This window comes from Frigoribacterium sp. 2355 (assembly GCF_054060695.1).
On sequence record NZ_JBSSDL010000009.1, the window covers coordinates 1 to 56306 of the forward strand.

General features: G+C 72.1%; 53 protein-coding genes. 25 read left to right on the forward strand and 28 right to left on the reverse strand.

The genetic code is table 11. The annotated features are described in order from the left end of the window. Positions 1-156: 156 nt before the first annotated feature. The 9 genes from ACVJ1F_RS11260 to ACVJ1F_RS11300 form a co-directional block, all read right to left on the reverse strand. Positions 157-444 carry an HU family DNA-binding protein gene (locus tag ACVJ1F_RS11260; RefSeq protein WP_043595940.1) on the reverse strand — a complete coding sequence of 96 codons (288 nt, stop codon included), beginning with the start codon at positions 442-444 and terminating at the stop codon, positions 157-159. Positions 445-549: 105 nt separating this feature from the next. Beyond that, the gene (gene rpsN / locus ACVJ1F_RS11265; protein ID WP_043595941.1) at positions 550-855 is read right to left on the reverse strand and encodes a 30S ribosomal protein S14; all 306 of its coding nucleotides are present in this window, start codon (positions 853-855) and stop codon (positions 550-552) included. A 2-nt stretch (positions 856-857) separates the two neighbouring features. Further along, entirely contained in the window at positions 858-1025 is a 168-nt protein-coding gene (gene rpmG / locus ACVJ1F_RS11270) for a 50S ribosomal protein L33 (protein WP_043595944.1), read from the reverse strand. Continuing rightward, complete coding sequence (gene rpmB / locus ACVJ1F_RS11275; protein ID WP_043595945.1) at positions 1025-1261, reverse strand: 50S ribosomal protein L28; 237 nt, start codon at positions 1259-1261, stop codon at positions 1025-1027. The genes rpmG and rpmB overlap by 1 nt, the downstream gene beginning before the upstream one ends. Positions 1262-1568: 307 nt before the next feature. Next, a complete protein-coding gene (locus tag ACVJ1F_RS11280; protein WP_054145907.1) occupies positions 1569-1982 on the reverse strand; it encodes a Fur family transcriptional regulator in 414 nt (137 codons plus the stop codon). An 86-nt stretch (positions 1983-2068) separates the two neighbouring features. Then, positions 2069-2959: a metal ABC transporter permease gene (locus ACVJ1F_RS11285; protein ID WP_056049779.1), complete on the reverse strand. Its 891-nt coding sequence runs from the start codon at positions 2957-2959 to the stop codon at positions 2069-2071. Next, entirely contained in the window at positions 2956-3837 is an 882-nt protein-coding gene (locus ACVJ1F_RS11290) for a metal ABC transporter ATP-binding protein (protein WP_369794407.1), read from the reverse strand. Before ACVJ1F_RS11290 ends, ACVJ1F_RS11285 begins: the two co-directional genes overlap by 4 nt. Continuing rightward, the gene (locus ACVJ1F_RS11295) at positions 3834-4835 is read right to left on the reverse strand and encodes a metal ABC transporter solute-binding protein, Zn/Mn family (RefSeq protein WP_456886277.1); all 1002 of its coding nucleotides are present in this window, start codon (positions 4833-4835) and stop codon (positions 3834-3836) included. Before ACVJ1F_RS11295 ends, ACVJ1F_RS11290 begins: the two co-directional genes overlap by 4 nt. A gap of 159 nt (positions 4836-4994) precedes the next feature. Further along, complete coding sequence (locus tag ACVJ1F_RS11300; protein ID WP_056049777.1) at positions 4995-6254, reverse strand: PTS transporter subunit EIIC; 1260 nt, start codon at positions 6252-6254, stop codon at positions 4995-4997. 217 nt (positions 6255-6471) lie between these two features. Here ACVJ1F_RS11300 and ACVJ1F_RS11305 point away from each other — a divergent pair, with 217 nt between their 5' ends. After that, on the forward strand, positions 6472-6705 hold the full coding sequence (locus tag ACVJ1F_RS11305) for a glucose PTS transporter subunit EIIB (protein WP_054145886.1): 234 nt from the start codon (positions 6472-6474) through the stop codon (positions 6703-6705). Further along, positions 6702-7160 (forward strand): PTS sugar transporter subunit IIA, encoded by a 459-nt coding sequence (locus ACVJ1F_RS11310; protein ID WP_456886279.1) that lies wholly within the window; start codon positions 6702-6704, stop codon positions 7158-7160. Before ACVJ1F_RS11305 ends, ACVJ1F_RS11310 begins: the two co-directional genes overlap by 4 nt. Before the next feature lie 23 nt (positions 7161-7183). Here ACVJ1F_RS11310 and ACVJ1F_RS11315 read toward each other — a convergent pair whose 3' ends face one another. The 5 genes from ACVJ1F_RS11315 to ACVJ1F_RS11335 form a co-directional block, all read right to left on the reverse strand. Further along, entirely contained in the window at positions 7184-7915 is a 732-nt protein-coding gene (locus tag ACVJ1F_RS11315; RefSeq protein ID WP_456886281.1) for a GntR family transcriptional regulator, read from the reverse strand. A 149-nt stretch (positions 7916-8064) separates the two neighbouring features. Further along, positions 8065-9576, reverse strand: coding sequence for a 2-oxo acid dehydrogenase subunit E2 (locus ACVJ1F_RS11320; protein WP_456886282.1), 1512 nt, complete (start codon positions 9574-9576; stop codon positions 8065-8067). 10 nt (positions 9577-9586) lie between these two features. Continuing rightward, a complete protein-coding gene (locus tag ACVJ1F_RS11325) occupies positions 9587-10552 on the reverse strand; it encodes an alpha-ketoacid dehydrogenase subunit beta (protein ID WP_370274458.1) in 966 nt (321 codons plus the stop codon). Between the two features lie 59 nt (positions 10553-10611). Further along, a complete protein-coding gene (locus ACVJ1F_RS11330) occupies positions 10612-11772 on the reverse strand; it encodes a thiamine pyrophosphate-dependent dehydrogenase E1 component subunit alpha (protein WP_056049763.1) in 1161 nt (386 codons plus the stop codon). A gap of 30 nt (positions 11773-11802) precedes the next feature. Next, the gene (locus ACVJ1F_RS11335) at positions 11803-12873 is read right to left on the reverse strand and encodes a histidinol-phosphate transaminase (protein ID WP_456886284.1); all 1071 of its coding nucleotides are present in this window, start codon (positions 12871-12873) and stop codon (positions 11803-11805) included. 108 nt (positions 12874-12981) lie between these two features. Between ACVJ1F_RS11335 and ACVJ1F_RS11340 the strand changes: the two genes are divergently transcribed. From ACVJ1F_RS11340 to purB, 3 genes are read left to right on the forward strand one after another with little or no spacing between them, the layout of a single operon-like run. Then, entirely contained in the window at positions 12982-13389 is a 408-nt protein-coding gene (locus tag ACVJ1F_RS11340) for a phage holin family protein (protein WP_456886286.1), read from the forward strand. 50 nt (positions 13390-13439) lie between these two features. Then, positions 13440-13892 (forward strand): low molecular weight protein-tyrosine-phosphatase, encoded by a 453-nt coding sequence (locus ACVJ1F_RS11345; RefSeq protein WP_199736314.1) that lies wholly within the window; start codon positions 13440-13442, stop codon positions 13890-13892. Then, the gene (purB, locus tag ACVJ1F_RS11350; RefSeq protein ID WP_456886288.1) at positions 13889-15271 is read left to right on the forward strand and encodes an adenylosuccinate lyase; all 1383 of its coding nucleotides are present in this window, start codon (positions 13889-13891) and stop codon (positions 15269-15271) included. The genes ACVJ1F_RS11345 and purB overlap by 4 nt, the downstream gene beginning before the upstream one ends. A gap of 127 nt (positions 15272-15398) precedes the next feature. On the opposite strand, the gene ACVJ1F_RS11355 is transcribed toward purB, so the two are convergent. The 3 genes from ACVJ1F_RS11355 to ACVJ1F_RS11365 are packed head-to-tail and all read right to left on the reverse strand — an operon-like array spanning position 15399 to position 17057. Continuing rightward, the gene (locus ACVJ1F_RS11355) at positions 15399-15644 is read right to left on the reverse strand and encodes a hypothetical protein (RefSeq protein WP_043594098.1); all 246 of its coding nucleotides are present in this window, start codon (positions 15642-15644) and stop codon (positions 15399-15401) included. After that, on the reverse strand, positions 15641-16339 hold the full coding sequence (locus tag ACVJ1F_RS11360) for a DUF308 domain-containing protein (RefSeq protein WP_236556892.1): 699 nt from the start codon (positions 16337-16339) through the stop codon (positions 15641-15643). Before ACVJ1F_RS11360 ends, ACVJ1F_RS11355 begins: the two co-directional genes overlap by 4 nt. 34 nt (positions 16340-16373) lie before the next feature. Beyond that, complete coding sequence (locus ACVJ1F_RS11365; RefSeq protein WP_456886289.1) at positions 16374-17057, reverse strand: hypothetical protein; 684 nt, start codon at positions 17055-17057, stop codon at positions 16374-16376. Between the two features lie 155 nt (positions 17058-17212). Here ACVJ1F_RS11365 and ACVJ1F_RS11370 point away from each other — a divergent pair, with 155 nt between their 5' ends. Further along, on the forward strand, positions 17213-18355 hold the full coding sequence (locus ACVJ1F_RS11370; RefSeq protein WP_159825601.1) for a fatty acid desaturase family protein: 1143 nt from the start codon (positions 17213-17215) through the stop codon (positions 18353-18355). A 120-nt stretch (positions 18356-18475) separates the two neighbouring features. On the opposite strand, the gene idi is transcribed toward ACVJ1F_RS11370, so the two are convergent. Further along, positions 18476-19045, reverse strand: coding sequence for an isopentenyl-diphosphate Delta-isomerase (gene idi, locus ACVJ1F_RS11375; protein WP_123570911.1), 570 nt, complete (start codon positions 19043-19045; stop codon positions 18476-18478). Between the two features lie 18 nt (positions 19046-19063). On the opposite strand from idi, the gene ACVJ1F_RS11380 reads away from it, so the two are divergent. From ACVJ1F_RS11380 to ACVJ1F_RS11405, 6 genes are read left to right on the forward strand one after another with little or no spacing between them, the layout of a single operon-like run. After that, positions 19064-20134 carry a polyprenyl synthetase family protein gene (locus ACVJ1F_RS11380; protein WP_233568416.1) on the forward strand — a complete coding sequence of 357 codons (1071 nt, stop codon included), beginning with the start codon at positions 19064-19066 and terminating at the stop codon, positions 20132-20134. After that, the gene (locus ACVJ1F_RS11385; protein ID WP_056049749.1) at positions 20131-21012 is read left to right on the forward strand and encodes a phytoene/squalene synthase family protein; all 882 of its coding nucleotides are present in this window, start codon (positions 20131-20133) and stop codon (positions 21010-21012) included. The genes ACVJ1F_RS11380 and ACVJ1F_RS11385 overlap by 4 nt, the downstream gene beginning before the upstream one ends. After that, entirely contained in the window at positions 21009-22712 is a 1704-nt protein-coding gene (gene crtI / locus ACVJ1F_RS11390) for a phytoene desaturase family protein (RefSeq protein WP_456886292.1), read from the forward strand. Before ACVJ1F_RS11385 ends, crtI begins: the two co-directional genes overlap by 4 nt. Beyond that, on the forward strand, positions 22712-23086 hold the full coding sequence (locus tag ACVJ1F_RS11395) for a lycopene cyclase domain-containing protein (RefSeq protein WP_200412632.1): 375 nt from the start codon (positions 22712-22714) through the stop codon (positions 23084-23086). The genes crtI and ACVJ1F_RS11395 overlap by 1 nt, the downstream gene beginning before the upstream one ends. Further along, the gene (locus ACVJ1F_RS11400) at positions 23083-23511 is read left to right on the forward strand and encodes a lycopene cyclase domain-containing protein (protein ID WP_456886294.1); all 429 of its coding nucleotides are present in this window, start codon (positions 23083-23085) and stop codon (positions 23509-23511) included. Before ACVJ1F_RS11395 ends, ACVJ1F_RS11400 begins: the two co-directional genes overlap by 4 nt. Beyond that, entirely contained in the window at positions 23508-24491 is a 984-nt protein-coding gene (locus tag ACVJ1F_RS11405; protein ID WP_456886295.1) for a prenyltransferase, read from the forward strand. The genes ACVJ1F_RS11400 and ACVJ1F_RS11405 overlap by 4 nt, the downstream gene beginning before the upstream one ends. Positions 24492-24563: 72 nt before the next feature. Here the strand turns inward: ACVJ1F_RS11405 and ACVJ1F_RS11410 are convergent, their stop codons facing one another. Next, entirely contained in the window at positions 24564-25097 is a 534-nt protein-coding gene (locus ACVJ1F_RS11410) for a MarR family winged helix-turn-helix transcriptional regulator (RefSeq protein ID WP_456886297.1), read from the reverse strand. A gap of 103 nt (positions 25098-25200) precedes the next feature. On the opposite strand from ACVJ1F_RS11410, the gene ACVJ1F_RS11415 reads away from it, so the two are divergent. The 5 genes from ACVJ1F_RS11415 (at position 25201) to ACVJ1F_RS11435 (ending at position 29143) form a co-directional block, all read left to right on the forward strand. Next, on the forward strand, positions 25201-26589 hold the full coding sequence (locus tag ACVJ1F_RS11415) for a glycosyltransferase 87 family protein (protein ID WP_456886299.1): 1389 nt from the start codon (positions 25201-25203) through the stop codon (positions 26587-26589). A gap of 137 nt (positions 26590-26726) precedes the next feature. After that, positions 26727-27134: a YtxH domain-containing protein gene (locus ACVJ1F_RS11420; RefSeq protein WP_456886301.1), complete on the forward strand. Its 408-nt coding sequence runs from the start codon at positions 26727-26729 to the stop codon at positions 27132-27134. Further along, positions 27127-27555, forward strand: a complete 429-nt coding sequence (locus ACVJ1F_RS11425; RefSeq protein ID WP_056049738.1) for a phage holin family protein — start codon at positions 27127-27129, stop codon at positions 27553-27555. Before ACVJ1F_RS11420 ends, ACVJ1F_RS11425 begins: the two co-directional genes overlap by 8 nt. Then, the gene (locus ACVJ1F_RS11430) at positions 27536-27952 is read left to right on the forward strand and encodes a DUF3618 domain-containing protein (protein ID WP_456886303.1); all 417 of its coding nucleotides are present in this window, start codon (positions 27536-27538) and stop codon (positions 27950-27952) included. The genes ACVJ1F_RS11425 and ACVJ1F_RS11430 overlap by 20 nt, the downstream gene beginning before the upstream one ends. Positions 27953-27955: 3 nt before the next feature. After that, positions 27956-29143 carry a YihY/virulence factor BrkB family protein gene (locus ACVJ1F_RS11435; RefSeq protein WP_456886305.1) on the forward strand — a complete coding sequence of 396 codons (1188 nt, stop codon included), beginning with the start codon at positions 27956-27958 and terminating at the stop codon, positions 29141-29143. Positions 29144-29255: 112 nt separating this feature from the next. On the opposite strand, the gene ACVJ1F_RS11440 is transcribed toward ACVJ1F_RS11435, so the two are convergent. From ACVJ1F_RS11440 to acs, 3 genes are all read right to left on the reverse strand, one after another. Further along, positions 29256-30053, reverse strand: a complete 798-nt coding sequence (locus ACVJ1F_RS11440; RefSeq protein ID WP_056049731.1) for an isocitrate lyase/PEP mutase family protein — start codon at positions 30051-30053, stop codon at positions 29256-29258. Between the two features lie 59 nt (positions 30054-30112). Further along, entirely contained in the window at positions 30113-30718 is a 606-nt protein-coding gene (locus ACVJ1F_RS11445) for a nitroreductase family protein (RefSeq protein ID WP_123571164.1), read from the reverse strand. Positions 30719-30814: 96 nt separating this feature from the next. Further along, positions 30815-32872: an acetate--CoA ligase gene (acs, locus tag ACVJ1F_RS11450; RefSeq protein WP_456886307.1), complete on the reverse strand. Its 2058-nt coding sequence runs from the start codon at positions 32870-32872 to the stop codon at positions 30815-30817. 162 nt (positions 32873-33034) lie between these two features. Between acs and ACVJ1F_RS11455 the strand changes: the two genes are divergently transcribed. Both ACVJ1F_RS11455 and ACVJ1F_RS11460 read left to right on the forward strand, forming a co-directional pair. Next, positions 33035-35329 carry an acyltransferase family protein gene (locus ACVJ1F_RS11455; protein WP_456886308.1) on the forward strand — a complete coding sequence of 765 codons (2295 nt, stop codon included), beginning with the start codon at positions 33035-33037 and terminating at the stop codon, positions 35327-35329. 144 nt (positions 35330-35473) lie between these two features. Then, positions 35474-38008, forward strand: coding sequence for a S8 family serine peptidase (locus ACVJ1F_RS11460; RefSeq protein ID WP_456886310.1), 2535 nt, complete (start codon positions 35474-35476; stop codon positions 38006-38008). A gap of 18 nt (positions 38009-38026) precedes the next feature. On the opposite strand, the gene ACVJ1F_RS11465 is transcribed toward ACVJ1F_RS11460, so the two are convergent. Genes ACVJ1F_RS11465 through ACVJ1F_RS11475 form a run of 3 tightly spaced genes read right to left on the reverse strand, consistent with a single transcriptional unit; the run spans position 38027 to position 42275 of the window. Beyond that, entirely contained in the window at positions 38027-40831 is a 2805-nt protein-coding gene (locus ACVJ1F_RS11465) for an FtsX-like permease family protein (protein ID WP_456886312.1), read from the reverse strand. After that, positions 40828-41556 carry an ABC transporter ATP-binding protein gene (locus ACVJ1F_RS11470; RefSeq protein ID WP_456886314.1) on the reverse strand — a complete coding sequence of 243 codons (729 nt, stop codon included), beginning with the start codon at positions 41554-41556 and terminating at the stop codon, positions 40828-40830. The genes ACVJ1F_RS11465 and ACVJ1F_RS11470 overlap by 4 nt, the downstream gene beginning before the upstream one ends. Continuing rightward, positions 41553-42275: a PadR family transcriptional regulator gene (locus ACVJ1F_RS11475; protein ID WP_456886316.1), complete on the reverse strand. Its 723-nt coding sequence runs from the start codon at positions 42273-42275 to the stop codon at positions 41553-41555. The genes ACVJ1F_RS11470 and ACVJ1F_RS11475 overlap by 4 nt, the downstream gene beginning before the upstream one ends. Before the next feature lie 278 nt (positions 42276-42553). Between ACVJ1F_RS11475 and ACVJ1F_RS11480 the strand changes: the two genes are divergently transcribed. Next, on the forward strand, positions 42554-43723 hold the full coding sequence (locus tag ACVJ1F_RS11480; protein ID WP_456886318.1) for a LacI family DNA-binding transcriptional regulator: 1170 nt from the start codon (positions 42554-42556) through the stop codon (positions 43721-43723). A gap of 65 nt (positions 43724-43788) precedes the next feature. On the opposite strand, the gene ACVJ1F_RS11485 is transcribed toward ACVJ1F_RS11480, so the two are convergent. After that, a complete protein-coding gene (locus ACVJ1F_RS11485) occupies positions 43789-45165 on the reverse strand; it encodes a globin domain-containing protein (protein ID WP_456886320.1) in 1377 nt (458 codons plus the stop codon). A gap of 210 nt (positions 45166-45375) precedes the next feature. On the opposite strand from ACVJ1F_RS11485, the gene ACVJ1F_RS11490 reads away from it, so the two are divergent. From ACVJ1F_RS11490 to ACVJ1F_RS11510, 5 genes are read left to right on the forward strand one after another with little or no spacing between them, the layout of a single operon-like run. Next, positions 45376-47064, forward strand: a complete 1689-nt coding sequence (locus ACVJ1F_RS11490) for an ABC transporter substrate-binding protein (RefSeq protein ID WP_456886322.1) — start codon at positions 45376-45378, stop codon at positions 47062-47064. After that, the gene (locus tag ACVJ1F_RS11495) at positions 47061-48041 is read left to right on the forward strand and encodes an ABC transporter permease (RefSeq protein WP_056049705.1); all 981 of its coding nucleotides are present in this window, start codon (positions 47061-47063) and stop codon (positions 48039-48041) included. Before ACVJ1F_RS11490 ends, ACVJ1F_RS11495 begins: the two co-directional genes overlap by 4 nt. Then, a complete protein-coding gene (locus ACVJ1F_RS11500; RefSeq protein ID WP_123570899.1) occupies positions 48038-48991 on the forward strand; it encodes an ABC transporter permease in 954 nt (317 codons plus the stop codon). The genes ACVJ1F_RS11495 and ACVJ1F_RS11500 overlap by 4 nt, the downstream gene beginning before the upstream one ends. Continuing rightward, positions 48988-50739, forward strand: coding sequence for an ABC transporter ATP-binding protein (locus tag ACVJ1F_RS11505; RefSeq protein WP_456886324.1), 1752 nt, complete (start codon positions 48988-48990; stop codon positions 50737-50739). The genes ACVJ1F_RS11500 and ACVJ1F_RS11505 overlap by 4 nt, the downstream gene beginning before the upstream one ends. Before the next feature lie 29 nt (positions 50740-50768). Next, a complete protein-coding gene (locus tag ACVJ1F_RS11510; protein ID WP_056049700.1) occupies positions 50769-51950 on the forward strand; it encodes a glycoside hydrolase family 1 protein in 1182 nt (393 codons plus the stop codon). Between the two features lie 110 nt (positions 51951-52060). Here the strand turns inward: ACVJ1F_RS11510 and ACVJ1F_RS11515 are convergent, their stop codons facing one another. Then, positions 52061-53389, reverse strand: coding sequence for a GNAT family N-acetyltransferase (locus ACVJ1F_RS11515; RefSeq protein WP_456886326.1), 1329 nt, complete (start codon positions 53387-53389; stop codon positions 52061-52063). A 148-nt stretch (positions 53390-53537) separates the two neighbouring features. Continuing rightward, positions 53538-56237 carry a hypothetical protein gene (locus ACVJ1F_RS11520; RefSeq protein ID WP_456886328.1) on the reverse strand — a complete coding sequence of 900 codons (2700 nt, stop codon included), beginning with the start codon at positions 56235-56237 and terminating at the stop codon, positions 53538-53540. Positions 56238-56306 lie beyond the last annotated feature (69 nt).

The window sequence follows — 56306 nt, forward strand, 5'->3', positions numbered from 1 at the left end:
GGGCGCCGCCGGGCGCGCTGCCGCGCCCGGCCGCGCCCCCCCCCCCGCCGCGCGGGGGGGGGGGGGGGGGCGCGGGGGGGGGGGGGGCCGGCGCGGCGGGCCCCCCCCCCCCCCCCCCCCCCCCCCCCCCTTCTCGGGTGCTCGTGAGAGCGAGGACTACTTGACCGCAGCCTTGAGCTTGCTGCCGGCGCTGACCTTGACGCTGTCGCTGGCGGCGATCTCGAGGGCCTCACCCGTCTGCGGGTTGCGGCCGGTACGAGCGGCGCGGTGCGTCTTCTCGAAAGCGATCCACCCGGGGATGGTGACCTTCGTGCCGTCGGCGACCGACTTCGAGACGACGGAGAAGAACGCGTCGACGACGCCGCTGACGGCGGCCTGGCTCTGGCCGGACTCGGATGCGACAGCTGCGACGAGCTCGGTACGGTTCAGTGACTTGTCAGCCATGTAAATGTCCTCCTCGGACTTCATTCGGTGTGACGAGACACGGCGTTCACCATGCCTGTGCGGTCGAGACCAGAGAGCCGAGGGCCCTGTGGAACCGGTTGAAACCTACCAGGAAGACTTCGTGATGCCCGGCAACTCGCCACGGTGGGCCATGTCGCGGAAACGCACGCGGCTGATGCCGTAGGCCTTGAGGTGACCGCGGGGGCGGCCGTCGACCGAGTCGCGGTTGCGGAGGCGGACCGGCGATGCGTTGCGCGGCAGCTTCTGCAGACCGAGGCGAGCGGCTTCGCGGCTCTCGTCGGAACCGTTCGGGTCGATCAGGGCCTTCTTCAGCTCGAGACGCTTCTCGGCGTAGCGGGCCACGATCTCGGCGCGCTGGTTGTTCTTGGCGATCATGCTCTTCTTGGCCATTTTTAGCGCTCCTCGCGGAATTCGACGTGCTTGCGAATCACCGGGTCGTACTTCTTCAGCACGAGACGGTCGGGGTTGTTACGACGGTTCTTCTTGGTCACGTACGTGAAACCGGTGCCCGCCGTCGAGCGGAGCTTGATGATGGGACGGACGTCCTGCTGACGAGCCATTAGATCTTCTCCCCACGAGCGAGCAGGTCCTTGACGACCGACTCGATGCCACGAGCGTCGATGACCTTGATGCCCTTGGCGCTGAGCTGAAGGGTCACGTTACGACGAAGCGACGGCACGTAGTACGTCTTCTTCTGGATGTTCGGGTCGAAACGACGCTTGGTGCGTCGGTGCGAGTGAGAGATGTTGTGTCCGAAGCCGGGAACGGCTCCGGTCACCTGGCAGGTTGCTGCCATGGTTTTCCTCCGTAGATACCGTGAGGGCCGGAGCCCTCACCCAAGGTCACTTGTCGGCGCGCCGGTCCCCCTGCCCGATCGAGGGATCGGGCGATGAAGCCGGGAGGCGGTGCACATGGGCGCAAAGAGCGCCCAACCAAAGGGAGAGCTTACGCGACACGCCCGGACCCACGCAACCCGCGCCTCCCGGGCTCGGGGTCGGGGCTCGGGGCTCGGCGCTCGGAACCCGGGACTGCGGCCACGCGATCGCGTCGGCGCGCGCCGACGGGACGAGGAGGCGCGGCTCAGCGGATCGCCGAGGCGCAGCTCAGCGGATCGCGGAGGCGTCGGCGGCCGCGCGGGCCTCGGCCGTGCACGCGGGGCACAGGCCGAACACGTCGACCACGTGCTGCGCCTCGGTGAACCCGTGCGTCGCGGCGACGTGCTGGGCCCAGGTCTCGACCTCGTCGGCTTCGATCTCGACGGTGGTGCCGCAATTGCGGCAGATCAGGTGGTGGTGATGCGTGCCCGGCGTGCAGGCGCGGTAGAGGCTCTCGCCTTCTTGCTGCAGCGAGTCGGCCGAGCCGTCGGCGGCGAGGTCGGCGAGTGCCCGGTAGACCGTGGCCAGGCCGATGCCGGTCTCGCGCAGGTGGGCGTGCAGCGCCTGGGCGCTGACGAACCCCTCGCTCGTGCCGAGTGCTTCTCGCACGGCCTCGCGTTGCCACGTGTTGCGTCGGACCACCACGGCGTCCTGCCTCTCTGTGTGTCGGACCTCGGTGCGTCGGGTCCCGGTGCACCGGGACCCGGTGTGTCGGACCCCGGTCTGCCTCAGACGCCGGTCGGTGCCAAGGGTACCCGCGGGCCCCTGCGCGGCTTCACGGCGGCGGCCGTGCGACGCCAGCCGACCAGGCGGCAGACGAGCCAGATCGTGAACGAGATCGTGGTGACGTAGGGACTGATCGGCAGGCCCCCGCCCAGGGCGAGCAGGATGCCGCCGACGACCGAGACGACGGCGAAGGTCACGCTCAGCACGGGCACGAGCCGGGGGTTGACGGTGAGCCTCAGCGCGGCCGCGGCGGGCGTGACGAGCAGCGAGAGCACGAGCAGCGCCCCGATGATCTGCACCGACACCGCGACCGACAGGCCCAGCACGAGCATGAAGACGATGCCGAGCGTGCGCACGGGGACGCCGGCCGCCGCGGCGACGTCGGGGTCGACGCTGGCGAAGGTCAGCGGACGCCAGATGACGATCAGCGTGACGATCACCACGGCCGAGATGGCGACGAGCCAGCCGAGCTGTGGGTTGTCGACCGACACGATCTGGCCGGTCAGCAGCCCGAACTTGTTGGCCGACCGCCCTCGGTAGAGCGCCAGGAAGAGGATGCCGAGGCCCAGGCCGAACGGCATGAGCACCGCGATGATCGAGTTGCGCTCCCGCGCCCGGGTGCCCAGCAGCCCGATCAGCAGGGCGGCGATCAGGCTGCCGACGAGCGAGCCGCTGACGACGTTCACGCCGAGCAGCAGGGCGGCCGCGGCACCGGCGAACGAGAGCTCACTGATGCCGTGCACCGCGAAGGGCATGTTGCGCGTGATCACGAAGGGCCCGATCAGGCCGCCCACCAGGCCGAGCACGGCGCCCGCGACGACGCTGTTGCGCACCAGCACGAGCAGCTCGCCGAAGTCCTGGAAGCTGAACAGCTGCGACCACAGGTCGGTCATCGGACGAGCCCTTCGTCGTCGAGGTGTTCGTCGACGTGGTGGTCGTGCCCGTCGTGGCTGCCGACGATCACGATGCGCCCCATGGTGCGGATCACGTCGACCGGGGTGCCGTAGAGGTCGCTCAGCACGTCGGCGCGCAGCACCTCGTCGGGTGTTCCGATGCGGAACCGGCCTCCGGCGAGGTAGAGCACCCGGTCGACGACGTCGAGGATGGGGTTGACGTCGTGCGTGACGAACACGACCGCGGCGTTGCGGGCCCGCCGCTGCTCGTCGATCAGGCGGGTGACCTCGCGCTGGTGGCGCAGGTCGAGCGAGATGAGGGGCTCGTCGCAGAGCAGCAGGGCCGGTTCGGCGGCCAGCGCCTGGCCGACCCGGGTGCGCTGCTGCTCGCCGCCGCTGAGGCTCGCGACCGGAGAGGTCGCGAACGAGGTGGCGCCGACCTCGTCGACCAGGGCGTCGATGCGGGCCCGTTCGGTCGGGGTCTCGCGGCGCGGCCCCCAGCGGTGGCCCGTGACGCCGAGCGCGATCATGTCACGGGCACGCAGCGGGGTGCCGGACTCCATCAGTCGTTGCTGCGGCACGTAGCCGATGCGGCGGTGGCCGCGCCCGACCGGCCGGCCGAGGAACTCGATGCTGCCCTCGGTCAGGTGCTGCTGCCCGAGGATCGTGCGCAGCATCGTCGTCTTGCCCGCACCGTTCGGCCCGAGCACCGCGATGAACTCGCCCGGCCGCACGTCGAGGTCGAGACCCGACCAGAGCGTGCGGGCGCCGAACGAGACCCCGGCGTCGCGGAGGCGCAGCACGGCGTCGCCGCCGCCACCGGCCGAGGAGGCGCGGGTGGCGGCGGCGACGGAGGTCGCGCCGGACGGGTCGGTCACTCGCCGAGGGCCGCCGAGATCGCGTCGATGTTGCTCTGTTGCCATGCCACGTAGTCTTCCCCCTCGGGCAGCAGCTCGGTGACCGGCACGATGGCGACGCCGGCGTCGGTCGCGGCCTTCTCGACCTGCTCGGTCTCGGGACTCGAGGTCTGCTCGTTGTAGGCGAGCAGGTCGACCTTCCCGTCGGTGAAGAGCTTCAGGGTGTCGTTGAGCACGGCGGGCGACACGTCGTCGCCCTCCTCGATCGCCTCGGAGAAGGCCTCGGGCGTCACGTTGACCAGGCCCATCGCGTCGAAGAGGTAGCCGGGCACGGGCTCGGTGTAGGCGACCGGGTCGCCGTCGTGGGCCGTCTTGATCGAGGCGGCCTGCGCCTCCAGGTCGGCGATCTTCGTGCCGAAGGCCTCGGCGTTCGCGGTGAACGTGTCGGCGTTCGCCGTGTCGACCCGGCCGAACTCGTCGGCCAGGGCCGTGGCGAGCTTCGCCATGCTCGGCAGGCTGTAGAACACGTGCTCGTTGAACGCGGCGTGGTCGTGGTCGTCGTGCTCGTCGGCCTCTGCGGTGGCGTCGTCGCTCGCGGCGTCGGTGGCCTCGTCGGCGTGGTCGTCGTGCCCGGCCTCGGGGTCGAGCCCCGAGACGTCGACGGCGTTGACCACGGTGGCGTCGGTTCCGCTCGCGTCGACCATCGTGTCGACGAACGAGTCGTAGCCGCCGCCGTTCTCGACGACCACGTCGGCCTTCGAGACGGCCAGCTGCGTGCGGGCGTCGGCCTCGTACGAGTGCGGGTCCTGCGAGGGGTCGCTGATGATGCTGGTGACGTCGACCAGGTCGCCCCCGACGGTCGTGGCGATGTCGCCGTAGACGTTGGTCGACGTGACCACCGAGATCGCGCCTCCGTCGGTGGAGTCGGTCGAGCCCGAGGCGCCCGTGGCGCAACCGCTCAGCACGAGGGCCGCGGCGGCGGGCAGGACGAGCAGGGTCGGCAGCGAGCGCATCTTCATGGCCGTCACGCTATTGCTACTGATAATGATTGTCAAAACGAGGAGGCGCGGGTCGGCCGAGCGCGCCTCCTGCGTCGCGAGACAGCGCGACACCCCCTGCTCGGCACGACACCCCCTGTTCCGAGGGTGTGATGCCGGACAGGGGGTGTCGCAGCGCGCCTACGCCTTCGTGGCGGCCTCGACGGACTCGGCGCCGGCGGCGTCGTCGTCCTCGCGGCCGGGCGTCTTGAGGTTCCACTTCTTGATGACGAAGCTGAACAGGACGTAGTAGACGACCGCGTAGCCGAGCCCGATCGGGATGAGCCAGATCGAGTTCTGCGAGATGTTGAAGTTCAGCACGTAGTCGATCAACCCCGCCGAGAAAGTGAACCCGGTGTGGATGTCGAGTGCGTTGACCAGCATCATCGACGTGCCGGTCAGCACCGCGTGGATGACGTACAGCGGCCAGGCGACGAACATGAACGAGAACTCGAGCGGCTCGGTGATGCCCGTGATGAACGCCGTCAGCGCGGTCGACAGCATGATGCCGCCGATCAGCTTCTTCTTCTCGGGGCGGGCGTGACGCCAGATCGCCAGGGCCGCGGCGGGCAGGGCGAACATGAAGATCGGGAAGAACCCGGTCATGAACACCCCGGCGCTCGGGTCGCCGGCGAAGAAGCGGTTCAGGTCGCCCCGGACGATCTCGCCGCTGGCGTTGGTGTAGTCGCCGACCAGGAACCAGACGACCGAGTTGAGGATGTGGTGCAGGCCGGTGGGGATCAGCAGGCGGTTGGCGACGCCGTAGATGCCGCTGCCGACCACGTCGTTCGACGCGACCGCCTGGCCGATGCCGGTGAGGGCGTTGTTGAACAGGGGGTAGATGAACGACATGACGACGCCGACGACCAGGCCCGTGACGGCGGTGAGGATCGGCACCATGCGACGGCCCGAGAAGAACCCGAGGAAGTCGGGCAGCTTCGTGCGGTAGAAGCGCTGCCAGATCATCGCCGAGAGGATGCCCATCACGATGCCGGCCAGCACGCCGTAGTTGATGACCTCGGGGTCGCCCGTCGGGGTCTCACGGCCCGCGAGCACGACCGGCGACATGGCCTTGAAGACGCCGTCGATCACCATGTAGCCGACGACCGCGGCGAGGGCCGTCGAACCGTCCGACTTCTTCGCCCAGCCGATCGCGATGCCGACCGCGAAGATCAGCGGCAGCCAGGTGAAGACCGCCTGCCCGGCGGCGCCGATCACCGAGGCGCCCGTCTCGAAGCCGGGGATCGCGCCGAGGAGGTCGGCCTGCCCGAGTCGCAGCAGGATTCCCGCCGCCGGCAGCACCGCGATCGGCAGCATGAGGCTGCGGCCGAGACGCTGCAGCACCGCGAACGCGGCCGAGCCCCTCTTCTTGGTCGGGGCCGACTCGGTCGTCGTCGTCATCAGGTGGTCCTCTCGTCGGTGAGCAGCCGGGGTGCGGGGTGGGTCGGGTGTCGTGCGGGTGGGGCGGTTCCGGAGGCACGGGTCGCGTCGAGCGCGGAGCCTCCGGTCCTGTCCGGTCATGACCAGTGAGTGGTAGTTTCCTCAGACCGACGGGTGGTGTCAACTAGGACGACACCCTCGTCGCCGCGAGCGACCGACCCACGGAGGAGAACAGCTCATGTCGAAAGCACAGGCCATGATCGACGGACTCGGCGGCGCCGACAACATCGAGGAGATCGAGGGCTGCATCACGCGCCTCCGCACCGACGTCCGGGACATCTCGCTCGTCGACGACGCCGCCCTCAAGGCCGCGGGAGCCACCGCCGTCGTCCACGCGGGGGGCAGCGTCCAGGTGATCGTCGGCACGATCGCCGACTCGCTCGCCGAAGACATCAACGACCTGCTGCCGTGACCACGGTCCTCTCGCCCGTCGCCGGCCGGGTGACGGCGCTCGCCGAGGTGCCCGACGCGGTCTTCGCCGGGCAGCTCGTGGGCGCGGGCGTCGCGGTCGAGCCGAGCGCGCCTCCTGGAGGGGGTGTGGTCTCCGTCGTCTCGCCGGTCGCCGGCGAGATCGTCAAGCTGCACCCGCACGCGTTCGTGGTCGTGGGCGGGTCGGGCACCGGCCTGCTCGTGCACGTCGGCATCGACACGGTCAAGCTCGGCGGCGAGGGCTTCGAGCTCGTCGTGGCCGAGGGGGCGACCGTCGCGGCGGGCGACCTCGTCGTCCGCTTCGACCCGGCCGTCGTGGCCGAGGCGGGCTACTCGGCCGTCATCCCGGTCGTCGTGCTCGACAGCGCCCCGGACAGCGTCCCGCAGCAGGCCGTCGGCACGACCGTCGCCTCGGGGGAGCCCCTCTTCGACCTCTGAGGCCGACGCGGCGCGGCCAGGAGTCAGTCGGGCGTCGTGCCCGATTCGACCTGCATCTGCAGGCGGTAGCGGTCGGAGCGGTACCAGCTCTTGGCGTGTTCGAGCGGGACGTCGCCGGCGAACGAGATCCGGTCGAAGTACATCACCGGGGCGCCCTCGCTCGTGCCGAGCAGCGTGGCGACGTCGGCGTCGGCCCCCTCGGCGCTGACCGTCTGGGTCGCGCGGGTGATCGGCGTCGCGTAGTCGCCGTCGAGGGTCCGGTAGAGCGAACGGCTCAGGTCGTGGTCGAGCAGCCCGGGCAGTCGGTCCGCGGGGTACCAGCCGTCGTCGATGCTGACCGGCACGCCGTCGGCCAGGCGCAGGCGCTTGACGTGGAACGCCGAGGCGCCGTCCTCGAGTCCGAGGGCCGCGGCCGTCTCGGGCGGCGGAGTCGTCTCGGCCTTGACCAGCACGATCGTGCTCGGCACGTGGCCGAGCTTGGTCATCTCGTCGGTGAACGAGGCGAGGTGCAGCGTCGACTGGACCACGCGGTGGGCCACGAAGGTGCCCTTGCCTCGCACGCGGGTCAGCCAACCCTCGTTCACCAGCTGCCCCACGGCCTCGCGGACGGTGATCCGGCTGACGCCGTACTCGAGCATGAGCTGGCGCTCGCTGGCGATCGCCGAGCCGGGCTGCTGACCGGCCGCGAGCCGCTGCACGATGGAGCGCAACTGCTCGTGCTTCGGCACGGCTCCGTCGGTGATGCGGTCGGTCATGGGCCCCCTCGTCCGTCGCGCCCGAGGGTGGTCCCATCTGGTCATGACCGGTCGTCCTGCCCTCGACGTTACTGCACGCCGTCCGTCGCCAGCCAGGTCGGGGCCCGGCTGCCCGCGGGGTTCCCAGGAACGGACGAGGAGGCGCGGGCTCAGTCGAGCAGGAGCGCGGGCTCTTCGAGGACGCTCGCCACGTCGGCCACGAACCGGCTGGCGACGTCGCCGTCGACCACGCGGTGGTCGAAGCTCGCCCCGATCGTCGTCACCATGCGCGAGCGGACCTCGCCGTCGACGACCCAGGCCTTGGGCTTGATCGTGCCGAGGGCCACGATCGCGACCTCGCCCGGGTTGAGGATCGGCGTGCCGGTGTCCATGCCGAAGACGCCGATGTTGGTGATGGTGATCGTGCCGTCCCGCATGTCGGCCGGCGTCGTCTTGCCGTCTCGGGCGGTCAGCGTCAGCTGTTCGAGGGCCTGGGCCAGCTCGAGCAGGCTCATCGACTGGGCCTCCTTGACGTTCGGCACGATGAGGCCCCGCGGGGTGGCCGCGGCGATGCCGAGGTTGACGAAGTGCCGGACGAGGATCTCGCGGTCGGTCCAGGCCGAGTTGACCATCGGGTTGCGTCGTACGGCCCAGATGATCGCCTTGGCCATGATCAGCAACGGCGAGACCTTGACGCCGGCGAACTGCGGCGACGCCTTCAACCGCTTGACGAACTCCATCGTGCGGGTGGCGTCGACGTCGACGAACAGGCTGACGTGCGGGGCGGTGAACGCCGACGACGTCATGGCCGCGGCGATGGCCTTGCGGACGCCCTTGACGGGGATGCGCTCGACGCGTTCCTCGCCCCACTCGGGCGTCTCGATGTTGCGGAACACGCTGGCCTGCTGGGCGTGACGGATGACGTCGTCGCGGGTGACCTCTCCGGCCAGGCCGGTCGGCTGGACGACGGCGAGGTCGACCTCGAGGTCTTTGGCGAGCTTGCGGATGGGCGGCTTCGCGATGATCGGCAGGGCCTGCGCGGCGGGCACCGACGTGGTGGGGCGTCGCCGGGCCTGCTCGGCGACGCGCAGCTGCCGGGCGTCGACCTCGGTCTGCGACGGGCGACGGCGGCGGGTCGAGCCGTGACCGCCCGCGGCGCCGTAGCCCACGAGCACGGCACCCGAACCGGAGTCGGCCGGGGCCTCGGGGGCGTGCGCGACCGAGCCGGTGTCGCCGTCGGCGCTGACCGCGTCGGCCGAGCGGGCCGGAGCGGCGGGGGAGGAGCTCTGCGCCGGGGTGGCGGACGCCGCGGGCTCGGCCTGGCGGGCACGCTGCGCGGAGAGTGCTTGTTCGTTCTGCGACACGACCTGCGCCGTGCGGGCGAGTCCGCCCGACTCGAGGGACTCGGACTCGGCGGCCCGACCCGACGGGGTCGCGGGTGCCGTCGAGTCGCCGACCCGGATGATCGGGGTGCCGACGTCGACCGTGGTACCCGGTTCGACGAGGATGCTCTCGACCACGCCGGCGTAGGGCGAGGGGAGCTCGACGAGCGACTTCGCGGTCTCGATCTCGACGAGCACCTGGTTGATCTCGACGCTGTCGCCGGGGGCGACCTTCCATTCGACGATCTCGGCCTCGGTCAGGCCCTCGCCGACGTCGGGCAGGGTGAATTCGCTGGTCATGTCGTGACTCCTAGTAGGCCAGGGCCCGGTCGACCGCCTCGAGCACGCGGTCGGCGTCGGGCAGGTACTGCGTCTCGAGCTTGGCGGGAGGGAAGGGCGTGTCGAAGCCGCTGACGCGCAGGACGGGTGCCTCGAGCGAGTAGAAGGCCTTCTCGGCGACGGTGGCCGCGATCTCGGAGCCGACCGACACGAAACCGGGGGCCTCCTGCGCCACGACGAGGCGCCCGGTCTTCCGGACCGACTCGAGGATGGGCCCGTAGTCGACGGGGGAGAGCGACCGCAGGTCCACCACCTCGGCCGAGACGCCCTCGGCCGCCGCGATCTCGGCCGCCTGCAGCAGAACGCTGACCATCGCGCCGTGCCCCAGCAGGGTGACCTCGGTGCCCGTCCGGACGACGCGGCTCGCGTGCAGCGGTGCCTGCGGGTCGCTCAGGTCGACGTCGCCCTTGGGCCAGTAACGGCTCTTGGGCTCGAAGAACATGACGGGGTCGTTCGACGCGATCGCCTCCTGGATCATCCAGTAGGCGTCGTGCGGCGTGCTCGGGCTGACGACGCGCAGGCCCGCGGTGTGGGCGAAGTACGCCTCGGGGCTCTCCTGGTGGTGCTCGACCGCGCCGATGTGCCCGCCGTAGGGCACGCGGATCACGACGGGCATCGTCAGGGTGCCCTCGTGCCGGTTGGTCAGCTTGGCGAGCTGCGACGTGATCTGGTCGAAGCCGGGGTAGATGAAGCCGTCGAACTGGATCTCGCAGACCGGGCGGAAGCCACCCATCGCGAGTCCGATGGCGGTGCCGACGATGCCGGACTCGGCGAGGGGGGTGTCGATGACGCGTTTGTCGCCGAACTCGGCCTGCAGCCCCTCGGTCACGCGGAAGACGCCGCCGAGCGTGCCGATGTCTTCGCCCATCAGCAGGACGCGGGGGTCGTCGGCCATGGCCTTGCGGAGGCCGGCGTTGATCGCCTTGCCGAGCGGCATGGACTGCACGGAGGCGCGGGTCGACTCGGTCGTGCCGGTCGGGTTCTCGACGGTGTCGGTCATGCTGCCCCCTCGTCGGTGGTCGCGGTCTCGCCCGCGCCGCCGAAGCTCTGCTCGTAGGTCGCCAGCCACTGCTTCTGCTCGGTCATGAGCGGGTGCGGCTCGGAGTACACGTGGTCGAAGATGAGGCCGCGGTCGGGGTTCGGCAGCGAGACCGTGCGCCGACGGACGTCGGCTCCGAGGTCGTCGCCCTCGGTCTCGAGGTCGGCGAAGAACGCGTCCCCCTCGCCTCGGTTCCGCAGGAAGGCCTCGAAGCGCGTGATCGGGTCGCGGGCGATCCAGGACTGCAGCTCGTCGTCGGTGCGGTACTTGGTGGGGTCGTCGGACGAGGTGTGCGCGCCGACGCGGTAGGTGAGCGCCTCGATGAAGCGGGGCCCGCCACCGCCGCGGGCGGCCTCGAGGTCGCGGCGGCTGACGGCGTAGCTCGCGAGCACGTCGTTGCCGTCGACCTGCGTGCCGGGGATGCCGAAGCCGCCGGCCCGGGCGACGAGGGGCGTGCGCGACTGACGCGCGACCGGCACGCTGATCGCCCACTGGTTGTTCTGGAGGAAGAACAGCTCGGGGGTCTGGAAGCTCGCGGCGAAGACCAGGGCCTCGCTGACGTCGCCCTGGCTGGTCGCCCCGTCGCCGAAGAACGTGACCACGGCCTGGTCGACCTCGGGATCGCCCGTGCCGCTCTTGCCGTCGAGGCCGAGCCCCATGGCGAAGCCGGTCGCGTGCAGCGTCTGCGAGCCGATCACCAGCGTGTAGACGTGGAAGTTCTGGTGCTCGGCGGGGTTCCAGCCGCCGTGCGTGTGACCGCGCAGCAGGCGCAGGATGTCGACCGGGTCGATGCCGCGGGACAGCGCGACGGCGTGCTCGCGGTAGGACGGGAAGAGGTGGTCCTGCGGGCGGGTTGCGTGGGCCAGGCCGACCTGGGCCCCCTCTTGGCCGTGGCTCGGCACCCAGAGGGCGAGCTGCCCCTGGCGCGCGAGTGCCGCGGCCTCGCGGTCGAATCGACGCGTCAGCACCATGTCGCGGTGCAGGGCGCGGAGTCCGTCGTCGCCGAGGGCGTCGACGTAGGGGCGGAACTCGTCGGCCGCAGCCGACTCGACCACCTCGCCCGACGGCGACAGGAGCTGGACGGGCGGCGGCGCGTCGGTCGCTTCGGAGGAAGACATGGCGTCCAATCTATTCCGCGGCATATGCCGTCACCGGGATGTGAGGTCGACGATCTGCTGGGCGGCGTGCAGCAGCTTGTCGACCGACGACGGCTCGCCGATCGTGACGCGCACGCCCTCGCCCGCGAACGGCCGGACGACGACCCCGTGGTCGGCGAACACCTGGGCGGCGGCCGCCGTGTGCTCGCCCGTGGCGAGCCAGACGAAGTTGCCCTGCGCCTCGGGCACCGTCCACCCCTGGTCGATCAGGGCGCGTCGCACCTGGTCGCGCAGCAGGACGATGCGGTCGACCCGCCCGAGCAGCTCGTCGGCGTGGTCGAGCGAGGCGAGGGCCGCGGCCGCGCCCTGCTCGGTGACGGCGAGGGGGATGGCCGTGGCCCGCGCGGCGTCGAGCAGGTAGGAGGCGCCGATCGCGTACCCGACGCGGAGTGCGGCCAGCCCGTACGCCTTCGAGAAGGTGCGCAGCAGGACGAGGTTCGGGTGCAGCTCGGTGAGCGTCTCGCCGTCGACGGCCGTGCTGTCGGTGACGAACTCGGCGTACGCCTCGTCGAGCAGCACGAGCACGTCGTCGGGCACCGCGGCCATGAACGACTCGAACTCGCCCGTCGACACCGTGGTGCCCGTCGGGTTGTTGGGGGAGCAGACGATGACGACGCGGGTGCGGTCGGTGACGGCCGCGGCCATGGACTCGAGGTCGTGGCCCCCGTCGGCCCGCAGCGGCACCTGGACGCTCGTCGCACCGGCCACCGTGACGAGCCCCGGGTAGGCCTCGAACGAACGCCAGGCGTAGACGACCTCGTCGCCGACCGAGGCCGCGGCGAGCACGAACTGGGCCAGCAACGAGACCGACCCCGCGCCGACGTGCACCTCGTCGACGGTGACGCCGAACCGGGTGGCGAGGGCCGTCCGCAGGGCCGTCGCCGAGGCGTCGGGGTAACGGTTGAGCGAGACGGCGCCACGGACGGCCTCGAGGACAGAGGGGAGGGGCTCGAACGGGTTCTCGTTCGACGACAGTTTGAAGGCGTCGGGGGACGCCTGCTTGCCCTGGCGGTAGGGCGGGAGGGCGGCGATCTCGGGACGGAGTCGGACGGGAGTGGTCACGCGGCCAGCCTATGGGGCGGGGGCCGCGTCGCGGCAGGACACCGCGCCTCCTCGGGAGATCCGGTCGGGCACTACCGCCCGTGGAGGAGAGGTCGGCATGATGGGGGGATGACCCGATTCGTCGTGAGGCTGCTCATCAACGCGGTGGCCCTGTGGCTCACCACGCTGCTCGTGTCGGGGGTGACGGTGACGCCCTACGGAGCAGGGGGCACCCTCGAGAAGATCGTGACCTTCCTGCTGCTCGCCCTGGTCTTCGGAATCGTCAACGGCGTGGTCGGCACGGCGATCCGGGTGGTGGCCTTCCCCCTCTACATCCTGACTCTCGGCCTGATCGCGTTGATCGTGAACGGGCTGCTGCTGCTGATCGTGGCGTGGATCTCGGATCTCTTCGGCTTCGGGTTGACGATCGACGGTTTCTGGTGGGGCGTGATCGGTGCCGTCGTGCTCGCGGTCTTCGCCTGGGCCATCGGCGTCGTCGTCCGCCCCGTGGTCGGGCGGGGTGACCGGAAGCGGTGAACCGGTTCCGCATCTGCTTCGTCTGCACGGGCAACATCTGTCGCTCGCCCATGGCCGAGACCGTGCTGCGCTCGCTCGCCGACGACGCGGGCCTCGGCGACCGGGTCGAGGTCACGAGCGCGGGCACCGGCGACTGGCACGTCGGCGAGGGGGCCGATCCCCGCACCGTCGAGGCCCTGGAGCGCCGCGGCTACGATGGTTCCCGGCACCGGGCGAAGCAGTTCGAGGCCGACGACTTCGCACGCTACGACCTCGTGGTGGCGTTCGATCGCGGCCAAGAACGCATCCTCCGGGCCTGGGCAGGCGACGACGCCGACCGCTCGAAGGTGCAGCTGCTGCTCACCTTCGCTCCCGACGCGGCGCCGGCGGGTGGCGGTCTCGACGTCCCCGACCCGTACTACTCCGACGCAGCACTCTTCGACGAGGTGCTCGACATGGTCGAGCGCGCCTGCTCGGCCCTCTTCCGCCAGATCGAACCCGCACTCCGCAAGGGACAGTCATGACGTTGCCTCCTCAGCCCCTCAGCCCGCTCGACGGCCGCTACCGCTCGTCGGTCGGCACGTTGGGGGACCACCTCAGCGAGGCGGGGCTGAACCGGGCCCGCGTGCACGTCGAGGTCGAGTGGCTGATCGCCCAGACCGACCGCCGCGCGTTCGGCTCGACGCCGCTCGACGACGAGCAGAAGCGGGCGCTGCGGGCCGTCGTCACCGACTTCGGCCAGGCGGCGATCGACGAGCTCGCCGGCCTCGAGGCGACGACCCGTCACGACGTCAAGGCCGTCGAGTACTTCGTGCGGGCACGGCTGGCCGAGCTCGGGCTGGACGGGATCGCCGAACTCACCCACTTCGCCTGCACCAGCGAGGACATCAACAACCTGTCGTACGCGGTCACCGTCAAGGCGGCCCTGTTCGACGTCTGGCTCCCGGCCTTCGACGCCGTGCTCGCCGCCCTCACCACCTGGGCCACCGACGCCCGCGACGTGCCGATGCTCGCGCACACCCACGGGCAGCCGGCGACGCCGACCACGGTCGGGAAGGAGTTCGCCGTGTTCGCGCACCGCCTGCAGCGTCTGCGCTCGCAGATCGTCGGCACCGAGTTCCTCGGCAAGTTCAGCGGGGCGACCGGCACGTTCTCGGCCCACGTCGTCGCCGACCCCGGGCTGGACTGGCCCGAGACGGCCCGCTCCTTCGTCGAGGACGCCCTGGGGCTGACCTTCAACCCGCTGACGACGCAGATCGAGTCGCACGACTGGCAGGCCGAGCTCTACTCGCGCGTCGCCCACGCCAACCGGGTGCTGCACAACCTCGCCACCGACGTGTGGTCGTACATCTCGATGGGCTACTTCACGCAGATCCCGCAGGCGGGGGCGACCGGCTCGTCGACCATGCCCCACAAGATCAACCCGATCCGCTTCGAGAACGCCGAGGCCAACCTCGAGATCTCGTCGGCGCTCTTCGACTCGTTGGCCTCGACCCTGGTCACCAGCCGTCAGCAGCGCGACCTCACCGACTCGTCGGCCCAGCGCAACATCGGGGTCGCGTTCGGCCACTCGATGCTCGCGCTCGACAACCTGCGTCGCGGCCTCGGCGAGATCGCCGTCGGCACCGTGACCCTCGAGTCCGACCTCGACTCCAACTGGGAGGTCCTCGCCGAGGCCATCCAGACCGTCATCCGCGCCGAGGTCGTCGCCGGACGATCCTCGATCGACGACCCCTACGCCATGCTCAAGGAGCTGACCCGCGGCAAGCGCGTCGGCCAGGCCGAACTGGTCGCGTTCGTCGAGGGCCTGGACGTGTCCGACGAGGCCAAGCAGCGCCTCGTGGCCTTGACCCCGGCGACCTACACGGGCATCGCGGCGCAGCTCGTCGACTGCCTGGCCTGACCCCGGGAGGCGCGGGTCGGCCCGTCAGGACGGCCCGCGCACCCGAGGGCGCCGCGCGACGCATCAGCGGCCGACGGGCCGCGACGGAGCAGCGGCCGAGAGGCCGCGGCAGTCGATCCGCGTCGCGTCAGTGGCCCCGCGGCTTGTCGGCGTCGTCGATCTCGTGTCGCTCGTCGTCGTTGGGCTTGGCCGCGAGCGCGAGCATGGCGATCGTGACGAGCGCGACGATGAAGCCGATGCAGAGGAAGATCAGCGCCAGCTGGAGGTCGCGCGTCGTCATGAGCACGACGAGCCCGACGAAGGCGGCGAAGACGCCCGACAGTCCGAGGAACTCGGCGGGGCGGAACCGGTCGCGCCAGGTGGGGTGGGTCATGACGTTCGTCCCTTGTCGTCAGGGGTGTCGGCAGGGGCCGGGTGCCCGGTCTGCCATTTGAGCGAGAGGCCGGCGATCACGAGGAACACGCCGACCAGGGCGCCGTAGGCGCCCAGGATGCCGACGAGCACGGTCGAGGAGGTCAGTTCGCCCTCGATCTGCTCGATGCCGCCGAGCTGCTGGCTGTAGTCCGGCGGGACGACCAGGAAGACCAGGGCCAGCACCAGGGTGAGCACGCCGACGGTCGTCCAGTCACGGGCGAGCGGCGAGCGACGACGACGTCGCAGGCCGGTGAGCAGTTCGAGGCCGCCGGTCAGCACGGCCCAGGCCGTGACGAAGGCGACCAGCACGGGCAGCTGACCGTGCGAGAAGACGAGGCAGAGGGCGCCGATCACGGCACCGACGACGCCCTGCAGGACGGCGATGGTGCGGCTCGAGCGGTCGTGGAGGCGCAGGGCCGATCCGACGGCGAGCACGACACCGCCGGCGACCGCCGCCGCCCCGAAGGTCAGCAGGCCGACCTGGGGCGAGTGGTCGGGGTTGAAGGTGATGGCCGCCGCGGCCGCGAGGGCCGGGACGGCACGCAGCACGGGGACGGGCCAGTACGCGGAGAGCGACGGGTCGACGCCCCTGCCCGAGGGGTCGGGCGACGCCACGGGGGCGGTCGCGCCGGAGTCGTGGTGCGCAGGCGTCACGAGACCTCTTTCACGGGTGGGGGACCCGCCGAGTTTACCGCGCGCTCCTGAACGCCAGGCGGCGGACGGTGCCGAGCGTCAACGGCCAGCCGCGGCCCCTGAGCGTCCCGAGCTGACGTGCCATGTGGGCAGGCGTCACCCGCAGCACCCCCTCGGCCTCGAGCGACAACCCCGCGAGCACACCGTCCAGCGAACGTCGGGTGGAGGCCAGCCCCTCGGCCGTGTCCAGCCCCACCGCGATCCGCACGCCGGTCGGCAACCGGCTGACCCGGGTGTAGGCGGTGGTGGTGTCGGCCCACGTGGACCGCCAGCCGGGCTGGACCTCCTTCACGCACTCGAGGAGGCGCACCGTCGCGACGTCGGGGTCGGGATGGTCGACGGTGAGCAGTCGGTAGTAGGTGCGTCGGACGCCCTCGGTGCTCACGAAGAGCAGGTCGGCGTAGCCCGCCACGACCGTGGCGGGCCGTGGCCCGATGCCGACCACGGTGCCGCCCCCGAGCCATGAACCGTGGCCGTCCTTCGCGTCGGGCCAGAGCCCGACGAGCACCTCGAGCCCGGAGATCTCGATCTCGTGGGCCGGTGCGTCCGACGCCGCCGCCCCGAGGGCGGAGTCCCGCAGGCCGTGGCCCTGATGGGCGTCGCGTTCGCCCGTCCTGTAGGGCACCTGCTCGAGGTCGTGCACCACCCCGCCGAGCCGCTCGACGAATCTGGCAGTCATTGTCGATAGGTTACGTGTGACATACGGAGAGCCGCAACCCCGGTGCCCGGCGACCTCCCGACACCTTCCCAGCCCACGCCGTTACGTTCGCACCATCTTCGGGCCGCCTCCGGCCCATCCACCCGGCTGAGAAGTCGACCAGCCGCGGGAGCCCGATGACCGCCACCGTCCCCACGACCCCCCGAACCGCGTACCCGCGGATCGTCCACGCACCGGCAGGTGCGGCACCCGCCGGGTTCCGCCCCACCGTCGCCGGACAGGTCGGCAAGCCGACCAGCACGTACTCGAGCCTGCTCAAGTCCGTGCGCGAGGCGGGCCTGCTGCAACGCCGCACCGGCTTCTACGTGACGGTCTTCGTCGTCCTCGTCGCGTGCCTCGGCGGCGCGGCCACCGGGTTCGTCCTGTTGGGCTCGAGCTGGTTCCAGCTGTTGATCGCCGCGGCCCTCGGCGTCATCCTCACGCAGTTCGCGTTCCTCACGCACGAGGCCGCGCACCGCCAGGTGTTCGAGTCGGGCACGCGCAACGACAAGGTCGGTCGCGTCCTCGCGGCCGGCGTCGTGGGCATCAGCTACGCGTGGTGGATGACCAAGCACAGCCGCCACCACGCCAACCCGAACACCAAGGGCAAGGACCCCGACATCGCGTTCGACACGATCTCGTTCCTCGAAGAGGACGCGGCGAAGCAGCGCGGCGTGCTCGGCTTCATCACCCGCCGTCAGGGCTACTTCTTCTTCCCCCTGCTGCTCGGCGAGGGCGTCAACCTGCACGTGACCTCGTTCCGCACGCTGCTCGGCCGTGACAAGGTCGAGGGCCGCGCGCTCGAGATCACGCTCATCGCCGTGCGCCTCGTCGCCTACTTCGGCGTCGTCTTCTGGTTCCTGCCGCTCGGCATGGCCTTCGCCTTCATCGGCGTGCAGATGGCCGTCTTCGGCCTCTACATGGGGTCGTCCTTCGCCCCGAACCACAAGGGCATGCCGATCATCCCCGAGGGTGCGAAGGTCGACTTCCTGAGCAAGCAGGTGCTCACCTCGCGCAACATCACGGGTCGGCACTCGACGGCCTTCATGGGCGGGCTGAACTACCAGATCGAGCACCACCTGTTCCCGAGCATGGCGCGTCCGAACCTGCGCGCGGCCAGCGCCCTGGTGAAGGCGCACTGCGCCGAGCACGGCATCCCCTACACCGAGACGACGATCGGCAAGTCGTACGCGATCGTCATCCGGTACCTCAACCGCGTCGGCCTCTCGGCCCGCGACCCGTTCGACTGCCCCGCGGCGTACGCGATGCGTCCGCGCTAGGCGGCGTCGAACAACAGGACCGCAGGAGGCGCGGGCCGGGTCAGGCGATCCGGCTCGCGCCTTCGTCGTCCCCCGAGGAGCCCTCGTCGTCCCCGGAGGAGCCCTCGTCGTCCGTCTCGCTCAGGTGGGCCAGGCGGCCAGCTGCCAGCCCAACCAGGGCGAGAAGGCGAAGGGTGCCGCCGCGACCGCGTCGCGCAGCTCTCCGGGCTCGACCCACGCCCACTCGGCGACCTCGTCGGGCGAGGGATCGGGCAGGCCGACGGCGCGGGCCGTGAAGACCGGGCAGATCTCGTTCTCGACCACGCCCGAGGCGTCCGTGGCGAGGTACCGGAACTCGGGCAGGATCACCTCGACGTCGCGGACCTCCATGCCGAGCTCTTGGTGGGCGCGCCGCATCAACGCCTCGGCCGGCGTCTCGCCGGGGGCGGGGTGGCCGCAGAACGAGTTGGTCCAGACGCCGGGCCAGGTCTTCTTCGACAGGGCTCGTCGGGTGACCAGGACGCGGCCGAGGTCGTCGGTGACGTGACAGCTGAACGCCAGGTGCAACGGCGTCGTGGCGGTGTGCACGGTCGCCTTCGCGGTCGTGCCGATGGGCGTGCCCTCGTCGTCGAGGAGCACCACGAGCTCGTCGTGAGCGCCCGGGCGGTCACCGGACGTCGGCTGGGGATGCGTCGAGATCTCACGGGTCATGAGAGGTAGTCTGCCCTGGTGGACGGTGATCACCTGCACGCAGGCACGCGGGCGAGACACGATCGTGTCGACGCCGTCCTCGACGACTTCTTCGCGTTGGCCAAGCGCCGCGCCGAGTCCGTGGGCTGGCGCTACGTCGATCTCTGGTCGGTGCTCGAGCGCAACAGCGCCGGGGGCAAGCGCTTCCGGCCCCGCATGGTCTTCACGGCCTACGACGCCCTCGGGGGCACCGACGACGAGGCCGTGGCCCGGGTCGGCGCGGCCTTCGAGCTGCTGCACACGGCCCTGATCGTCCACGACGACGTCATCGACCGCGACTTCTCGAGACGCGGCATCCCCAACGTCTCGGGCAGCTACCGCGACACCGCCACGACGGCGGGCATCCCGACCCCCGCGGCCGAGCACCGGGGCATGTCGGCCGCCGTCATCGCCGGCGACCTCGCCCTGACCGGGGCCAGTCGCATGCTGCTCGGCATCGGCTGCCAGGACCACGTCCGCACGCGCTTGCTCGACCTGCTCGACGAGGCGATCTTCGTCAGCGCGGGCGGAGAGATGGTCGACGTCGAGTTCTCCCTGGCCGCCGAACTGCCGACCGTCGACGAGATCCTCGACATGGAGCGCGCCAAGACGGCCGTCTACTCGTTCGAGGCGCCGCTGCAGGCGGGCGCCGTCCTGGCGGGCGCGGGCGAGGCCGTCGTCACGGCGGTCGGCGACTTCGGCCGCGAGGTCGGGGTCGCGTACCAGGTGGTCGACGATCTGCTCGGGGTCTTCGGCACCGAAGAGGCCACCGGCAAGACCACCCGCGGCGACCTCCGCGAGGGCAAGCGCACGGTGCTCGTCGCCCACGCCGCGACCACCGACGAGTGGTTCACGATCCAGCCGTTCATCGGCAAGGCCGACCTCAGCGAGGCCGAGGCCGAGCACGTCCGGGGTCGCCTCGAGGTCTGCGGCGCCCGCTCCTTCGCCGAGGGGCTCGTCGAGCAGCACGCCCGCCGTGCGCTCGACGTGCTCGACCGGGCCGAGGTGCCCGAGTCGTTGCGCGAGGCGTTGACGCCGGTCGTCCAGGACGTCCTCGAGAGGGTGCGATGACGGGCTTGTCGTTGTACGACTCCGTGGCCGACGCGACCGCGGGAGGCGTGATCCGCCGCTACTCGACGTCGTTCGGACTGGCCTCGCGCCTGCTGGGCGGCGAGGTGCGGCAGCACGTCGAGAACGTGTACGCGCTCGTCCGCGTCGCGGACGAGATCGTCGACGGTCCCGCGACCGAGGCCGGTCTGGGCGCCGACGCGGCGGGCCGGTTGCTCGACGGCTTCGAGGCCGAGACCGAGCGGGCCCTGGTCGAGGGCTTCAGCCCCAACCTGGTCGTGCACGCCTTCGCCCGCACCGCCCGCGCCACCGGGTTCGGTGCCGAGCTCACCGCACCGTTCTTCGCGTCGATGCGGGCCGACCTCAGTGCCCGCGAGCACGACCAGGCGTCGTTCGACGCCTACGTGTACGGCTCGGCCGAGGTCGTCGGCCTGATGTGCCTCAAGGCGTTCCTCCACGGGCACCCCTTCCCCCCGAGCACGGTCGCCGAACTCGAAGAGGGCGCTCGGCGCCTCGGCGCGGCCTTCCAGAAGGTCAACTTCCTGCGTGACCTCGCGGCCGACTTCGAGCAGCTCGGCCGCAGCTACTTCCCCGGAGTCGACGTGACCACGTTCGACGAGCAGACCAAGACGAGACTGGTGCGAGACATCGACGACGACCTCCGCGTGAGCGGCGAGATCATCCCCGTGCTGCCGACGTCCTCGCGTCGGGCGGTGGCACTGGCCCACGGCCTGTTCGCCGAGCTGAACCGGCGTCTCGAGGCGACCCCCGCCTCCTCGCTGGTCCGGGCGCGCGTGCGCGTTCCGAACCCGGTCAAGGTGCGCATCGCCGCGGGCGCCGCCGCCGGTCGCGTCACCCGGCTGCCCGAGGCCCGCGCATGAGCCGCGACACGGTCGACCACGGGGCGACGGGTGCCGGCACCGGGGCGTCCGACGAGTCGCACGGCCTGAGCGTCACCCGCCACGGCCGCCGCGTCGTCGTGATCGGTGGCGGCATCAGCGGCCTGGCCTCGGCTGCGCTGCTCGCCCGCGAGGGCCACGAGGTCACCCTGCTCGAGAAGAACGACGAGGTCGGTGGCCGTGCCGGGTCGTGGAGCCACGAGGGCTTCCGCTTCGACCTCGGCCCGAGCTGGTACCTCATGCCCGAGGTCTTCGACCACTTCTTCCGCCTGATGGGCACGTCGGCCGCCGAGCGCCTCGACCTCGTCGAACTCGACCCGGGCTACCGCGTGCTGTTCGAGCCGACGCCGGACGACCCCGCGGCGAGTGCGCCGATCGACGTCCCGCGCGGCCTCGAAGAGAACGTCGAGCTGTTCGAGCGCGTCGAACCCGGCAGCGGTGAGCGCATGCGCCGGTACCTCCGGTCCGCCCGCGACACCTACGAGATCGCCAAACGGCGGTTCCTCTACACGAGCTTCGGCAGCCTCACGCCGCTGCTGCGCGGAGACGTGCTGGTCCGCCTGCCGAAGCTGGCGCGGCTGCTGCTGACGAGCCTCGACTCGTACGCGTCCCGCACGGTGACCGACCCGCGCCTCCGTCAGATCCTGGGGTACCCCGCGGTCTTCCTCGGCTCGTCGCCGTTCGACACGCCGAGCATGTACCACCTCATGAGCACGCTCGACCTCGACGACGGCGTGCTGTACCCGCAGGGCGGCCTCATCTCGGTGATCGAGGCCATCCGCGACGTGGCCGTCGAGGCCGGGGTGACCGTCGTGACCGGCGCGACCGTGACCCGGATCGTGACGCAGCCGCTCGGGGCCGAGGGCGCAGCCCTGCCGCGCGGCTCGAAGGCGACCGCCGAGGCGACCGGGGTCGACTGGACCGACGCCGAGGGAGCGACGCACCGCGTCGACGCCGACCTCGTCGTGAGCGCAGCCGACCTGCACCACACCGAGACGCAGCTCCTGCCCCACGAGCTGCGCACCTACGACTCGTCGTACTGGGCGAAGAAGAACCCCGGGCCGAGCGCCCTGCTGCTCTACCTGGGCGTCGAGGGCGAGATCCCCGAGCTCGAGCACCACACGCTGCTCTTCGCCCGCGACTGGCACGAGAACTTCGAGCGCATCTTCGGCGCCGACAAGCGCATCCCCGACCCCCCGTCGCTGTACGTCTGCAAGCCGAGCACCGTCGACCCGTCGACCGCGCCCGCCGGGCACACGAACCTCTTCGTCCTGGTGCCGCTGCCCGCCGACCCTGCGCTCGGCTCAGGCGACGTCGACGGTGACGGCGACCCCATGATCGAGCGGCTCGCCGACGGCGTCATCGCCCAGGTCGCCGAGTGGGCGCACGTGCCCGACCTCGCCGAGCGGATCGTGGTGCGGCGCACCCGTGGTCCGCGCGACTTCGTCGACGACGTCAACGCCTGGAGCGGCAGCATGCTCGGCCCCGCGCACACGCTCGCCCAGAGCGCCCTGTTCCGCACCGGCAACGTCTCGACCCGCGTCGACTCGCTGTTCTACGCCGGCGGGTCGGTCCGTCCGGGCATCGGCCTGCCGATGTGCCTGATCAGCGCCGAGGTGCTGCTGAAGAACTTGCGCGGCGACACCAGCACCGAGCCGCTCCCCGAGCCCGCCGTCGGCTGATGGGCTTCGTCTACCTCGCGGCGTTGCTCGTCTCGTTGTTCGGCATGGTGATGCTCGATCGCAGGTTCCGCCTGTTCTTCTGGCGCGACGTGCCCCGGGCGGCGGTGACGCTGCTGGTCGGCGTCGTGTTCTTCCTGGTCTGGGACGTCGTCGGCATCGACCTCGGCATCTTCTTCCGCGGCGAGACCTCGTTCATGACCGGCGTGCTGGTGGCGACCGAGCTGCCGCTCGAAGAGGTCTTCTTCCTGACGCTGCTCTGCTACCTGACGATGAACCTGCTGGCCGCGGCCCGGATGGCTGCGGCGGTCGTGCTCGACCGACGTGACGCGAGCTCCACGCAGGCCGGTCGATCGGTGGACGGCGTGGCGTCGTGACCTACTGGGCCGTCAACGCGGTGTTCCTGTCGATCGTTGCGGTGCTCGGGGTGCTGGCGCTGGTGACCGCAGGCGTGCGTGGCCGAGCCGCGCGCGCCTCCTCGTCCCCGGCCGAGAGGTCGCGGCGGCGGCGCGAGCAACTGCTGGGGGCGGGCCTGGCGACCGGCGTGCTGCTCGTGATGACCGCCGTGTTCGACAACGTCATGATCGGGATCGGGCTGGTCGGCTACGACGCCGCCCGGATCAGCGGGGTCTTCGTCGGCATCGCCCCGCTCGAGGACTTCGCCTACGCGGTCGCGGCACTCGTCCTGCTGCCGTCGGTGTGGGTGCTGCTCGGCGGCCCGAAGACGCCCCGCGCCCCTGCGGCGCCGGCGGCCGGCGGGTCGACCACCTCTTCGACGACCGTCGAGGAGGCGCGCTCGTGAACACGATCAAGGCCCTGTTCGTCTCGTCCCGGCCCCTGAGCTGGATCAACACGGCGTTCCCGTTCGCGGCGGCCTACGTGTTGACCTCGTTGCTCGCGCCGGTGACGACCGGCTACCTCGGGTCGTACCAGCCGCTCTCCCAGGTCGACGTGACGCCGACCGGCACGGAGGCCGTCCTCTTCGCCACGGCGGAGAACGCCCTCGGCCCGGTGAACTGGCTCGTGCTGATCGTCGGCGCACTGTACTTCCTGATCCCCTACAACCTCGCGATGTACGGCATCAACGACGTCTTCGACTACGAGAGCGACCTGCACAACCCGCGCAAGGGCGGCGTCGAGGGTGCGCTGCTCGACCGCAGCCTGCACCGCACGACGTTGCGCGCCGCAGTGGTCACGAACGTGCCCTTCCTGGTGTTCCTCGTGGCGGTCGGCGACCCGCTCAGCTGGCTCGTGCTCGCCGTCAGCGTCTTCGCCGTGATCGCCTACTCGGCTCCCGGCCTGCGCTTCAAGGAGCGCCCCTTCGTCGACTCCATCACCTCGAGCACGCACTTCGTCAGCCCCGCCGTCTACGGTCTCGTGCTGGCCGGGGCGACGTTCACGCCCCAGCTGTGGGCGCTGCTCGGGGCGTTCTTCCTCTGGGGCGTCGCGAGCCACGCGTTCGGAGCCGTGCAGGACGTGCTCGCCGACCGCGAGGGCGGCATCTCGTCGATCGCGACCGAGATCGGCGCCCGGGCGACCGTCCGCCTCTCGGTGGTGGCCTACCTGCTGGCCGGCGTGCTGCTGACCTTCACCGAGTGGCCCGGCCCGTTGGCGGCCCTGCTCACCCTGCCCTACGCGATCAGCTGCGCCCCCTGGTGGAACGTGACCGACGACCGGGCCGAAGAGGTCAACCGCGGGTGGCGACGCTTCCTGGCGCTCAACTTCGTCAGCGGGTTCGTCGTGACGATGCTCATGATCTGGTGGGTGTTCCTGCGGGGCTGACGCCGCGCCTCCTGCGGTCGTCGGCCCTCGCCCCTAGCCCCTCGGCCCTCGGCCCGCGGGCAGGCCGGGCGTTCAGGGGCGCCAGCCGAGGTTGAGTGCCGCCCTGCGCAGGAAGCGCACCGTGGTCGCGTGGGCTCCCGGCTCGGCCCCCCGGACCGTCTCGTCGCGGATGCCCTCGACCACGTCGACGAGCTTGCGGTGCGCGAGGATCCCGCGCTCGGTGAGGGCGAAGCGATCGTCACCGACACCGTCGGTCGTGAGTCTCACCCAGCCGCTCTCGACCAGCTCGGCGAGGTGGTCCGAGCTGGACTCGCCCGTGGCCGGGTCGAGGAAGGGCGCGACGGCTCCGTCGAGTGCTGCGCGGGTCGCCGGGCCGCGCTCCAGCAGGTTGAGCAGCTGCCACTGCCGGCGGGTGACCCCGTGTTCGTCGAGGACCTCCTCGAAGCGCCGGTCGATCAGCCCGTCGACGAGCCTCAGCCAGAAGCCGATCGGGCGCCCCCGGTCGACGGCCAGGTCGTCGTCGACGCTGCCGAGCTCGTCGGGTGCGTGCGTGTCGTCGGTCGGCGGGGTGACCTCGCCTCCGTCTGCGGAACGTCGTCGGTCCATGGTCGGCACCGTACACCGGTCGGACCTCCGTCTCGAGAGTGATCTTCCGATGGATTCACCTGCCGGAAAGACAACGGCAAGGACGCGGCCGTACATTCGAGGCGTGACCACCTCGAGCGCCGTCGCGCCTGCGCCCCTCCCCACGCGCCTCCGCCGGACCTGGTCGCGTGTGCAGGCGCATCCGCGCGGGCTGCTCTACGGCTTCGTCGCCGTTCACGCCGCCGTGTTCCTGGCGCTCACGCCGCTGATGATCGGCGGCGGGGTGAGCGGCGACCTGCCGCTCTACCGCCTGTGGGCGACGGGGGCCCTGAGCGAGGGGGTCTGGCCGGTCCTCGACTTCTCGTGGGTCTACCCGGCCGGGGCGATCGTCCCGATCGTGTTGCCGAACGTCTTCGGCGAACAGCACTACCAGTTCGTCTGGCTGGCCCTGCTGACCGCCCTCAACGCCGTCGCGCTCTGGCTGCTGACCGACCGCGGTCGTCGCACGGTCGACAACCGGGCAGCCTGGTGGTGGCTGTTCGTGACGCTCGTGCTCAGCCCCGTGGCCTTCCTCCGGCTCGAGGGGTTCAGCGCGCCGCTGGTCGTCGCCGCCCTCATGCTGCTGTCCACGCGTCCGCGGGTGGCCGGGCTGCTGCTCGCCGCGGCGACCTGGATCAAGGTCTGGCCCGCCGCCGTCATCGCGGCGGTCGTCGTCGGGTCGCGTCACCGGGCTGTCGTGCTGCGCGGCGGCGTGCTCGTCACCATGGTCGTCGTGTCGTGCGTGTTGCTAGGCCGCGGGGCCGACGACATCACGAGCTTCGTGACGATGCAGTCGGGACGGGCGATGCAGCTCGAGGCGACCCTCTCGACGCCCTGGCTCTGGATGGCCATGCTGCGCGTCCCCGGCGCCTCGGTCTACCAGAACGTCGCCCTCGCCACGCGCGAGGTCATGGGCCCGGGCGACACCTGGATGATCAACGACAGCACGCAGGTCATGCTCGCCGTCCTCGTGCTGCTGGCCGGCGTGCTGGCCGTGGCGACCTTCGGGCTGCCCCGGTGGGCCGAGCCCGGGAGGCGCGGGTCGGCGGGCTCGGCGCGCACCGCGGCCGTCGTCCCCGCTCGCGATCGCGGCGACGAGTTCGGCACGGTGCTGCTCGGCGCCCTCACCCTCACGCTCGCGTTCGTGGTCTTCAACAAGGTGGGGTCGCCGCAGTACCTGCTCTGGATCGTGCCGATCGTGGCCGTGGGCTACGCCTCGCGTCCCGAGGCGTTCCGGACGCCCGCCGTGTTGACCGCCTGGGCCTCGGGGCTCACGACGCTCGTGTTCCCGATCCTCTACCGGCCGCTGATCGAGCTCAACCCGGTCGCCGTGCTCGTCCTGGGCGCCCGCAACGGCCTTCTCGTGGTGCTGTTCTGCTGGTGCGCGGTGCGCCTCGTGCGACTGGCGGTCGCCACGGTGCGCAGCGACGCGCTCGAGGTGGGCGTCCCGCTCGTGGCGGCCCGCGCCTCCTGACCGCGGTGTCGGGGGCGGCTCGTCCCCAGGCCGGCGCCGGGCGGTGTCGTCCCCGGTCGCCCGGTCAATCTGAGCCGTCCACGCCGGGTCGTGCCAGCGTGGAAGGCCTACCTGCCACCACGAGCCAAGGAGCACTCATGAAAGGCAAGATCCTCTTCGTCGCAGGAGCGGCAGTCGGATACGTCCTCGGAGCCCGCGCGGGTCGCGGCGCGTACGTCAAGATCAAGGACCAGGCCGAGAGCCTGTGGGAGAACCCGACCGTCCAGAAGGGCGTCCAGCAGGCCGAGGGCTTCGTGAAGGAGAACGCTCCGGTCGTCGCCAAGAAGGCCCAGGACGTCGCGAACGACGCCGCCCACGCGGTCGGCTCCAAGGCCAAGTCCGTCTCGGGCAAGGGCTCGGGCGCCACCGACAAGGCCGCCAAGGCCACCGAGGCAGCCCACAAGGCCGCCGACAAGGTGGACGAGAAGGCCGACGACGTCAAGAAGCAGACCTCGGGCACCAGCCCCGACGACGACAAGCTGCCGGGGGTGACGGTCGGTGAGTGACCTGAAGGCACCCGAACAGAGCACCAAACGTTCGCTCGGCTCGCTGATCGGCAGCCTGCCCGAGTTGATCTCGCGCCTCATCCGCGGCGAGATCGCGCTGGCCAAGACCGAGCTCGCCACGAAGGCCAAAGAGGCCGGGGTGGGTGTCGGCTTGTTGGTCGGAGCCGCACTGTTCGGCTTCTTCCTGCTCGCCGTGCTCATCACGGCCGGCGTCCTGGGGCTGGCGACGGTCGTCGCCCCCTGGCTCGCGGCGCTCATCGTCGCCGCCGTCCTGCTCGTGATCACGGCCGTCCTGGCCCTGCTCGGCATCAAGGCCCTCAAGAAGGGCGTGCCGCCGACCCCCGAGAAGGCCGTCGCCAGCGTGAAGGCCGACGTCAGCGCGTTGAAGGGGCAGGGCAGCTATGACTCCGAGAAGCACTGACGCAGGAGACCACGAGAAGCACGGCGGGTCGAAGCACGGCACGGGCGACCAGCCCGACCCCCGTGCCGAGCTCGCCGAGGCGCGTGCGGCCGAAGAGCGCGACGACGCCCACGGCAGCACGTCTCCCGACAAGGACGCCGAGAACGCCGCCGGGCCACGCCCCGGCGCGAGCATCCCTGAGATCGAGCTCGACCTCGCCCGTACCCGTGAAGAGTTCGCGGCGACGCTCGACGCCATCGAGGACAAGCTGAGCGTCCCTGCCCACGCCCGTCGGCTGAAGGCGAGCGTCTCACGGCGCCTCGACCGCGACCCGAAGCCCGTCGTGGCGGCCGCGGCGGCCGGCACCATCGGCGTCGTCGCGCTCGTCGCCGGCATCGTCAAGACGATCAGGCGCTGACCCATGGCGCAGAAGAGCACCGAGCGCGAGCAGCAGTCGCCCGACGCGGACGACTCGCGCAAGCCGCAAGACCTGTCGGACGTCTCCAAGCCCTCCTGGGGGTACGTGCTGGGCAAGACCCTGCGCGAGTTCACCCGTGACCAGTGCACCGACCTCGCCGCCGCACTCACGTACTACGCGGTGCTGGCGATCTTCCCGGCGCTGCTGGCGATCGTGTCGCTGCTCGGCGTCGTGGGGCAGGCGGACTCGACGGCCAAGACGCTGCTCGACCTGGTCTCACAGTTCGGGTCGGAGGACGTCGCTGCTCTCCTGCGGGGTCCCGTCGAGCAGCTGACCGAGTCGTCGGCCGCCGGTGTCGCCCTGATCGTCGGTGTGCTCGGTGCCCTCTGGTCGGCCTCCGGCTACGTGGGCGCCTTCGGGCGGGCCATGAACCGCGTCTACGGCATCGACGAAGGGCGTCCGATCTGGAAGCTCCGCCCGACCATGCTCGGCGTCACGGCGTTCACGGTGGTGCTCATCGTGGTCGCCGCCCTCATCCTGGTGATCAGCGGTCCCGTGGCCGAGACGGTCGGCGACCTCGTCGGACTGGGCAGCACCGCGGTGTTCGTCTGGGACATCGCGAAGCTGCCGATCCTCGCCATCATCGCCGTCGTGATCGTGGCGGTGCTCTACTACTGGGCCCCGAACGTCAAGCAGCCCAAGTTCAAGTGGATGAGCCTCGGGTCGCTCGTGGCCCTGGTCATCTGGTTGGTCGCGTCCGTGGGGTTCGCGTTCTACATCGCGAACTTCTCGAACTACAACAAGACGTACGGTTCGCTCGGTGCGGTCATCGTGTTCCTGCTGTGGCTCTGGATCACGAACAACGCCCTGCTCTTCGGGGCCGAGTTCGACGCCGAGCTCGAACGTGGTCGCGAGCTGCAGGCCGGCCTCCGGGCCGAGCGCGACATCCTGCTGCCACCCCGTGACACGGCCCAGAGCGAGAAGAAGGCCACGGCCCTCGCCAAGGACGAGCTCGCCGGCATGCGACTGCGTCAGGCCGCCGCCGCGACCATCGAGCGGAACGGCGACGAGGTGCCCGAGCCGGACGGCGAGGGCGGCTCCGAGGCGTCCGAGTCCGACCGGAAGAAAGACGAGCGCGCCGGGGACGGGCACTCGAAGGGCGATCGTTCGAAAGGCGACCGCGACGACTAGGTGACGTCCCTTGACGACGCGACCCGCGCCTCCTCGGCTCTCATGAGCTCGGGAGGCGCGGGTCGCGTCGTTCGTCAGCCGGTGGGCGAGCCCCGCCCGCACCGGCCGTCGGTCAGAACGAGAAGCCGAGCTCGGCGGGGTAGTCGCCCCGCGCGGTGAGGGTGGTGGCGGCGTCGCGCAGGTGCGAGAGCGTCAGGCCCATCGTGGTGGGCCCGAAGCTGACGCGCGAGACGCCGAGCTCGGCCAGGCGGGCGAGCGGCACGGACGACGGGTTCGAGATGACGCTGACCTTGCCGTCGATCCGGTCGAGGGCGGCCTTCACGAGGTCTTCGGTGCCCAGGCCGAGGACGAAGGCGCAGTCGGCGCCGGCGTCGAGGTAGGCGTTGGCGCGGGTGACGGCGTCGTCGAACGAATCCGGGTCGCCGGCCAGGGCGTCGACCCGGGCGTTGATCACGATGGGCACCCCGGCGCGGTCGCCGGCGCGGCGGGCGGCGGCGATCTTCGAGACCTGGGTGTCGATGTCGTAGAGGGGCGCCTTGGCCTGGCCGATGCTGTCCTCGATGTTGAGGCCGGCGGCGCCCTCCTCGATCAGGCGGAAGACGTTGTCGAGCGTGCCGGCGGCGTCGGTCGCGTACGCCTTCTCGAAGTCGACGGAGACGGGCAGGTCGACCGAGCGGATCACGATGCGGGCGGCGGCCAGCATGTCGTCGACGTCGAGGCCCTCGCCGTCCTCGACGCCGTGCGCCTCGCTGATCGAGTGGGAGGCGGTGGCCAGGGCCTTGACGCCCGGTGCGCCCGCGACGATGCGCGCGGTGATGCTGTCCCAGACGTTCGTCACGATCAGCGGGTCGCCGGGGACGTGGAGGGAGCGGAGGAGTTCGGCCTTCTCGGCCGTGCTGGAGATCGACATGCGCCCAGCCAACCAGCCCGGGCTGGCAGGCACCAGCCCGGGCTCGCCTCGCCGAGCTGCTAGTCGCGCCGCAGGACGAGCTCGCTGAGCGGCAGGCGCTCGCGAGGGGCGGTCTCGCGCTCGGCCAGGGCCTCGATCAGCTTGTCGGCCTCGTCGACGACGCCGACGGCCGTGACCGTCACGGGCTTGAGGTTGTCGGTCAGGCCGAACGCGGCGACGATCTCGTCCCACTCGACGCCGGCCATCTGGTGCGTGTGGAAGCCCTCGGCGTGTGCCTGCACCGTGAGGTGGGCGACGGCCTGGCCGAGGTCGTACTCGGCCCACTGGCGCACCTCGCCCTCGACGGTCGAGGTCTCGGCGACGGCGACGACGAGTGCGGAGGCGTTGCCCGCCCAGGCGGCGTTGAAGCCCATGAGCGCCTTCACGATCGTGTCGAACGTGGCCGTGCCGCGACGGCCGACGACGAAGCGACGCGGCTGCGTGTTCGCGGCCGACGGTGCCCAGCGGGCGGCCTCGAGCAGGGCGTCGAGCTGACGGTCCGAGATCTCGGCGGTCGGGTCGAACGAGCGGGGGCTCCAGCGCTCGTCGAGCAGCGGCACGAGCGGCACGCTCGTCTCGGCGGTGCGGAGGGTGGACGGGGCAGCGGTGGTCTCGGAGATCGACATGACGACGCTTTCTTCTCGGAACGGGACGGGGGAGGCGAGGCGCGTCATCGGGCCCCGACCACGGTAACCCTCGGTGTGGGCCGGTGATTCCCGACCTCAGGAGGCGCGGGTCGCCTCCGCGAGGATCGCCGCCACCCGGCCGGGCACGGTCTCGTCCTGCAGGCTCGTCGTGTCCCCCAGGGGTCGGCCGTCGACGATGTCGGCCAGCAGCCGCCGCATGATCTTGCCCGAGCGCGTCTTGGGGAGGTCGGGCACGACGAACACGGTCGCGGGCTTGGCGATCGGCCCGATCTGGTCGGCCACGTGGGCGCGCAGCGCGGGGGACAGCGACCCCGCGAGCGGAGCCCACACCGACGGCTCGGCGACGTCGCCGGCGTTCCGCACCGCGCCTCCTTCCGGCCGTGTCGACGGCACCACGAACGCCGCGATCGCCTGACCGGTGCGTTCGTCGGCCACGCCGACGACGGCGGCCTCGGCGACGGCCGGGTGCGACACGAGCGACGACTCGATCTCGATGGTCGACAGGCGGTGCCCCGACACGTTGATCACGTCGTCGACCCGGCCGAGCACCCAGATGTCGCCGTCCGCGTCGTACTTCGCGCCGTCGCCCGAGAAGAACCAGCCCTGCCGCCAGTAGGTCGCCCAGTAGCTGTCGCGGTACCGCTCGGGGTCGCCCCAGACCGTGCGGGCGAGCGCCGGCCCGGTCCGCTGCACGACGAGGTAGCCGCCGCTGCCGTTCGGCACGCGCTCGCCGGCGTCGTCGACCACGGCGGTCGAGAGCCCGGGCAGTGCCCGCAGCGACGAGCCGGGCTTGAGGGTGTCGGCACCGGGCAGCGGGGCCATGACGGCGGCCCCCGTCTCGGACTGCCACCACGTGTCGACGATCGGGCACCGGCCCCGGCCGAACTGCTCGTGGAACCAGACCCACGCCTCGGGGTTGATGGCCTCGCCGACCGTGCCGAGCAGGCGCAGCGACGACAGGTCGTAGGTGTCGGGCAGTCCCTCGGGGAACCACGACGACAGGGTCCGCACCAGCGTCGGCGCCGTGTAGTAGGTGGTGACGCCGTAGCGCTCGATGATCTCGAGGTGGCGGGCAGGGTGCGGGGTGTCGGGCGTGCCCTCGTAGATCACCTGCGTCAGGCCGTTCGACAGCGGGCCGTAGATCTCGTAGGTGTGCGCCGTCACCCAGGCGAGGTCGGCCGTGCACCAGTGCACGTCGTCGGGCTTCGCGTCGAAGACGGCCCAGTGGGTCCAGTTCGCCTGCGTCAGGTAGCCGCCGCTCGTGTGCACGAGTCCCTTAGGCTTGCCGGTGGTGCCGCTCGTGTACATGATGAACAGCGGCGTCTCGGCGCCGAAGTACTCGGGCTCGTCGGTGTCGGGTTGCGCGTCGACGACGTCGTGCCACCAGAGGTCGCGCCCCTCGGTCCACGGGACGTCGGGCGTCTGCTCGCCGGTGCGCCGCACGACCAGGACGTGCTCGATCTCGTTGTCGCCGCTGACGGCGTGGTCGGCGTTCGCCTTGACCGGCACCGCGGCCCCTCGACGGAACTGCCCGTCGGTCGTGACCAGCAGCTTGGCCCGGGTGTCCTCGACGCGGAACTTCAACGCCTCGCCCGAGAAGCCGCCGAAGACCAGCGAGTGGATCGCGCCGAGTCGGGCGATGGCGAGCGTCACGACGATCGTCTCGGCGATGACCGGCAGGTAGACGACCACCCGGTCGCCCTTCTCCACGCCGAGCGATCGCAGGCCGTTGGCGGCCTTCACGACCTCGCGCTGCAGTTGTGCGTAGGTGATGTCGCGACGGTCGCCGGGCTCGCCCTCGACGTGCAGGGCGACCTTGTCGCCGAGGCCGGCGTCGACGTGCCGGTCGACGCAGTTGACGGCGACGTTGAGCGTTCCGTCGGCGAACCAGGTCGCCTCGGGCACGGTGAGCGTGCCGTCCGGACCCTCGGTCACGGGCTTCCAGGTGTGCGCGACCGTCCACGGCCTGTGCCAGTCGAGCCGCTGCGACGCCTCGGCCCAGAACGCGACGGGGTCGGCGGCCGCGCGGGCGTGCTCGGCCGAGGTGACGTTGGCCCCCTCGACGAGCGCAGGAGGCGCGGCGAAGGTCCGACGCTCGTCGAGCAGGTTCGAGATGGTGTCGCTGGTGGCCATGCGTCCCACGCTACGGGCGGCACGTCGCTGGAGGGCGTCGCGGGGCAACGCTGCGTAACGCGCGGGGACCGTGGCGGCGGCCGGCGAGACCGGCCGCCCTTGTCGTTCGGGATGCGACGTGAGATATTGGTATGTCACGTGATTCCGACCCGAGAGAGAAGCATGTCCGACTCGACCCCCCACCGCCCTCCGTCCGCTCCCTCGTCGTCGCGTCGGGGCGGTGCTTCCTCGACGGGCGGCGGGTCGGCGGGCTTCCGTCGCGACGTCCAGGGGCTGCGGGCCGTCGCCGTCGTCGCGGTCGTGCTCGAACACGTCTCGGGCTGGCCGCACGGCGGCTTCGTGGGCGTCGACGTCTTCTTCGTGATCTCGGGCTTCCTGATCACCGGGTTGCTGCTCCGGGAGCACGCCCGGACGGGCCGCATCTCGCTGGCCGACTTCTACCGTCGCCGGGTCCGGCGCCTCCTGCCGGCGGCGCTGGTCGTCGTCGTCGCGACCCTGCTCGCCGCGACGGTCCTCCTGCCCGACCGACGCGTGATCGGGCTCGGGGTCGACGCCCTCTACTCCCTCGCCTTCGTGGCCAACTGGCACTTCGCCGCCGTGGGCACCGACTACTTCACCGCCGACGGACCCGTCTCGGCCTTCCAGCACCTCTGGTCGCTCTCGGTCGAAGAGCAGTTCTACGCGTTCTGGCCGCTCCTCGTGATCGTCGTCCTGGGCGCCGGGCTCCGGCGTCCCGGGCGGCCCGCACCCGTCTCCCGCGAGGCGGACACGGGACCTGGCCGGCGGCTCGTGCTCGCGGCGGTGATCACCGTCCTCTGTGCGGCGTCGTTCGTCTGGGCCGTGGTCGACACGGCGGGCGACCCGACGGGCGCCTACTTCTCGACGCTGACCCGGGTCTGGGAACTCGGGCTCGGTGCCCTGGCGGCGCTGGCCGTTCCGCTGACCCGGCGGTTGCCGCGGGCGATCGGCACGACGCTCGGCTGGCTCGGTCTCGTCGGCATCCTGGCGAGCGTCGTGGTCGTCGACGGGCAGACCGCGTTCCCGGGCCCGTGGGCAGCGCTTCCCGTGGTCGCCACCCTGGCGGTCGTCGTGGGCGGCGGCGTGCCCGGGGCCGTCGCACCGGCGCCCCTGGCGAACCGGGTCACCGACTACCTGGGTGCGATCAGCTACTCGCTCTACCTCTGGCACTTCCCGATCGTCGTCATGATCCGCGCGGTCGTGCCCGAGGGCGAGCTGCTGGCCTACCCCCTGTCGCTCGGCTTCGCCGTGGTGGGTCACCACCTCGTCGAGAAGCCCTTCATCTCGTCGCCCCTGCTCGCCCCGCGACGGGGCGAGGGCCGTCGTCGGCTGTGGCGTCGCTGGGCCGACGACCAGGCGCCGTCCGCCGGTCGGGCCGCCCTCGGGGGCCTGGGCATGCTGGCCGTCGTGATGGTGGTGGCCGCGGTGGTCTCGGTCCGGCCCGTGGCGGCGCCGCCCGTGCTCCCGCCCGTCGCAGGGGGCACCGGCCTCGGGGCCTCCGTCGAGGCCGGGGCGTCCGACGGCGGTGCCGACGGCGACGGCTCCTCCGGTCCGGTCGGTCCGGCCGAGGGGGCGATGGCCGAGTCGGTCCGGGCCGCGCTGGCGGCGACCTCGTGGCCGACGTTGACCCCCGACCCGGGCGACACCATGCCGTTCGGGGCGAACAACGACTGCGGTCGCGTCGATCTGCCCCTGCCGCGCGCCGAGTGCACCTTCGGCACCGGCGACAAGACGGTCGTCCTCGTGGGCGACTCGACGGCCGCCGCCGAGCTGGACGCCGTGGTCGAGATCGTCGAACCGGACGACAGCGGGTGGCGCCTGGTCGCGCTGCCCCTGTTCGGCTGCCCTTTCGTCGATCTCGCCGTCGCCCAGAATTCCGACCCCGAGAGCTGTACCACCCACCAGGCCGACGCCGTCCGGACGATCGTCGAGACGGCACCCGACCTGCTCGTCGTCACGAACTCCTTCGTCCCGTTCGAACACGCCGACACCGGCGCACCCGTCACGCCGCGCGAGTACGCCGAGGCACTGCAGCGCCAGCTCGAGTCGGTCGGCGGCGCGGCGACGCGCACCGTGTTCGTCACGCCCCCGCCGGCACACCGATCGCTCGACGACTGCTACCGCCCGGGCGGCTCGCCCGTCGACTGCATCTCGTCCGTGTCGGCGGATCACGCCGCCAACCTCGTCGAGACGCAGAAGACGATGAGCGCCCTGGGCGGTTCCCTCGTCGACACGTCGCGGTTCCTCTGCGTCGACGGGCTCTGCCCCGCCTTCGTCGACGACGTGCCCGTCAAGCGGGACTTCACCCACTACACGGGGGCGTTCGACGCCAAGCTCGCCCCCGTGCTGCGCGAACTCGTCTTCGAAGTCGAAGTCGAAGTCGAAGTCGAAGTCGAGGCCGAGGCCGAGGCCGAGGCCGAGGGCGACCCGGCCGCCTGACGCCCGGACGAGCACGGGCCGCCGGGCCGCCGGGCCGCCGGGCCGGCGGGCCGACGGGCCGACGGGCGGCCGGGTCGGCGAGTCCCTCGAACGGGAGGCGGGATCGTGACCCCGTCGTGACCGGTCGCCGCCTATCGTTGCCAGGTGACCCACAGCCCTCGACGCCGTCCTGCTCGTCGATCGACCCGTGCCGTGGGTGGGGCAGCGCTCGCCGCGGTCCTCGTGTTCGCCCCGGTCACGGCCGTCGCCGCGGACGCCCCGGCGACCGCCGCCTCGTCACCGGTCCCGAGCGCCTCCTCGTCACCGGCCCCGACCGCCTCCTCGTCACCTGCCCCCGCGGCCGACGTGCCCGAGCTGTCCGCGCCCGCCTCGAGCGCGACGCCTGCCGCAGCCCCTGCCGCAGCCCCCGCCGCGGCTGCCGTCGATGCGATGAACTACGTCGTCAACGCGGTGCCGGGCGCCGTCACGACCGAGGCGGCCTCGGCCGCGGTGGTCGCCGCGGGCGGTACCGTCCTCGCCCGGTGGGACGAGATCGGGGTGGTGACCGCTCGGTCGACCGCCGCCGGTTTCGTCGACCGGGTCCGCGCCTCCTCGTCCGTCGAGTCGGCCGGTCCGACCCGGACGGCCGCCGTCCGTGCGACGCCCGACGCCGACGCGGGTGGCGTCGCCGAGTCCGCTGCCGTCCCGTCGACGGGAGTGCAGGCGACCGGTCTGGCCGAGCGGGTCGCCGACGTCGCCGATCCCGGCGAGGAGCGTCGGTGGAACGACCAGGCCGTCCACGCCGCCGAGGCGCGCGCGGTGCAGCCCGGGAGCCCCGACGTGCTGGTCGGCGTGCTCGACAGCGGCGTCGACGCCACCCACCCCGACCTCGTCTCGCAGGTCGACCCGGCCGCCTCCGTGGGCTGCAGCGTGGACGGCGTCGCCCACACCGACCCCGCCGCCTGGGCGCCGTCGTCCGACGCCGCGACGAGCACTCGCGAGCACGGCACGCACGTGGCGGGCATCATCGCCGCGGCCGACGACGGCCGGGGTGTCGTCGGGGTCGCGCCGGGCGTGCGGTTGGCCAGCGTCAAGGTCGTCGACGCGGACGGCTTCATCTACCCCGAGTACGCGATCTGCGGCTACATGTGGGCGGCGCAGCAGCAGATGGACGTGACGAACGCGAGCTTCTTCGTCGACCCGTGGGCCGCCTGGTGCTCGGCCGACCCCGACCAGGCCCCGGCCCTCGACGCGGTCGCACGGGCGGTCGCCTGGTCCCAGCACGAGGGCGTCCTCGACGTGGCGGCCGCCGGCAACGCCACGGTCGGTGCCGTCGCCGTCGACCTCGCCCACAAGACCGCCGACTCGCTCAGCCCGAACGACTCGACCCCGCAGCCGGGGCGCGACGTCTCGCAGGGGTGCTCGCAGCTGCCCGCCGAGGTCGACGGCGTCGTCACCGTCTCGTCGGCCCAGCAGGGCGGTGGCGGCTCGATCGAGAAGTCCCGGTTCTCGAACTACGGTGCGGGCGTCGTGGATCTGACGGCCCCCGGGGCCGCCGTGCTCAGCACGGTCCCCGGTGGCGGGTTCGCCGCCCTCAGCGGGACCTCGATGGCGGCTCCGCACGTCGCCGGGGTCGCGGCCCTGCTGGCGAGCGTGCACCCGGGCGCGACCCCGGCCGAACTGCGGGACCTGCTCGCCCGGCAGGCCGGCGGTGAGACCCCCTCCGAGTACTTCGGGGCCGGCATGGTCGACGCCTTCGCGGCCGTGACCGAAGACCGGGGACGCGGGGCGGTCGCCGTCGCCCCCGACGGCGTGCTGCAGGCGGGCGCGGCGGCCACCCTGCGGGGCGCCGGCTTCGTGCCCGGTGAGACGGTCCGGGCCGAGGGCGACGCGTTCGACGAGTCGACGTCGAGCGTCGCCGACCAGCGCGGCCGGGTCCAGCTGCCCGTCCGGCTCTCGCCCGGCACCCCGACGGGTCCCCTGTCGTTCTCCGTGGTCGGGTCGTCGGGCTCGAGCGCGGTCGTCGACGTCGAGGTGCAGGAGGCGCTGGCCGGCCCGGTCGTCACCTCACCGGCCGACGGCGACCGTCTGCCCTCGGGGCAGGCCGTGGTCGTCGAGGGCACCTCGATCGACTCCGCCCGCGTCACCGTCACCGTCGAGCCCGCCGGGAGCCCGCCCGCCGGGGACCTGCCCGCCGGGGACCTGCCCGCGACGGCCCGGGCCTTGGCGGCCGCTCCCGCCGCTGCCGAGTCCTCGACGGTCCGTGCCGAGCAGGACGGCACGTTCCGCGCGACGTTCGCCGGCCTCGCCGCCGGTGCCTGGCAGGTCTCGGCCGTCACCTGGACCGTGGACGACGTCGTCTCGGCGACCGGTGCCGCCGTCCTCTTCGCCGTCGACCCGGTCCCGGCTCCCGTGCCGGGTGACGAGGCCGGGGTCCCGGCCGAGCCCGGGGCCGCACCGGCTGACCCGGGGCCGGGGTCGGCGTCGCCCTTGCCGGGCTCCTCGCCGGGCGAGACCGTCGTCCCGGCGGGTGCCTCGGGGCGCCCGCTCGCCGCCGACCCGGCCCGCGCCTCCTCGGCCGCTCTCGCGTGGACCGGTTCAGAGCCGGGGCCCGTGGCCCTCGCCGCCCTGTTGATCGTCGCGGTCGGCGTCATCGGCGTCGGCGTCGGGCGGCGTCGTCGCGTCGACGAGACCCGCTAGCGGCGGCCCGCCTGCTCGTCAGTCCAGCACGGGTCGTCGCACGAGGGAGGCCGGCCGACGGCTCGTGAGTGCACTGCCGGCGGCGACGACGAGGGGAAGCCCGACGGCCACGACGGCGAGCACCCACCACGGTGGGGCGAACGGCAGGTCCGAGGCCCAGACCATGGCCCCCGTCGGCACCAGCCCCAGGATCGTGCCCAGCACGGCACCCGTGCCGACGACCACCACGCCCTGCCAGAACGACATGGCGCGTCGCTGGGCGTCCGTGCCTCCGACGGCCTGCATGGTCACCTGGTCGCTCAGCCCCTCGGCGCGGGCGAGCCCCAGGGCGACCGCTGCCGCCGCGGCGCAGACGAGGGTCGTCGCGAGGAGTGCCAGGACGAGGGCCAGGTCGAGGCCCCGATTGACGGGACTCGTCTCGACCGTCGCCCGGCCGTCGGTGGCGGCGGTGACCGCGGCCCGGAGGCCGGCGGCCTCGTCCTCGGTCGGTTGCCGGTCGGTGGCCATCACGACGGCACGCTGGGTCAACTCGAAGCCCAGCCGCTCGGCGGTCCCGGGGCTCATCAGGACGGCCCCGGTGCTGAGCGTCGTCGGACGCTGGACGACGGCCGGGAGCGACACGGACGTCGAGGGGGTGGCCGAGGCGTCGAAGCCGTCCTCGACCTCGGCCGGGGTGGCGAGACCGATGGTGGCTTCGCCGTCGACGACGAGCGACGGGTCGAAGGCGATGACGCCGCCCGACTCGAACGCGGCGCGGGCGGCCGTGGACGGAGCGGCCCCCAGGGTCACGGCGAGGCCGTCCTCGTCGGTCACGATGATGTTGTCCTGTGACGTGAACGAGCCGAGCGGGTAGTCGCAGGCCGGGTCGGCATCGGTGATCCGCTGCGCCTCACGGGACGACAGGCCCTCGAGGCGCCCCGTCGACGAGTCGCAACGGTCGGGGACGGTCAGCACGGCCCACGGCGTGACCGCGTCGACGGCGACCGGGGCGCCGTTCGAGTCGTAACCGCTGGGGACCGGGGTCTGCCACACGGCACGGTCGCTCACCGGGAGGCCGCGCGCGACGGCGGCGCCGGCCGCGGAGTCGAGCCCGGCCGCCTCGGGGGAGCCGCCCGGCACGCGGAGGTCGGACGCCTGGTCGTACGAGATCGCCACGGTGCCCGCCGGGTAGGGGCGGTAGAAGGAGTCCTCGGACTGTCGTGCGGCCGCGGTCGACATCGAGACGCCGAACACCGCGACGAACACCGCCGTGGTGACGGCCGCCACGGCGGGAGCCGTGCGGGCGACGCCGTGGGAGGCGTCGCGCAGCGCGAGCCGCAACGGCACGGGTGCGAGCGTGGACGCGCGCCCGAGCCGACGGACGAGCGCCGGCACGAGCAGCAGGACGCCGACCAGGGCGGCCACGGCGGAGACCGCGAGGCCGACGAACGCCGCCCACCACCAGCGTGAGCCGACCGGGACCGAGGTGGCGTACGAGACCCATCCCGCCCCGAAGCAGGCGAGGACGCCGCCGACGACGAGGACGCCGGCGAGCACCGCGGATCGTCGGCCGCGGCCGCGGTCCGACGCGGCGTCCACCGCCCCCGAGGCCGTCCCGCCGCGCAGCGAGTCCATCACGTCGACCCGGGCGGCACGGCGCGCGGGCACCACGGCCGCGATCCACGACACGGCGACGGCGAAGAGTCCGATGCCCGCGACCACGACGCCGGGGACGTGGACGCCCCAGAAGGCGAACGGGCCCACGTCGACGCCGGCTCGACGGGCGAGGGCCACGACGCCGATGCCGAGGTCGACTCCCACGGCGAGACCGGTGACCGCGGCGACGACGCCGACCCACACCCCCTGCCGCGTCACGATCCGGGTCAGCGTGCGCTGGTCGGCCCCGATCGCGGCGAGCACGGCCAGCGTGCGGCGTTGCCGACGGGCCCCGACCCCGAAGGCCGCCCCCGCGAGCAGGGCGACCTCGGCGCCGGCGAACACGGCGAAGACCACGCCGAGGGCGGCGTAGGTGCCCGTGCTGCCGTAACCCGCCTCGCTCTCGAGCCCGGGGGTGCCCTCGGGCGGAGGGTCGGCGACGACCGCCGCCGACCAGACGACGAATCCCGCGCGCCCCAACTCGCGCACCTCGCCCCAGTCGACGGCGTCCCCCACGAGGTACTGCTCGCACGACGTCGATGACGCCGAGGCCGTCGACGACGGATCGGGCAGGCCCGCCGCCAGGTCGTCGCGGGCGAACACCTGCCGGTCGTCCGTGCCGCCGCCGACCTCGGACATGATGCCGACGACCGTGACCTCGAGGTCGCGCGGGCCGTCGGCGCCGGGGACGCGGTGCACGGTCGTGGTCGATCCCGTCCCGATCCCGTCGTCGCGGGCGAGGGCGGGCGTGACGAGCACCTCGTCGCCCCGCTCGGCGGCGCGCCCCCGCTCGAGCACGTAGCGGCCCTCGAAGGCCGGGTCGGTCACCGGTCCGATCACGACGCCGGCAGGGGACGTGCCGACCCGGGTCCAGAGGGTGCGCAGGGTGAGCGTCCGCTCGACCCCGGGCACGACGTCGGCCGGCTCGCGGTAGGTCACCTCGTCGCCCGACCACTGGTTCAGCCCCCTGACGGACTGCCGGGTCTCGTAGCCGGTCCAGTGCACCCGGGCGGCCGTCTGGCCCAGCGTCGAGGTGATCTCCTGCCGGGTCGTGGGCATCGCGCTCGCGACGAGCACCGCCGCCCCCGAGGCGCCGGCCACGGGCAGCGCGATCAGCAGCACGACCATCACGTACTCGCGCAGGCGCCTGAGCACCTGTCGACGCGCGACGAGACCGCCGGCCGTCACCGCGCCTCCGGGGTCAGCAGCGACTCGGGCCCCCGCGGCGCGGACTCGTCGACGAGTCGCCCGTCGCGGAGGAACACGATCCGGTCGGCCCAGGCGGCGTGACGGGCGTCGTGCGTGACGAGCAGGCCCGCGGCACCCGCGTCGACCCGATCGCGCAACAGTCCCATGACCTCGTCGCCCGTGCTGCTGTCGAGCGCTCCGGTCGGCTCGTCGGCGAGCACCAGGCGACGGCTGCCGACGAGGGCGCGGGCGATCGCGACGCGCTGCTGCTCGCCGCCCGAGAGCTCGGCAGGGAAGGCCCGTCCTCGACCGGCCAGGCCCAGGGTGGCCAGCGCGTCGTCGGCGGCACGCCGGGCGGCACGGGTGCCGATGCCGTCGAGTTCGAGCGGCAGGGCGACGTTCTCGGCCGCGGTCAACGTCGAGACGAGGTTGAACTGCTGGAACACGAAGCCGACCGACCGTCGTCGCACCCGCGCGACCTCCGCCGCGCTCAGGTCGGCGAGCCAGGTGCCGTCGACCTGCACGTGCCCGGCGGTCGGCGTCGTCAGGCCGCCCGCGATCGCGAGCAGGGTCGACTTGCCCGAGCCGGACGCGCCCATGACGGCGACCAGCTCGCCCTCGAGGACGGTCAGGCTCACGCCGTCGAGGGCGGTGCGGGCGAGGTCGCCCGTTCCGTGTTCGTGCCCCACCGCGAGCAGGGTCAGCACCTCGGCGCGCTCCGTCACGACCGACCTCGTGCGGCCCGCGCCGGCCCCGGCGTCCGGGCAGGGGACCCGGGCCCGCCCGTCGTCGGGGCCACGGCCTCGACCGCCCACTGCCGTTCGGCGAGCGACGCCCGGCGCAGGCTCGACTCGACGTGGTCGAGCCAGCGCACCTCGGCCTCGGCCGCGAAGATCATCGAGTCGACGACGAGGCGCCAGGCGAACTCGCCCGGCGCCTCCGGGTCGCCCCCGGCGTGCTTGGTGCGGGTGAGTCGCTGCAGCTTCGCCAAGGAGGCGCGGCGCTGCGTCTGCACGAGCGTCGCCACGTCCACCCCCGGCAGGGTCGCGGCGAGGGCGAACTTGAGCGGCAGCTCGTCACGGGTGGCGTCGGGGGTGTCGACGGCCGTTCCGAGCCAGTGGGCGACCTCGGCCCGTCCGGCGGCCGTGATGCGCCAGAGTCGCTGGTGTTCTCCGGCGGCCTGCCCGTTGCCCGCCGCCGAGGCCTCGGCTGCGGGCGACCCGTCGGACCCGGGCGATCCGTCGGCCTCCGGCGACGTGTCGCGGGGCGAGGGCTCGTCACGCTCGACGAGGCCGTCGCGGTCGAGCCGGTCGAGGGTGGAGTACACCTGGCCGACGTTGAGCGGCCAGGTGGACCCGGTGCGTCGGTCGAACTCGCTGCGCAGCTGGTAGCCGTACCCCGGGCCCTGGTCGAGGATCGCCAGCAGGCCCAGTCGCACGGTCACGGGGCCGCCTCGCCGTCCGGTCGTGCCGTCACGTGGCCTCCTGTGGTCGAGTCGCGGCGTCGTCTCGTGGCGCCCGTGCATACCGAGTATGCCCCGCATCGTCGACTCCGACAAACGGCACCCGCGACGTCCGTCGACGGCGCCCGCGTCGACGTCCGCGCCGGCGGCACCCGACGGCCGTCCTGCACCGGCCAGGGGCAGGAGGTGCGGGTCGGCCCCGGGCACCGACCGACCTAGGATGGTCCGCGACCCGCCGCCGCCCTCCTGGAGGACCTCTCGTGACCAAGGCCCCGACCGTCTACGACGTGGCCGCCCACGCCGACGTGTCGATCGCGACGGTGTCGAGGGTGCTGCGCCGTCCCGACGACGTGCGCCCCGAGACCCGCAGCCGGGTGCTCGAGTCGGTGCGGGCCCTCGGCTACGTGCCGAGCGGCGCGGCCCGCGGCCTCGCCGGCCGACGCACGGGCGTGCTCGGCCTCTTCCTGCCGGGCCACGACGGCATCGACGGCCCCGAACCCGACTGGGCCCGGGTGTCGGACGCCTCGCGCATCCCGCTGATCGACGATCGCGAGCGGGCGGACCCGCCGACCGTCGTCGACCCGGGCCGCGGCGCGGCGACCCTCACCGCGCCTCCTCGGGTCGACCACGCGTCGAACCCGGCGAACCTGTACTTCGACGAGGTGCTGCGCGGCGCCGAGGTCGAGGCCTGGCGACGGGGGTTCGCCCTCATGGTCGCCGCCGGGCGCGGGTCGAGCCGCGAGGTGATGGTCAACGACATCGCGGGCCGGGTCGACGGGCTCGCGGTGCTGGCCCAGACGGTGCCGGGCGACCTGCTGGCGCACGTGGCACGACGCATCCCGGTCGTCGTGCTCGCCGACTCGCGACCGGGCGACGACCTCGACCACGTCGGCGTCGACAACGTCGCCGGCATGCACGCCCTGACCGACTTCGTGCTGGGGTCCCGGGGGGTGCGCGACGTCGCCTACGTCGCCGGACCGTCCGACTCGCCCGACGAGCTCGACCGTCACGCCGGTTTCGACCGAGCCGTCGAGGCGCACCGCGCGGCCGGCGCGCGCGTCACGGTCCGGGTCGAGCCGGGTGAGTTCTCCCGTGCCGGCGGTCGTCGCGCGGCGGCGGCCCTGCTCGAGGCCGGTGACCTGCCCGGAGCCGTCCTCTGCGCGAACGACCAGTCGGCCCTCGGCGTCCTCGACGTCTTCGGCGAGCAGGGCGTCGACGTGCCCGGTCGCGTGCTCGTGACGGGGTTCGACGGCATCGACGCCGGCCGGTTCTCCCGGCCCCGGCTCACCACGGTGCGTCAGCCGATGGGCGAGCTCGGCCGCATCGCCGTCCGCACGGTCGTCCGGCGACTGACCGACCCGGGAGCACCGGCGCAACGGGTCACCCTCCCGGTCGAGGTGCTGCTCCGCGAGAGCTGCCCCACGCTCTGAGCGTGGCCCGCCCGCGAGCCCGCCCGCGCCTCCGCCCGCGAGTCGGCCGGCGCCTCCGCCTGCGCCTACCCGAGCCCGCGCTGCCCGGTGTCGGCACCCGTGACGCTGCCGTCGTCCGGCCCGAAGACGAAGTAGTGCACGCGGTCGGCGTCGACCCCGTGCCCGATCAGTGCCGCCTGGGCGATCGCCATGAACGGCACCGGCCCGCACAGGAACACCCGGTGCGACGCGGTGAGGTCGACCCGGGCCAGGTCGATCGGGTCGAGGTAGACCCCCGGCCCGTCGATGGACGCCTCGGCCAGCGCGCTGAGCGCCGACAGCGACCCCTGCGTGTAGCTGACCCGCAGCGTCGCGTTCGGCATCGACGCGACCAGCGCCTCGAGCTCGACGCGGTGGGCGTGCCGCTCGGGGGTGCGCTCGAAGTGCAGGACCGTCACGACGCGGTCGGGCTCGGTGCGGGCCAGGTGGTCGAGCATGCCGAGCACGGGCGTGCAGCCGATGCCCGCCGAGACGAACAGCAGCGGGGCGTCGTCGAGGTCGTCGATCGTCAGCGACCCGATCGGGGGCGAGACGCTCACCACGTCGCCCACCCGCAGCTCGCGCATCAGGTGCGACGAGACCTCGCCGTCGGGGGCGGGCGGTTCGCCGACCAGCAGCCGTGCGCTGATGCGCCACTGCTCGTCGTGCCCGCCGCGCAGGCTGTACTGCCGGATCTGCCGGGCTCCGTCGGGCAGCCGCACCTGCACCGACGCGAACTGGCCGGCACGGTACCGCGGCAGCGTCTCGCTGTCGGCCGAGACGAGGGTGAGCGCGACGACGTCCTCGGCCTCGACGCGGTGTTCGGTGACGAGGGCCTCGCGCCACTCCTCGCCCGGCTCGAGGTCGGCCTGCCGGTAGATCGCCTCGACCGTCGTCACCATCTCGTCGCGGGCCTGCCGGTAGACGGCCGACCACGCGTCGGCGACCTCGGCCGTGAGCCGGGGGCCGAGGGCGGCCGCGAACGCGTCGCCGAGGTGCCGCTCGAACAGGTCGTACTCGTCGCGGGTGACGCCGAGCGCCGCGTGCCGCTGGGCCAACCGCGAGACGATCTCGCCGGGCGTCGCCGGTGCGAGGGTCGGCGCCCCGGCCTGGCCGACGGCGTCGGAGTCGCCGTCGACGCCGGACGGTCCACCACCCGAGGAGGCACGGTGCCGGTCGCCACCGGCGGCACGCGTCGACCCCGGGGCCGCGTCGAGGACGGCCTGGGCGAGCGCCACGATCGTGCGGGCGAGCTCGCGCTGCTGCCGCCCCTGGGCGAGGTCGCCCCGGTTGAACTGGTCCCGCAGCAGATCGGGTCGCGTCGCGAAGAGCCGGCGGTAGAAGTCGTCGGCGATGTCGTGCGCCCGCTCGGCGACCACGGGCAGCGAGGCGCGGAGCGCTCGCAGCTGCGTCGTGCTGGCCATGCGGGTCCCTCCGGTCGGCCGGGGTGCCGTGACCGGCACCCGACGCCGATTCTGGCGTGCGGGCCCTGGCATCCCCTGACGGTTGGCTCGGCGTCGAACGACCTCGCGCCTCCTCGGGTCCTCTCGACGGGCCCGACCACTTGCGTCCCTGTGATGTATGCGCTTACAGTGGGCCCAGCTCACCTCGACGACGAATGAGAGAACGTGGCGATGACGCACGCGACACCCCCTCGGCGACACCCACGCCGACGCTTCCGCACGCTCGCGGCCCTGGCAGCGGCCACGGCCGCCGTGCTCGTGGCCACCGGCTGCAGCATCCAGATCCGCAGCCAGCCCGACCCCAGCATCGGGGCCGACACGATGCTGATCAACGCCGACAAGGGCAACCCGCAGTTCGAGCGCAACTTCAACCCGTTCCTCACGAACAAGCGCACGGCCTCGACCTGGATCTACGAGCCCCTGCTCGAGATCAACCCGCTCGACGGCGAGATCACGCCCTGGCTCGCGAGCGAGACCGTCCTGCCCGACGCGCGCTCGATCGACATGACGATCCGCGACGGCGTCGAGTGGTCCGACGGCACGCCCATGACCCCGGCCGACGTGGTCTACACGTTCGACCTCATCAAGGCGAACCCCACGCTCGACCTCAAGGGTGCGTGGCAGCACATCGACACGATCGAGCAGCAGGGCGACCACGTGGTCTTCCACCTGCAGACCGACGACGTGCCGGCCATGGAGATCATCGGTCAGACGACGATCGTCCCCGAGCACCTGTGGAAGGACGTCGACGACCCCACGACCTTCCGCAACCCCGACCCGGTGGGCACCGGACCGTTCACGCTCGGCAACTACTCGCCGCAGCAGTACTCGATGGACAAGAACGAGACCTACTGGCAGGCGGACACCATCGAGATCGGTCACCTGATCCTGCCCGCGACGAACAACCAGCTCGACACCGTCACGCGCGGTTACGACTGGTCGTACTCGTTCATCAGCGACGTCGAGGGCACCTGGGGTGCCGCCAGCCCCGACAACCAGTTCTGGTTCCCGCCGGGCGGCGTGATCGGGCTCGTGCCGAATCTCACCAAGGCGCCCTTCGACGACGTGAACGTGCGTCGTGGCATCGCCCTGGCGCTCGACCGCGGCCCCATCGCCGAGTCGGCCACCGAGGGCTACCTCGAGCCGGCCGGTCAGACCGGGCTCATCCTGCCCAACCAGCAGGACGACCTCGACCCGTCGATCCCGAACGCCGGCATCCTCGAGCAGGACGTCGACGGCGCCCTCGCGGCGTTCGCCCAGTCGGGCTACACGCAGCAGGGTGACGAGCTGGTCGGCCCCGACGGCCAGCAGCTCAAGATCACGATCCTGACGGCCAACGGCTACACCGACTGGCTGCGGGCCGTGCAGGAGGTGCGGAGCCAGTTGGGCGCGATCGGCATCGACGTGCAGATCCAGGCTCCCCAGCCGGCCGGCTACCAGTCGGCCATCGCGAACGGCGAGTTCGACATGGCGATGGGCGGCATGGGCAACGGCAACGTCTACCAGGCCTACAACAACCTGCTCAACAGCCAGTTCGCCACCCCGGTCGGCGAGACCACGGCGGCCAACTTCGAGCGGTTCAGCGACCCGGCGGTCGACCAGCTGCTCGACGACTGGAAGGCCACGACCGACCCCGAGCAGCAGAAGCAGTACGCCTACCGGTTGCAGAACGTCGTCTACGACCAGCTGCCCGTGATCGGCCTCTACTACGGCGGGCTCTGGGGTCTGTTCAACGACTCGAAGTTCACCGGCTGGCCCACCGCCGAGAACCCGTACATGGCACCGCAGAACTACGACCAGGCACCGCTGCTGATCTTCACGAAGCTCACGCGCGTCGACCAGAAAGAGGGCGACCAGTGAAGTACGCAGCCCAGAAACTCGGCCTGTTCGTGCTCACCCTGTGGGCGGCGGTCACGCTGAACTTCATCCTGCCGCGGTTGATGCCCGGCAGCCCGACCGACGCCGCGATCGCCAAGCTGTCGCAGAACGGCCCGGTCAGCGCGGCGACGCGCGCCGCCATCGAGGCCCAGCTCGGCGTGCCGAGCGGCAACGTGCTCCAGCAGTACGTCAGCTACCTCGGTCAGGTCGTGCGCCTGGACTTCGGCACGAGCTACACGTTCTTCCCCGAGACGGTCGGCCACCTGGTCGGCCAGGCCCTGCCGTTCACGCTGATCCTCGTCGGGGTCTGCACGATCATCGCCTTCGTGCTCGGCACCTTGATCGGGGTCGCCGCGGCCTGGAAGCGCGGCACCTGGCTCGACTCGCTGCCCACCCTGTCGGGCAGCTTCATGAGCACGTTCCCGTACTTCTGGACCGCTCTGCTGCTGCTGTTCTTCCTGGGCTACGTGCTGCACTGGTTCCCCACCACGGGGGCCTACGGCGCGACGACGACGCCCGGGTTCACGCCGGCCTTCGTCGGCGACGCCCTGCAGCACGCCGTGCTCCCGGCGATCACGATCCTGCTGACGAGCCTCGGCGGCTGGATCCTCGGCATGCGCAACGCGATGATCTCGACGCTGGGCGACGACTACGTCACCTTCGCCGAGGCCAACGGGCTCAAGGGCCGCACGGTCGCCGTGCGCTACGCCGCCCGCAACGCGATCCTGCCCAACCTGACCGGCTTCGGCCTCGCCCTGGGCGGCGTGGTCGGCGGCTCGATCCTCGTCGAGCAGGTGTTCGGCTACCCCGGCATCGGCTACCTGCTGTTCAACGCCGTCATCGGCCAGGACTACCCGCTGATGCAGGCCCTCTTCCTGATGATCACGGTCAGCGTGCTCGTCGCCAACTTCCTCGTCGACATCTTGTACGGCGTGCTCGACCCAAGGACCCGCCGATGACCTCCACCGTGTCCGTCCACCTGCCCGAAGGCGCGCCCCCCACCGGGCCCGCCGAGCAGAAGGCGCCCAGTCGCTGGCTCACCATCGGCCGCATGGCCGCGACCATCTGGTCGAACCCCAAGGCGAAGATCGGCGTCGTCATCTTCGGCGTGTTCGTGCTCGTCGCGATCTTCGCCCCGCTGCTCGCCCCCTACGGCGCCAGCGAGAACGGCTTCGAGCGCAACGCCGACGCCAGCTGGGCCCACTGGATGGGCACGACGGCGGCCGGCGAGGACGTCCTCAGCCAACTGATCTACGGCGCCCGCATCAGCGTCTTCGTCGGTGTCGTGGCGGGCGTGCTGTCGACCCTGGTCGCCGTGGCGATCGGGCTCAGCTGGGGCTACATGAAGGGCTTCGGCGGCGACGTCGTCGGCTTCGTCGTCAACCTGTTCCTCGTGATCCCCGGTCTGCCCCTGATGATCGTCATCGCGGCCTACCTGCAGAACGGCGGCATCACCGTGATCCTCGCGGTGATCGTCATCACGGGCTGGGCGTGGGGAGCCCGCGTGCTGCGCAGCCAGACGCAGTCCCTGCGCTCGCGCGACTTCGTCACGGCGGCACGGTTCTCGGGCGAGAGCGCGGGACGCATCGTGTTCCGCGAGATCCTGCCCAACATGACCTCGCTGATCACCGGCTCGTTCTTCGGCGCCGCGACCAGTGCGATCCTCGCCGAGGCCGGCCTCGAGTTCCTGGGGCTCGGCGACTCGTCGATCGTCAGCTGGGGCACGATCCTCTACTGGGCCCAGAACTCGAACGCCCTGCTCACCGGCCAGTGGATCCTGCTCTTCGCGCCCGGCCTCTGCATCGCCCTGCTGGCGATGAGCCTGACCCTGATCAACTTCGGCGTCGACGCCGTCGGCAACCCTCGACTTCGCGAAGGCGCGAAGCAGAAGAAGGAGGCGCGCAAGTGACCGCCACGGACCTCACCACCGCCGACCGCGCCTCCTCGTCGTCCGACGACGTGCTGCTCGACGTCCGCGACCTCAGCGTCGTCTACGAGAGCGCCGGCGCCGAGCCCGTGCAGGCCGTCGACCACGTGTCGTTCCGGCTCAAGCGGGGCGAGTTCGTCGGCCTGGTCGGCGAGTCCGGCTCGGGCAAGTCGACGCTCGGCTACGCGCTGACCCGGCTGCAGAAGCCGCCGGCGCGCACCAACGGCGGCGGCAGCATCTGGTTCGACGGTGCCGACGTCCGCGACCTCGACACCGAGGCCCTGCGTCAGCAGCGTCAGGGCGGCTTCGCGATGGTGCTGCAGTCGGGCATGAACGCGTTGAACCCGGTGCGCACGATCCGCAACCACTTCGTCGACGTGTTCAAGGCCCACGGCCACGTGCCGCGTGACCGGTGGCACAGCCGCGCCGCCGAGCTGGTCGCGAAGGTCGAGCTCGACGCGGGCGTGCTCGCCCGGTTCCCCGGCGAGCTGTCGGGCGGCATGCGCCAGCGCGTCTCGATCGCCCTCGCCCTGTCGCTCGAGCCGCAGCTGATGGTCTTCGACGAGCCGACCACGGCGCTCGACGTGCTCGTGCAGCACGCCGTGATGGACACGATCATCTCGCTGCAGCAGAGCGAGGGCTTCACCGCCGTCCTGATCAGCCACGACCTCGGGATCGTGCTCGAGTCGGCCCAGCGCGTGCTCGTGATGCACGAGGGTCGCATCGTCGAGGACGGGCGCTCGGCCGACGTGCTCGCCGACCCGCAGGACGACTACACGAAGATGCTGCTGTCGCACTACGCGGACCCCCGCGCCGAGGTCGTCTCGCTGCCCGGGTTCGAGGACCGCTCGGTCCGTCGGGCCCGGGGCGACCGCCGCGTCGACACGACGACCTCGGTGCCGACCGTCGCCACGCGCGGCCAGCGCACGGCGCAGCACGCGATCACCGTGAGCGGCGTGACCAAGACCTACGCGCCTCCTCGTCGGGGCGACGACCCCGTGCGGGCCGTCCGCGACGTGTCGTTCACGCTCGAACCGGGCCAGTCGCTCGCCCTCGTCGGGCAGAGCGGCTCGGGCAAGAGCACGATCGCCAAGCTCGTCACGGGCGTCGAGAAGCCGACGAGTGGCAGCGTCACGTTCGGCGACACCGACGTCACGGCGCTCCGCGGCCGCGCCCTGCGCAGCTTCCGCAGCGACGTGCAGATGGTCTTCCAGGACCCGTACGCCGCCCTGAACCCGCTGCACACGGTCGAGTACACGCTCACGCGTCCCGTCGTGAACTACACCGGCCTGACCGGTCAGGAGGCGCGGCGTCGGGTGCTCGAGCTGCTCGAGACGGTCGGTCTGACGCCGGTCGAGCAGTTCGCGGCCAAGCTGCCGCACCAGCTGTCGGGTGGCCAGCGGCAACGCGTCGTGATCGCCCGGGCCCTCGCGAGCGACCCGCAGGTGATCATCGCCGACGAGCCCGTCTCGATGCTCGACGTCTCGCTGCGGGCCGGCGTGCTCGCGCTGCTCGAGGACCTCCGCGAGCAGTGGGGCGTCTCGATGCTCTACATCACCCACGACCTGCTCAGTGCCCGGCTGATCACCGACGACATCATGGTGCTCGACCAGGGCGCCGTGGTCGAGCGGGGGCACACGGCCGAGGTGCTCCAACGGCCGACCGACCCGTACACGGTGAAGCTGCTCGACGCGGTGCCGAACCCGCGCCGCACGCACCGCGCCTCCTGAACTCCTCGACCTCCTCCGAAAGGACCCCTGTGCTCACCTTCCCCGACGGCTTCCTGTGGGGTGCCGCGACCGCGGCGCACCAGATCGAGGGCAACAACGTGAACAGCAACTGGTGGGTGCACGAGCACGCGCCGGGCACGACCATCGTCGAACCGAGCGGTGACGCGGCCGACAGCTACAACCGGTTCCGCGACGACATCCGCCTGCTCGCCGAGCTGGGGCTCAACAGCTACCGCTTCAGCATCGAGTGGGCCCGCATCGAGCCCGAGCGCGGCGTCGTCAGCAAGGCGCAGATCGCTCACTACCGCCGCATGGTCGAGACCTGCCACGAGTTCGGCATCGAGCCGATCGTCACGCTGATGCACTTCACCGTGCCGCGCTGGTTCGAGCGCGACGGCTTCTGGCGCGCACCCGACGCCGCCGACCTGTTCGCCCGGTACACCGAGCTCGCCCTGCCCGTCGTCGCCGAGGGCGTCGAGTACGTCTGCACCATCAACGAACCGAACATCGCCGCGATGCTCGCCGGCGGGGAGGACGCCTCGAACCTCGTCGCGTACGGACTGCCGAACCCCGACCTCGAGGTCGCCGACGCCCTGCTCGCCTCGCACAAGCGCAGCCGCGAGGTGCTGTCACAGCTGCCTCGGATCAAGTCGGGCTGGACCGTCGCCACCCAGGCGTTCAAGGCCGTCGACGAGCCGGGTGCCGCCGAGGCGACGCGCGAGTACGGCTACGTGCGTGACGACTGGTACAGCGAGATGGCGGCGGGCGACGACTTCGTCGGCGTGCAGGCCTACACGCAGACCTTCGTCGGGCCCGAGGGGCCGCGGCCGGTCGCCGAGGGGCTCGAGACGACGCTGACCGGGTGGGAGTTCTACCCGCCGGCCGCCGCCGAGGGCATCCGCAGCGCGTGGGAGCTGTCCGGCCACGTGCCCGTCATGGTCACCGAGAACGGCATCGCGACCGCCGACGACACCCGGCGCATCGCCTACACGCAGGGTGCGCTCGAGCACGTCCACGACACCATCGACGAGGGCATCGAGGTGCTCGGCTACCAGCACTGGAGCGCCCTCGACAACTACGAGTGGGCCAGCGGGTTCCGCCCGACCTTCGGCCTGATCGGCTGGGACCGCGACACCTTCGAGCGGACGCCGAAGCCGAGCGCCCGCTGGTACGGCGAGGTCGCGCGCGCGAACGGGCTGGCGCGGGCGTAGCACCCTCCGGCTCTGCCGGACCGGGACGGCGCGGGACGCACGAGAACGCAGGAGGCGCGGGTCACCCGACCCGCGCCTCCTGCGTCTCGGCCCCGGGGCCGATGCCGTGCCTAGAAGTAGGTGATGCCGTGCAGCGGCCGCTCGGGCAGCAGCATGGCGCGGAACTTCTGGACGGCGCCCTTGCGTCGCTCGCGGACCAGACCGGCCGCGGCCAGCGTGACCGGGTCGGAGCCGCCGAGCCAGAGCGAGCCGAGCGTCGCGACGTCGAGTTCGAGGTCGGCCCGGCGGACGGCCGCCTTCTTCACCGTCGCCTCGCCTGCCTCGCTCGTGACCCGGTACGTGCCGGCCGCGTGGCCCAGCGCGTCACCGATCGCGATCGTCACGACGCCGTCGGCCGCCCACGGGCGAGCCTGCAGGGCCGCGACCGGGTCGAGGACGCGGAACCACACGTGGTCCTCGTCGTGGCTGATGGTCAGGGCGCGACCGTCGACGAGCGCGTGCGCCAGGGGGTCGTGCTGAGGGGCGTTCGAGTACCGGACGACACGGACCAGGTCGATCGCGAGCAGCAGTTGCCAGAGGCCGAGGTAGGCGTCGTCGGTCGCGGCCACGAGGTCGACGACGACGAGGGTCTGGACGCCGGTGGAACCGGGGCCGCCCCCGGCCGACTCGACCCGGTACGTGACGTAGCCGTCGACGGTGCCGGTCGCGTCGCGGTGCACCGCGGCGCGGACGGCGGGGTCGGGCGTGCCGTCGGCGCGCTCGCGGCCGAGGGCGTGGTTCCAGGCGCCTTCGTGCCGGTCGATGGAACCGGGACTGCGGACGTGGAAGCGGGCGAAGACGTCGGGGGCGACCTCGGCGAGCGAGGCCGTGGTGACGAGCTCGGTGCTGCCCTCGGGCTCGCTGAGCAGGCCGCCCGCGCGACGGACGTCGACCTCGACGGTGCGCTCGCGGACGCCCACGCCGAAGCCGAAGCGCCGGTAGATCGACGCCTCGCTCGCGGTGAGGGCGGCGACCGGGGTGCCGGCCGCCTTGGCGCGGGCGAGGTCGTCGGTGATCATCCGACGCAGGATGCCCTTGCGGCGGTGGGTCGGTTGCACGGTGACGCCGGCGACCAGGTCGGCGTCGATCAGACGGCCGCCGCCGACGTGCAGGGTCTTGTCGAACGACGCGAAGGTGGCGACGGGGCGACCCTCGGCGTCGAGCGAGCCGGGGGTGGCCTCGCGGCGGTAGACGCCCGTGAGGCGGCGCCCGTCGGCGACGAGGCGGCGCGCGGCACGGCCGAGGGAGTCGTCGTCGCCGGCCGGTTCGTGGAAGCCCATCGACTCGGCGTCGACCCAGGCGGCGGTCGCCACGTCGGCCCGCGGGGAGTCGTCGCTCGCCTCGGGGTCGAGCGCGGCCGCGAAGGTGCGGAGGTCGTAGTCGTCGTCGAGGGTGCTCACCCGGTCAGCCTACGGAGGACGGCCGACGTTGTCGTCGGTCTCGAGGAGGAGTGGTGGCGGCCGGGCGCGTCGGCGTCGGGGACGGGGGAGGGCCGGCCCCGCGGGTGCGGAGCCGGCCCTGGTGGTGCTGCTGATGCCGGTGGTGGTGTCAGCGTCCGGTGACGAAGTCGATCCCTGTGGTGGTCTTCGTCGTGCCGTCGGTGGCCTTCTGCTCGAAGGTCAGCTGGTACGTCGTGCCGGCGGGCCCGACGTAGCGGTCGAACGCGAACGCGCCGGTGGACGAGGCGATGGTGCTGCCGAAGGGCGTGCCCCACTGGTTCTTCCCGACGACCGTGGCGAAGGGCGTCGCCGTGCCCCGGAACGTCACGGTGCGGTGGGCCTCGGCGATGCCGCCGTCGCGGATGACCGGTGACGAGATCCGCACGTCGACCAGGTCGTCCTTCTGATGCGTCAACGTGAGGGTCGTCCGTTGCTCGTCGGAGCCGTGGGTCGCGACGAAGGTCAGCACGTAGCCGGCGCTGGTCGGGCCGAGGTTGCGGGAGAAGGCCCAGGTGCCGTCGCTGCCGATGGTCGCCTTCCCCATCGGGGTGCCCCATTGGTTGGTCGAGACGAGCTGGGCGCCGACGGTGCCCGTGCCGGTGAAGCGGGCGATGCCCTCGCGGTAGGACTCGCCGTCGACGTGGCTGGTGACGGTCAGCGGCCGCGCGGGGGCTTCGTAGTCGAGGTGCAGGGTCAGCTGGGTGGGTGCACCGGTGGGGGGCGTCATCGTGAAGGTGATGTCGTAGCCGGCACTGGTGGGGCCGAGGTTGCGGGTGAAGCTCCAGTCGCCGTCCTCGTCCACGCGGGTCGAGCCCATGGGGGTGCCCCACTGGTTCGCGGCGGTCAGGCGCGAGTCGGGGGTGCCGCGGCCGCTGAACGTCGCGATGCCGGTGGAGTACCGGCCGCCGTCGGCGTGGCTGGTGACGGTGAGGTCGGTCCGGCCGTCCTCCGGGTCGTCGCCGTCGCCGTCGCCGACGGTGAAGGTACGAGTCGAGACCGGGGTCCCGGCCGCCGCGAAGTATGGCGTCTCGGTCACGGTCATCGTGCGCGCACCCGGAGTGAGCGACGCGGTGAGGGTGCAGCTCCAGGTGCCGTCTCCCAGCACGTCCGCAGCGCAGGCCTCGTCGGCGCGGACGCCGTCGACGGCCACGGAGACCGTCGACCCGGGGATGGCCGTGCCGGCGACGACGGCCGTCTCGATCGGGGCCACCGCGCCTTCGGCGATCGAGGTCACCTCGAGGGGGAACGTCTCGGGTGCCGAGTTGCGCTCGGTCGGGGCGAGCGTGACGGTCGTCCTGGCGGACTGATGCGTGCCACGCACCGTGACGAACTCGACGGTCTTCCCGGCGAGTCCAGCGTCCAACGTCACGTACAGGGCGCCGTTCCACGACGTCTCCGACGTGCCGACGAACGTGCCGTCGACGAGGGCGATGACGCTGGGCACCTCCCATTCGTGGGCGAAGTAGCTCGTCGTCGCGGCGATCTGGAACCGGTCACCGGGCTGGTCCTGCGTGATGCCGTGGACCCGAGGAGGCGCGAGCGGCGAGGGCGCGGGAGCGGTGCGGAGCGAGAGGGGCGCGGTGAGCGATCGGCCGTCCACTCCGCCACGGATGCCGGTGATGGTCGCGGTGGCGCCGAGGTTGCCCGGCGCCAGGCGGAACGCGAATCGACCGTGGGTGGCCGGGGCCACGTCCTCGAACTCGCCGATCGTGAGGCGCACCATCGAGGCGCCGTTCGAGATGCCGCGCACGACCAGCCATCCGCTGGCATCGGTCGAGACGGAGGACAGTTCGGGCAGCTGTGCCTCGTCGTCCGCGGAGTCGTCGGCGACGAAGAACGCCGTGGTGGCCTTCTGCTGTTCTGCCGAGGCCCAGACGGGCGACTCGGTGATCGTCGCACGGTGGACTCCTGCGGGCAGGGTCGGTGACGTGCAGGTCCAGTCGCCCGAGGCGGCGATGTTCGTCTCACAGAGCGTCGCCGTGTCCGCGCCGGTTGCGGTGTCACGGGTGACGACGACGTGCGAGCCGGGCACGCCCGAGCCGACGAAGGTCGCCTCGGGGGACCGGGTGGTGCTGCCCGCCGCGGGTGACGACAGGTTGAGGGGGAAGGCCTTCGACGCCATGTTCTCGGCCGTCTCGACGAGCTCGACCGGTACGACGGCGCTGGCCAGGCCCGACCGGAACGCCTGGACGTCGACGGTCTCGCCCGCGAGCTCGACCGGGATGCGCAGCGTGAAGCTGCCGTCCTGGTCGGGAACGTCGTAGATCGGCATCCCGCCGACCGAGGCGTGCACCTCGGTGCGGTCGAAGAGGGCCGGGTCGTAGGTGATCGTGCCCTCGATGACGAGGGTCTCGTCGTCGTACGACGACACGGCGTGCACGACAGGGGTGTTCGGGGCGACGGTCGCGCCCTCGTCCACACCGACCTCGAGTGGCACGTCGATGGCGCTCTTGCCGCCGGGGCCGTACGCCGTGATCGTGATGACCTTGCCCAGGTCGGCGCTGGGGAGCAGCAGGCTGAAGCGGTCGAGCGCGGTCTGCTCGACACCGGCACTGCCCCCGGCGACCTTGTACTGCACCGTCGTGGCACCCACCGCGACGCCGTTGACGGCGATCTGCGAGTCGCCGAACCGGACGATCTTGCTCACGGACGGGGTGGGCGCAGCCTGGATGCCGAAGGTGCTGCCCGCCGTCGCGTCGGACGACGAGGACGTCGAGGTCGGGGCGGCCACGGCCGCCGTGGGGATGACCGCACCGACGGCGATGGCTGCGAGGCCGACCGTCGCGAGTCGTGATGTGAATGTGCTCATGTCTTCTTCCTGATGGAGTGCGAGGCGAGCCGATCGGGGCGGCGACCAATACTCTATATTTCAAAAACG

Coding starts and splice junctions, on each gene's coding strand:
- ACVJ1F_RS11320 (WP_456886282.1), bottom strand. CDS start 9,576: ATGACCAGCGAATTCACCCTGCCCGACGTCGGCGAGGGCCTGACCGAG.
- ACVJ1F_RS11435 (WP_456886305.1), top strand. CDS start 27,956: ATGGCGCAGAAGAGCACCGAGCGCGAGCAGCAGTCGCCCGACGCGGAC.
- ACVJ1F_RS11365 (WP_456886289.1), bottom strand. CDS start 17,057: ATGACTGCCAGATTCGTCGAGCGGCTCGGCGGGGTGGTGCACGACCTC.
- ACVJ1F_RS11325 (WP_370274458.1), bottom strand. CDS start 10,552: ATGCCGCTCGGCAAGGCGATCAACGCCGGCCTCCGCAAGGCCATGGCC.
- ACVJ1F_RS11315 (WP_456886281.1), bottom strand. CDS start 7,915: ATGACCGACCGCATCACCGACGGAGCCGTGCCGAAGCACGAGCAGTTG.
- ACVJ1F_RS11370 (WP_159825601.1), top strand. CDS start 17,213: ATGACCGCCACCGTCCCCACGACCCCCCGAACCGCGTACCCGCGGATC.
- ACVJ1F_RS11420 (WP_456886301.1), top strand. CDS start 26,727: ATGAAAGGCAAGATCCTCTTCGTCGCAGGAGCGGCAGTCGGATACGTC.
- rpsN (WP_043595941.1), bottom strand. CDS start 855: ATGGCCAAGAAGAGCATGATCGCCAAGAACAACCAGCGCGCCGAGATC.
- ACVJ1F_RS11345 (WP_199736314.1), top strand. CDS start 13,440: ATGGCCGAGACCGTGCTGCGCTCGCTCGCCGACGACGCGGGCCTCGGC.
- idi (WP_123570911.1), bottom strand. CDS start 19,045: ATGACCCGTGAGATCTCGACGCATCCCCAGCCGACGTCCGGTGACCGC.
- ACVJ1F_RS11430 (WP_456886303.1), top strand. CDS start 27,536: ATGACTCCGAGAAGCACTGACGCAGGAGACCACGAGAAGCACGGCGGG.
- rpmB (WP_043595945.1), bottom strand. CDS start 1,261: ATGGCAGCAACCTGCCAGGTGACCGGAGCCGTTCCCGGCTTCGGACAC.
- ACVJ1F_RS11260 (WP_043595940.1), bottom strand. CDS start 444: ATGGCTGACAAGTCACTGAACCGTACCGAGCTCGTCGCAGCTGTCGCA.
- ACVJ1F_RS11500 (WP_123570899.1), top strand. CDS start 48,038: ATGACCTCCACCGTGTCCGTCCACCTGCCCGAAGGCGCGCCCCCCACC.
- ACVJ1F_RS11305 (WP_054145886.1), top strand. CDS start 6,472: ATGTCGAAAGCACAGGCCATGATCGACGGACTCGGCGGCGCCGACAAC.
- ACVJ1F_RS11355 (WP_043594098.1), bottom strand. CDS start 15,644: ATGACCCACCCCACCTGGCGCGACCGGTTCCGCCCCGCCGAGTTCCTC.
- ACVJ1F_RS11520 (WP_456886328.1), bottom strand. CDS start 56,237: ATGAGCACATTCACATCACGACTCGCGACGGTCGGCCTCGCAGCCATC.
- ACVJ1F_RS11445 (WP_123571164.1), bottom strand. CDS start 30,718: ATGTCGATCTCCGAGACCACCGCTGCCCCGTCCACCCTCCGCACCGCC.
- ACVJ1F_RS11485 (WP_456886320.1), bottom strand. CDS start 45,165: ATGGCCAGCACGACGCAGCTGCGAGCGCTCCGCGCCTCGCTGCCCGTG.
- ACVJ1F_RS11395 (WP_200412632.1), top strand. CDS start 22,712: ATGGGCTTCGTCTACCTCGCGGCGTTGCTCGTCTCGTTGTTCGGCATG.
- ACVJ1F_RS11455 (WP_456886308.1), top strand. CDS start 33,035: ATGTCCGACTCGACCCCCCACCGCCCTCCGTCCGCTCCCTCGTCGTCG.
- ACVJ1F_RS11300 (WP_056049777.1), bottom strand. CDS start 6,254: ATGACGACGACGACCGAGTCGGCCCCGACCAAGAAGAGGGGCTCGGCC.
- ACVJ1F_RS11340 (WP_456886286.1), top strand. CDS start 12,982: ATGACCCGATTCGTCGTGAGGCTGCTCATCAACGCGGTGGCCCTGTGG.
- ACVJ1F_RS11295 (WP_456886277.1), bottom strand. CDS start 4,835: ATGAAGATGCGCTCGCTGCCGACCCTGCTCGTCCTGCCCGCCGCCGCG.
- purB (WP_456886288.1), top strand. CDS start 13,889: ATGACGTTGCCTCCTCAGCCCCTCAGCCCGCTCGACGGCCGCTACCGC.
- crtI (WP_456886292.1), top strand. CDS start 21,009: ATGAGCCGCGACACGGTCGACCACGGGGCGACGGGTGCCGGCACCGGG.
- ACVJ1F_RS11490 (WP_456886322.1), top strand. CDS start 45,376: ATGACGCACGCGACACCCCCTCGGCGACACCCACGCCGACGCTTCCGC.
- ACVJ1F_RS11285 (WP_056049779.1), bottom strand. CDS start 2,959: ATGACCGACCTGTGGTCGCAGCTGTTCAGCTTCCAGGACTTCGGCGAG.
- ACVJ1F_RS11330 (WP_056049763.1), bottom strand. CDS start 11,772: ATGTCTTCCTCCGAAGCGACCGACGCGCCGCCGCCCGTCCAGCTCCTG.
- acs (WP_456886307.1), bottom strand. CDS start 32,872: ATGGCCACCAGCGACACCATCTCGAACCTGCTCGACGAGCGTCGGACC.
- ACVJ1F_RS11440 (WP_056049731.1), bottom strand. CDS start 30,053: ATGTCGATCTCCAGCACGGCCGAGAAGGCCGAACTCCTCCGCTCCCTC.
- ACVJ1F_RS11385 (WP_056049749.1), top strand. CDS start 20,131: ATGACGGGCTTGTCGTTGTACGACTCCGTGGCCGACGCGACCGCGGGA.
- rpmG (WP_043595944.1), bottom strand. CDS start 1,025: ATGGCTCGTCAGCAGGACGTCCGTCCCATCATCAAGCTCCGCTCGACG.
- ACVJ1F_RS11410 (WP_456886297.1), bottom strand. CDS start 25,097: ATGGACCGACGACGTTCCGCAGACGGAGGCGAGGTCACCCCGCCGACC.